At 60.2% G+C, this 57,671-nt stretch carries 50 protein-coding genes and 2 pseudogenes (1 of these 52 only partly in view); 10 read left to right on the forward strand and 42 right to left on the reverse strand.

Annotated features, from left to right (window positions below):
* The 3 genes from AC1DYO_RS03570 to AC1DYO_RS03580 all read right to left on the reverse strand — a co-directional run.
* Positions 1-590, reverse strand: partial view of a carbohydrate ABC transporter permease gene (locus AC1DYO_RS03570; RefSeq protein WP_477260355.1) — the 5' portion only. 262 nt of this gene lie to the left of the window's left edge; the window shows 590 of its 852 coding nt (coding positions 1-590); the start codon lies at positions 588-590; its stop codon lies off the left edge, out of view.
* The gene (locus AC1DYO_RS03575; RefSeq protein ID WP_477260357.1) at positions 590-1,474 is read right to left on the reverse strand and encodes a carbohydrate ABC transporter permease; all 885 of its coding nucleotides are present in this window, start codon (positions 1,472-1,474) and stop codon (positions 590-592) included. The genes AC1DYO_RS03570 and AC1DYO_RS03575 overlap by 1 nt, the downstream gene beginning before the upstream one ends.
* A gap of 61 nt (positions 1,475-1,535) precedes the next feature.
* Positions 1,536-2,807, reverse strand: coding sequence for an ABC transporter substrate-binding protein (locus tag AC1DYO_RS03580; RefSeq protein ID WP_477260359.1), 1,272 nt, complete (start codon positions 2,805-2,807; stop codon positions 1,536-1,538).
* 114 nt (positions 2,808-2,921) lie between these two features.
* On the opposite strand from AC1DYO_RS03580, the gene AC1DYO_RS03585 reads away from it, so the two are divergent.
* On the forward strand, positions 2,922-4,124 hold the full coding sequence (locus tag AC1DYO_RS03585; protein ID WP_477260361.1) for an ROK family protein: 1,203 nt from the start codon (positions 2,922-2,924) through the stop codon (positions 4,122-4,124).
* 241 nt (positions 4,125-4,365) lie between these two features.
* On the opposite strand, the pseudogene AC1DYO_RS03590 reads toward AC1DYO_RS03585, so the two are convergent.
* From AC1DYO_RS03590 to traA, 5 genes and pseudogenes are all read right to left on the reverse strand, one after another.
* A pseudogene (locus tag AC1DYO_RS03590) lies at positions 4,366-5,097 on the reverse strand (ISNCY family transposase); the annotation flags it as partial.
* A gap of 56 nt (positions 5,098-5,153) precedes the next feature.
* Positions 5,154-5,336, reverse strand: a pseudogene (locus AC1DYO_RS03595) (hypothetical protein); the annotation flags it as partial.
* A 451-nt stretch (positions 5,337-5,787) separates the two neighbouring features.
* Positions 5,788-7,056: a conjugal transfer protein TraB gene (locus tag AC1DYO_RS03600; RefSeq protein WP_477260363.1), complete on the reverse strand. Its 1,269-nt coding sequence runs from the start codon at positions 7,054-7,056 to the stop codon at positions 5,788-5,790.
* Positions 6,944-7,480, reverse strand: a complete 537-nt coding sequence (gene traF / locus AC1DYO_RS03605) for a conjugative transfer signal peptidase TraF (protein ID WP_477260543.1) — start codon at positions 7,478-7,480, stop codon at positions 6,944-6,946. Before traF ends, AC1DYO_RS03600 begins: the two co-directional genes overlap by 113 nt.
* A gap of 2 nt (positions 7,481-7,482) precedes the next feature.
* The gene (traA, locus tag AC1DYO_RS03610) at positions 7,483-10,848 is read right to left on the reverse strand and encodes a Ti-type conjugative transfer relaxase TraA (protein ID WP_477260365.1); all 3,366 of its coding nucleotides are present in this window, start codon (positions 10,846-10,848) and stop codon (positions 7,483-7,485) included.
* Between the two features lie 198 nt (positions 10,849-11,046).
* Between traA and AC1DYO_RS03615 the strand changes: the two genes are divergently transcribed.
* The 4 genes from AC1DYO_RS03615 (at position 11,047) to AC1DYO_RS03630 (ending at position 13,859) form a co-directional block, all read left to right on the forward strand.
* Positions 11,047-11,295 carry a TraC family protein gene (locus AC1DYO_RS03615; RefSeq protein WP_477260367.1) on the forward strand — a complete coding sequence of 83 codons (249 nt, stop codon included), beginning with the start codon at positions 11,047-11,049 and terminating at the stop codon, positions 11,293-11,295.
* Between the two features lie 7 nt (positions 11,296-11,302).
* Complete coding sequence (gene traD / locus AC1DYO_RS03620) at positions 11,303-11,587, forward strand: conjugal transfer protein TraD (protein WP_477260369.1); 285 nt, start codon at positions 11,303-11,305, stop codon at positions 11,585-11,587.
* The gene (gene traG / locus AC1DYO_RS03625; RefSeq protein WP_477260371.1) at positions 11,508-13,424 is read left to right on the forward strand and encodes a Ti-type conjugative transfer system protein TraG; all 1,917 of its coding nucleotides are present in this window, start codon (positions 11,508-11,510) and stop codon (positions 13,422-13,424) included. Before traD ends, traG begins: the two co-directional genes overlap by 80 nt.
* A 162-nt stretch (positions 13,425-13,586) precedes the next feature.
* Positions 13,587-13,859, forward strand: coding sequence for a WGR domain-containing protein (locus tag AC1DYO_RS03630; protein WP_477260373.1), 273 nt, complete (start codon positions 13,587-13,589; stop codon positions 13,857-13,859).
* Here AC1DYO_RS03630 and AC1DYO_RS03635 read toward each other — a convergent pair.
* Both AC1DYO_RS03635 and AC1DYO_RS03640 read right to left on the reverse strand, forming a co-directional pair.
* Positions 13,834-14,247: a hypothetical protein gene (locus tag AC1DYO_RS03635; protein WP_477260375.1), complete on the reverse strand. Its 414-nt coding sequence runs from the start codon at positions 14,245-14,247 to the stop codon at positions 13,834-13,836. The two genes, AC1DYO_RS03630 and AC1DYO_RS03635, sit on opposite strands and share 26 nt — an antisense overlap.
* Positions 14,244-14,513 carry a type II toxin-antitoxin system prevent-host-death family antitoxin gene (locus AC1DYO_RS03640; RefSeq protein WP_477260377.1) on the reverse strand — a complete coding sequence of 90 codons (270 nt, stop codon included), beginning with the start codon at positions 14,511-14,513 and terminating at the stop codon, positions 14,244-14,246. Before AC1DYO_RS03640 ends, AC1DYO_RS03635 begins: the two co-directional genes overlap by 4 nt.
* Before the next feature lie 196 nt (positions 14,514-14,709).
* Here AC1DYO_RS03640 and AC1DYO_RS03645 point away from each other — a divergent pair, with 196 nt between their 5' ends.
* Positions 14,710-14,988, forward strand: a complete 279-nt coding sequence (locus tag AC1DYO_RS03645; protein WP_477260379.1) for an HU family DNA-binding protein — start codon at positions 14,710-14,712, stop codon at positions 14,986-14,988.
* Positions 14,989-14,992: 4 nt separating this feature from the next.
* Here the strand turns inward: AC1DYO_RS03645 and AC1DYO_RS03650 are convergent, their stop codons facing one another.
* From AC1DYO_RS03650 to AC1DYO_RS03695, 10 genes are all read right to left on the reverse strand, one after another.
* Positions 14,993-15,379, reverse strand: coding sequence for a type II toxin-antitoxin system VapC family toxin (locus AC1DYO_RS03650; RefSeq protein ID WP_477260381.1), 387 nt, complete (start codon positions 15,377-15,379; stop codon positions 14,993-14,995).
* The gene (locus tag AC1DYO_RS03655) at positions 15,376-15,621 is read right to left on the reverse strand and encodes a type II toxin-antitoxin system Phd/YefM family antitoxin (RefSeq protein WP_477260383.1); all 246 of its coding nucleotides are present in this window, start codon (positions 15,619-15,621) and stop codon (positions 15,376-15,378) included. The genes AC1DYO_RS03650 and AC1DYO_RS03655 overlap by 4 nt, the downstream gene beginning before the upstream one ends.
* A gap of 116 nt (positions 15,622-15,737) precedes the next feature.
* Complete coding sequence (locus AC1DYO_RS03660) at positions 15,738-16,049, reverse strand: DUF736 domain-containing protein (RefSeq protein WP_477260385.1); 312 nt, start codon at positions 16,047-16,049, stop codon at positions 15,738-15,740.
* A 906-nt stretch (positions 16,050-16,955) separates the two neighbouring features.
* A complete protein-coding gene (locus AC1DYO_RS03665; protein WP_477260387.1) occupies positions 16,956-17,363 on the reverse strand; it encodes an XdhC family protein in 408 nt (135 codons plus the stop codon).
* A gap of 53 nt (positions 17,364-17,416) precedes the next feature.
* Complete coding sequence (locus tag AC1DYO_RS03670) at positions 17,417-17,881, reverse strand: SRPBCC family protein (protein ID WP_477260389.1); 465 nt, start codon at positions 17,879-17,881, stop codon at positions 17,417-17,419.
* 1 nt (position 17,882) lies between these two features.
* A complete protein-coding gene (locus tag AC1DYO_RS03675) occupies positions 17,883-20,354 on the reverse strand; it encodes a xanthine dehydrogenase family protein molybdopterin-binding subunit (protein ID WP_477260391.1) in 2,472 nt (823 codons plus the stop codon).
* Positions 20,351-20,851: a (2Fe-2S)-binding protein gene (locus AC1DYO_RS03680; RefSeq protein WP_477260393.1), complete on the reverse strand. Its 501-nt coding sequence runs from the start codon at positions 20,849-20,851 to the stop codon at positions 20,351-20,353. The genes AC1DYO_RS03675 and AC1DYO_RS03680 overlap by 4 nt, the downstream gene beginning before the upstream one ends.
* An 85-nt stretch (positions 20,852-20,936) precedes the next feature.
* On the reverse strand, positions 20,937-21,806 hold the full coding sequence (locus AC1DYO_RS03685; RefSeq protein ID WP_477260395.1) for an FAD binding domain-containing protein: 870 nt from the start codon (positions 21,804-21,806) through the stop codon (positions 20,937-20,939).
* 275 nt (positions 21,807-22,081) lie between these two features.
* Positions 22,082-22,849, reverse strand: a complete 768-nt coding sequence (locus AC1DYO_RS03690) for an SDR family NAD(P)-dependent oxidoreductase (protein ID WP_477260397.1) — start codon at positions 22,847-22,849, stop codon at positions 22,082-22,084.
* Between the two features lie 9 nt (positions 22,850-22,858).
* Positions 22,859-23,812: a cyclase family protein gene (locus AC1DYO_RS03695; protein WP_477260399.1), complete on the reverse strand. Its 954-nt coding sequence runs from the start codon at positions 23,810-23,812 to the stop codon at positions 22,859-22,861.
* A gap of 112 nt (positions 23,813-23,924) precedes the next feature.
* Here AC1DYO_RS03695 and AC1DYO_RS03700 point away from each other — a divergent pair, with 112 nt between their 5' ends.
* The 3 genes from AC1DYO_RS03700 to AC1DYO_RS03710 all read left to right on the forward strand — a co-directional run bounded on the left by AC1DYO_RS03700 (position 23,925) and on the right by AC1DYO_RS03710 (position 26,779).
* Positions 23,925-24,632: a TetR/AcrR family transcriptional regulator gene (locus tag AC1DYO_RS03700; RefSeq protein WP_477260401.1), complete on the forward strand. Its 708-nt coding sequence runs from the start codon at positions 23,925-23,927 to the stop codon at positions 24,630-24,632.
* Positions 24,633-24,837: 205 nt separating this feature from the next.
* Positions 24,838-26,142 (forward strand): histidinol dehydrogenase, encoded by a 1,305-nt coding sequence (gene hisD, locus AC1DYO_RS03705; protein WP_477260403.1) that lies wholly within the window; start codon positions 24,838-24,840, stop codon positions 26,140-26,142.
* Between the two features lie 109 nt (positions 26,143-26,251).
* Positions 26,252-26,779 (forward strand): DUF1097 domain-containing protein, encoded by a 528-nt coding sequence (locus AC1DYO_RS03710; RefSeq protein ID WP_477260405.1) that lies wholly within the window; start codon positions 26,252-26,254, stop codon positions 26,777-26,779.
* Positions 26,780-27,088: 309 nt separating this feature from the next.
* On the opposite strand, the gene AC1DYO_RS03715 is transcribed toward AC1DYO_RS03710, so the two are convergent.
* From AC1DYO_RS03715 to AC1DYO_RS03785, 15 genes are all read right to left on the reverse strand, one after another.
* Positions 27,089-28,015: an ArdC family protein gene (locus tag AC1DYO_RS03715; RefSeq protein ID WP_477260407.1), complete on the reverse strand. Its 927-nt coding sequence runs from the start codon at positions 28,013-28,015 to the stop codon at positions 27,089-27,091.
* A 354-nt stretch (positions 28,016-28,369) separates the two neighbouring features.
* Positions 28,370-28,957: a hypothetical protein gene (locus AC1DYO_RS03720; RefSeq protein ID WP_477260409.1), complete on the reverse strand. Its 588-nt coding sequence runs from the start codon at positions 28,955-28,957 to the stop codon at positions 28,370-28,372.
* 500 nt (positions 28,958-29,457) lie between these two features.
* Positions 29,458-29,703, reverse strand: coding sequence for a DUF982 domain-containing protein (locus tag AC1DYO_RS03725; protein ID WP_477260411.1), 246 nt, complete (start codon positions 29,701-29,703; stop codon positions 29,458-29,460).
* A 302-nt stretch (positions 29,704-30,005) separates the two neighbouring features.
* Positions 30,006-31,721: a ParB N-terminal domain-containing protein gene (locus tag AC1DYO_RS03730; protein ID WP_477260413.1), complete on the reverse strand. Its 1,716-nt coding sequence runs from the start codon at positions 31,719-31,721 to the stop codon at positions 30,006-30,008.
* Positions 31,722-31,972: 251 nt separating this feature from the next.
* On the reverse strand, positions 31,973-37,099 hold the full coding sequence (locus tag AC1DYO_RS03735; protein ID WP_477260415.1) for a helicase-related protein: 5,127 nt from the start codon (positions 37,097-37,099) through the stop codon (positions 31,973-31,975).
* A gap of 172 nt (positions 37,100-37,271) precedes the next feature.
* Positions 37,272-37,877 carry a DUF1419 domain-containing protein gene (locus AC1DYO_RS03740; RefSeq protein ID WP_477260417.1) on the reverse strand — a complete coding sequence of 202 codons (606 nt, stop codon included), beginning with the start codon at positions 37,875-37,877 and terminating at the stop codon, positions 37,272-37,274.
* A gap of 184 nt (positions 37,878-38,061) precedes the next feature.
* Entirely contained in the window at positions 38,062-38,967 is a 906-nt protein-coding gene (locus AC1DYO_RS03745; RefSeq protein WP_477260419.1) for a DUF3991 domain-containing protein, read from the reverse strand.
* A 212-nt stretch (positions 38,968-39,179) separates the two neighbouring features.
* Positions 39,180-39,362: a hypothetical protein gene (locus tag AC1DYO_RS03750; protein WP_477260421.1), complete on the reverse strand. Its 183-nt coding sequence runs from the start codon at positions 39,360-39,362 to the stop codon at positions 39,180-39,182.
* A gap of 843 nt (positions 39,363-40,205) precedes the next feature.
* On the reverse strand, positions 40,206-40,661 hold the full coding sequence (locus AC1DYO_RS03755) for a PaaI family thioesterase (protein WP_477260423.1): 456 nt from the start codon (positions 40,659-40,661) through the stop codon (positions 40,206-40,208).
* 11 nt (positions 40,662-40,672) lie between these two features.
* A complete protein-coding gene (locus AC1DYO_RS03760) occupies positions 40,673-42,016 on the reverse strand; it encodes an aspartate aminotransferase family protein (RefSeq protein WP_477260425.1) in 1,344 nt (447 codons plus the stop codon).
* 124 nt (positions 42,017-42,140) lie between these two features.
* Positions 42,141-43,811 (reverse strand): hydantoinase B/oxoprolinase family protein, encoded by a 1,671-nt coding sequence (locus AC1DYO_RS03765; protein WP_477260427.1) that lies wholly within the window; start codon positions 43,809-43,811, stop codon positions 42,141-42,143.
* Between the two features lie 30 nt (positions 43,812-43,841).
* Positions 43,842-45,866: a hydantoinase/oxoprolinase family protein gene (locus AC1DYO_RS03770; protein WP_477260429.1), complete on the reverse strand. Its 2,025-nt coding sequence runs from the start codon at positions 45,864-45,866 to the stop codon at positions 43,842-43,844.
* Positions 45,867-46,249: 383 nt separating this feature from the next.
* Positions 46,250-47,134: a beta-keto acid cleavage family enzyme gene (locus AC1DYO_RS03775; RefSeq protein ID WP_477260431.1), complete on the reverse strand. Its 885-nt coding sequence runs from the start codon at positions 47,132-47,134 to the stop codon at positions 46,250-46,252.
* A gap of 282 nt (positions 47,135-47,416) precedes the next feature.
* On the reverse strand, positions 47,417-48,139 hold the full coding sequence (locus AC1DYO_RS03780) for an ABC transporter ATP-binding protein (protein WP_477260435.1): 723 nt from the start codon (positions 48,137-48,139) through the stop codon (positions 47,417-47,419).
* An 11-nt stretch (positions 48,140-48,150) separates the two neighbouring features.
* On the reverse strand, positions 48,151-48,357 hold the full coding sequence (locus AC1DYO_RS03785) for a hypothetical protein (RefSeq protein WP_477260438.1): 207 nt from the start codon (positions 48,355-48,357) through the stop codon (positions 48,151-48,153).
* A 145-nt stretch (positions 48,358-48,502) separates the two neighbouring features.
* Here AC1DYO_RS03785 and AC1DYO_RS03790 point away from each other — a divergent pair, with 145 nt between their 5' ends.
* Entirely contained in the window at positions 48,503-49,294 is a 792-nt protein-coding gene (locus tag AC1DYO_RS03790) for an IclR family transcriptional regulator (RefSeq protein ID WP_477260440.1), read from the forward strand.
* A gap of 64 nt (positions 49,295-49,358) precedes the next feature.
* Here the strand turns inward: AC1DYO_RS03790 and AC1DYO_RS03795 are convergent, their stop codons facing one another.
* From AC1DYO_RS03795 to AC1DYO_RS03825, 7 genes are all read right to left on the reverse strand, one after another.
* Positions 49,359-50,804: an FAD-binding oxidoreductase gene (locus tag AC1DYO_RS03795; RefSeq protein ID WP_477260442.1), complete on the reverse strand. Its 1,446-nt coding sequence runs from the start codon at positions 50,802-50,804 to the stop codon at positions 49,359-49,361.
* Positions 50,801-52,057 carry a pyridoxal phosphate-dependent decarboxylase family protein gene (locus AC1DYO_RS03800; protein ID WP_477260444.1) on the reverse strand — a complete coding sequence of 419 codons (1,257 nt, stop codon included), beginning with the start codon at positions 52,055-52,057 and terminating at the stop codon, positions 50,801-50,803. The genes AC1DYO_RS03795 and AC1DYO_RS03800 overlap by 4 nt, the downstream gene beginning before the upstream one ends.
* Before the next feature lie 111 nt (positions 52,058-52,168).
* On the reverse strand, positions 52,169-53,272 hold the full coding sequence (locus tag AC1DYO_RS03805; RefSeq protein WP_477260445.1) for a branched-chain amino acid ABC transporter permease: 1,104 nt from the start codon (positions 53,270-53,272) through the stop codon (positions 52,169-52,171).
* Positions 53,272-54,186 (reverse strand): branched-chain amino acid ABC transporter permease, encoded by a 915-nt coding sequence (locus AC1DYO_RS03810; protein WP_477260447.1) that lies wholly within the window; start codon positions 54,184-54,186, stop codon positions 53,272-53,274. The genes AC1DYO_RS03805 and AC1DYO_RS03810 overlap by 1 nt, the downstream gene beginning before the upstream one ends.
* 8 nt (positions 54,187-54,194) lie before the next feature.
* Complete coding sequence (locus tag AC1DYO_RS03815) at positions 54,195-54,947, reverse strand: ABC transporter ATP-binding protein (protein ID WP_477260455.1); 753 nt, start codon at positions 54,945-54,947, stop codon at positions 54,195-54,197.
* A gap of 109 nt (positions 54,948-55,056) precedes the next feature.
* Positions 55,057-56,256, reverse strand: a complete 1,200-nt coding sequence (locus tag AC1DYO_RS03820; protein ID WP_477260457.1) for an ABC transporter substrate-binding protein — start codon at positions 56,254-56,256, stop codon at positions 55,057-55,059.
* Between the two features lie 278 nt (positions 56,257-56,534).
* The gene (locus AC1DYO_RS03825; protein ID WP_477260545.1) at positions 56,535-57,554 is read right to left on the reverse strand and encodes an aldo/keto reductase; all 1,020 of its coding nucleotides are present in this window, start codon (positions 57,552-57,554) and stop codon (positions 56,535-56,537) included.
* Between the last annotated feature and the right edge of the window lie 117 nt (positions 57,555-57,671).

The following is a 57,671-nucleotide window of genomic DNA, read 5'->3' on the forward strand; positions in this document are numbered from 1 at the left end:
AGGGGAACAACGACATGGCGCAGCACCTGGTAGGGCGACGCGCCCTCGGCACGCGCGGCCTGGAACAATTCACCCGGGAGTGCGGCGATGAAATTGCGCATGAACAGTGTCGCAAAGCCGGTCTGGAAGGCGACGTGGAATACGATCAGCGCATAGATGGTGTCGTAGAGGCCGAGCCTCACCATCAGGTCGCGCACCGGGATCATCATGACCTGGGCGGGCAGGAAATTGCCGCCGACGAACAGCGCGAAAATGAGATTCGAACCGCGGAATGGATAGCGCGACAGCACGAAGCCGGTCAGTGTCGATAGGATCAGGACGCCGATCACCGAAGGAATGGTGATCAGCAGGCTGTTGAGAAAGAAGCGCAGCATCGCGGTCTGCTCGAACACCGCCGTGTAATTCTCGACCAGGCTGAATTTCTGCGGCCAGCCCCAGTAATTGCCCGCCATCAGCTCCTCGTTGGAGCGGATCGACGTCAGCATGACGGCAAGCAGCGGCAGCAGCCACAGCGCGACGACAAGGGTCACGCCACCGACATAGAGCGCGCGCTGGATTTTCGCATCTTGGGGGATCGGGCGCGGGTACATCAGGCGTTGCTCCGTTCGGCCTTGATGAGGCCACGCAGATACCAGGCGATGAAGCTGATCATGATCACGAAGAGAACCGTGGCGATCGCCGCGCCATAGCCGAAGCGGTACGAGAAGATCGATTCCTCGTACATCTGGTAGGCGAGCACCGTCGACGAGCCGTAAGGACCGCCAGTGGTCATCACCGCGACCATGTCGAAGGAGCGCAGCGCGCCGATCACCGTCACTGCGATGGCAATGAACCCGACCTGCGACAGTTGCGGCAGGACCACATGGCGAAGCATGCGCCAGCCGCGTGCGCCGTCGACGCGTCCGGCGCCGATCAGGTCCTCGTTGAGGTTGTTCAGCCCGGCCAGGAACAGCACCATGCAGAAGGCGATCTGCGGCCAGAGAGCTGCCGCGGCGACCGCGAAGGTGGCCAAATTCTCGTCGGAAAGCAGTGCCGGCGCGGTGCCGCCGAACAGGCCAAAGATCAATTGCAGCAGCCCGTAGGTCGGATCATAGACCCAGCCGAAGACGACGCCGACGGTCACCGTCGCCAGCACCAGCGGGACGAAGAACAGCGACTTCAGCATGCGCATGCCGCTGATCTGCTGGTTGACGATCAGCGCCAGCGCGAGGCCGATCGGCGGCGCCAGCATGAATATCAGCAGCCAGATGACGTTGTTCTTGAGCGAGACGTAGAATTGCGGGTCGTCGGCCAGTTCGACATAGTTGGCGAGGCCGACCCAAGTCTTCGCGCCGATGCCGTCCCATTCGTACAGCGAGATCCAGACCGTCTCGACGGAGGCAGCAAGAATTACCAGGCTGAACAGGATGAGGCCCGGCAGAAGGAACAATGCCGGTGTCAACCAATGACGATTTCTGCGCCAGAAGCGGTGCATTGGATTCACCCAAAAAGGGGCGGGAGCAGCCCCAGGCTGCCTCCCGCCAGGTCCGGGAGGATTAGCCGAAAATTCTCTTGCGGGTTTTTTCCATCCGCTCGAGGATCTGATCGCGCCGTTCGGGCTTGACCATGAATTCCTGGAGCCCCGTCATGCCCTCCTGGGCCATGTCCGGATCGGTGTCGCGGTCGTAGTATTGTGACGTGCCGACCACCTTCTTCAGTTCCTCGACGGCGGCGTTTACCAGCGGATCGCTGCTGGGCGGGCAGTCGTTGCGCGGCGGGATGGCGCCCTCCGCGGCCAGGAAAGCTCCCAGATTCTCCGGCTTGTAGAAATAGGCGAGGAAGTCGCGCGCGCCTTGCTTGTTTTTCGCATTGGCCGGGACGTGAATGGAATTGACCGAAAAATCTTCATACCTGGCGACGCCGGGGACGATTTCGGGAAACGGCGCGTAGGCGAGCTGCGGGATGTCCGGTTCCGGGAAGGCGGACCTGACGAATCCGCCGAGGTCCATCATCGCGGCTTTCTTCTGCGCCAGCGCCGCACCGGCCTGCTCCCAACCGAAGGAACTGTGGTTGGGCGAGAAGAAACCGGCCTTGATCAGATCGTTCCATCTGTCGAAGACGGGGGTCAGCATCGGATCGGTGTATTGGACCTTGCCGTCCATCAGGGCGATGTGCTTGTCGAGGCCGTTGATGCGCAGGTTCATATGATCGAACCAACCGCCTGCCGGCCACAGTTCCTTGGTGCCCATGCTCATCGGGATCATGCTTGCGGATTTCGCGGCCTCGCCGAAGGCGAGAAACTCGTTCCAGGTCTTCGGCGGCGTCCAATTGTGTTCGGCAAAGACATCCTTGCGGTAGAACAGGCCCCAGAGCAGACCGCCCATCGGCAGGCCATACTGCTTGTCGCCGACAGTGACCGCATTTGTCGTGGCGCCGAGCACGCTCTTGTAGTTCTCCCGAACGAACAGATCGGAAATGTCGTCGAACAGGCCCTTGTTGACAAAGGCCTTCATGCGGTTCCCGGAGAACCAGAAACAGATGTCGGGAGCGCCGACGACCAAATAACTACGGATCGCGGTCTTGTGCGCCTCGTGATCCATGTTGTTGATGGTGATCTTGGCGCCGGATTTTGCCTCGTATTCGGCCGCAAGCCTGTGCAGGATGTCGCGTTGCCCGGCGTTGCTGAGATTGGAAATGATGTTGATTTCCTGCGCCTGCGCCAGGGCCGGGAAGCAGAGGCTCCCGGTGGCGGATGCAGCGAGAGCAGCGCCCGTGCCTTTCAGGAAGCGGCGCCTTGTCGTGGACAGATTTGTAACGGTGATGGCCATGGCTTTTATCTCCTCCCTGAGAACAGCCGGATTCCAATTGAACCGAGGCAAGTCGTAGCGTATGCAGGTAAAGCCGGTCAATACTTAATTTACAAAATTAATAATGAGGCGGAAATGAAACTGAAGGGCGACCAACAGACGTCGCGTTCGATCAATCGCCGACTGATCCTCAACCTGCTGCGCAGGGAAGGAGCGATCAGCCGCGCCGAGATCGCCGCGATCACCGGGCTGAGTCCGGCTGCGGTGACGTTCGTGGTCGCTGACCTGCTGAGAGAAAACATCCTGGTCGAGGGAGAGGCCAGCATTGGAGCCCCGGGGCGGCGGCCCATACCGATCGACATCAATTATGCGGGCCGTCTGGTTGTCGGGTTCAAGCTGATGGTCGGTGCGATCGATTGCGTGCTGACCGATCTGGCCACGAACCCCATTGCCTCCAGGCGCGTTCCCGTGCCTGATCACTCGCCGCAAAGTACGGTGGAAGCCTGCGCCGCTGCAGTCAGCAAGCTGCTCGCGGACCATGCGGTGCCAACTGGGGCACAGCTCAGCGGTATCGGCATCGCGGTGCCTGGGGTCATCGACAATGGCGTCTGCCGGCTCAGCCACCGATTCGGCTGGACCGACGTGCCGATAGCCGCCATGCTGGCAGAGTTCGTGAATGTGCCTGTCTGGGCCGACGACGATACCAACGCTTTTGCGCTCGCGCAGCAACTGTTCGGCCTCGGCCGGCATCACCGGACTGTTGGCGCGCTGGCCATCGGCGCCGGCATCAGCTGCGCGGTGGTGATTGACGGCTCGGTCCATCATGGTGCGAACGGCGCCGCGGGCAAGATGGGCCACTCGATCTACGATCCGAATGGGCCGCACTGCGAGTGCGGCCGCCGCGGCTGCCTTCAGACGTTTTTTTCGGAGCCGGCACTGGTCAAGCGGTGGCGTGAAGCGAAGGGCCTCTCGGGTGAGGTTGACCGCCACGACATGCTCGAAGCGGCCCAGGCCGGTGACGAGACGGCCGTGAATTTGTTGCGCGAGGCGGGCGAGGGTATCGGCAGATTCCTGGGAAGTTTCTGCAACATCATCGATCCGGAAGTGATTGTCGGCGGCGGCGAAGCCGTCAGCTTCGGCGACTATCTCTTCGGGCCGATGCGCGATGCGCTGGCGCGTTATGCCATGTGGGCCCCACCACCGATCACGCCGGACTGGGCGGACGATTCCTGGGCGCGGGGCGCCGCCGCGCTTGCTACCCAGCGGCTCTTCGATTTCGAAAGCAGACCTGGTGAAATTAGCGGAGGTGCGAACGACATTTCCACTTTGCCAGATTAGAACATTTTCACTTAGCATCTACAACCGATGTGGCGGCGAGGTAGAAATGTCGCCGGCTCTGCAAATTAGAAATGTCGCATCCTACGTTTGCGAGGGCAGGGTGCAGCAAGTTAGAAATGCGACAGCGACGCACTTCCTGGCACCGACGTGAGCGCCCGATCGGGCGTAAGCTGGTCGGGGTTGCGCAGCCCGATCGGGCGCGTTCCAGCTTGGCTCCCTGGCTTTGGCTTTGAAAGCCACCTCACTCGGCAGCGGCCACCCTTGTCAGTGCCTGTTCTCGCCGCGGGCAGGGACCTTGGCGAACCTCGTTGAAGTCGGCAACGAACCCCGGCAGGAAAGCGTTGGCCGCCTCGATGTTCGATATGCCGGCGAGGCGCAGTTCCTTCACGAGACGATCCTGCAGTGTCCGATTGACCCTTTCGACCCGACCTTTGGCCTGACTCGAATTGGCGCACAGGATCTCGATGTTGAGTTCGGAAAGCGCCCGCCCGAATTGCGTCATGCCCCGGCCAGCGCGGGCCTCGGCCTTGGCCACCCGAAACACCGTATGCTTGTCGGAATAGAACGCTACCGGGCAATCGTGTGCCTTCAGATAGAGCTCGAGCGCCTCGAAGCAACTAAAGGTGCTCTCCGACTCTACAAAGCGAAGCTGCTGGAGCTTGCTCGTGGCGTCGTCGATGAAGACGAGCAGGGTACATGGATCGCTCCGCTCCTCGAACCAACGGTGATCGCTGCCGTCGATCTGTACCAGCTCGCCATACGACTCCCGACGTAATCTGGGCTGATGGAACGTCCTGCGCTGCTTTCGGGACAGCCGGATTCCAGCCTCCGCCATCCATTTGCGCAACGTCTCTCTCGACACGACCAGGCCGTGGTTCGCCGCCAACTTCTCGGCCGCCAAGGTCGCCCGAAGTCGAGATAGCGTTCCCGAGCCAACTGAACCGCCAGTTCGCCGATGCCGGCGACATATCGATGGTTCGACGGTCGTCCTCGAGCCTTGTGCCGAAGTGCTGCGGCGCCTTCGGCTCTGAACACCTTCAGCAGACGCTGGACCTGACGCGTCGTCATATCCAGCACACGCGCCGCCGAGACAACCGCCATGCGCCGCTCCAAAACCTTCGACAGCACCTCGATGCGTTGCAGCTCGCGCGCGCTCATTAAGATCAGTCCCAACCCGCCGTCTCCCTCGCTCAGGGACGAGCAGGGCGACATTCCTACTTTGCGGAATCAAGACATTTCTATTTTGCGGCAATACTATTTTGCGGCATAATATACATTATGGAACTTGTCTAACGGTTTGATTTTACTTTGTATTTGCCGTCCGTTGGAGAGCACTGTCAGAAGCCGTGGCCTAAAATCCAGACATTGAAAAGAACGCCGCAGAAGAAAAACAGCCCTAGAAACAGCCAGGACGTTTTTGGCCTGACCTTCCTCGAAAGACACTCATGAACTGTCTTCAGCACAACCGTCTCCCTAAGGCGCCTATCGCGAAGTCGTTCGTCCATCTCAGCTTATCCTTGGCCGCCTCATTGGACGCACAGCCTCATTGGACGCACAGCGAGTGCGCACTTGGGAAAAACTTCGCCGTGGTCTTGTTCATGATAGCTCCATGTTCTTATGGTTTGGAGGCTTCGGCAAGCGGTCCTCACATCCGTAAAGTGTTTCAGCGATTGAACGCCATGACAAGCGGCAGTCCGAACAGTGACGCCCAGGCTTGCGCGCTTGCCGTTTGTATCGCGACTATACTCGAGCCTGCCGTCCACCAGCCATTGCCGGTCGCGACGATGAGATCCGGCCGATGGAGCATGGAATGAAGGACCGGCCAGACGATGAGTTGCTCGTAGCAGATCAGCGGTGCGACTTTCTCTCCCCGGACGGAGACGACCGGATTGGCCAAGATTTCCACTCTTGCCCCGCCACGCTGACCAATCCAGTCAAGCCATGGCTGCCACATGGCGACGGGGACGGGCATACGTTGGCGATAGAGGATTTCGCTTCGCTCGGCCGAGATCCGCACCATGACGTTGTCATAGCCATCTTCGTCGACCACGGCGGCCCCGGCAATGACCGTCACGCTGCTCCCAGTCAGCTCCCGTGCCCAGAGCCGTTCGACGGTCGGCGTCCACAGACCGGCGGCGCTTTCCGGCAGGACACCGATGCTCCCGCCGTCAATTGACGCCGTCTTGGCGAGAGCAACCGTCTCGAGTTGTTGTGCATAATTGGCATAGCGGCCGGCTGAACCCCCAAACCGCGTATCAACGCCGACCCACCCTTCAGGCAGCTTGGGAGGCGTCCAATGTGTGGCGGACCAAGCCCAAAAACCTCCCATGAGCGCGGCCGCGATCGCCCATCGCTTCGTCGTCATGGTGAGCATCAGGATCGCGGCCGCTGCCAGCCCGAACCAACCCCATCCTGGAAACAAAAACCCGGCGGCCGTGATCGGATGCGCCCATCCGACAATACCGAAGGGCGGGATACTCATCACCACCGCAGCAATCGCGTAGCGTAGCGGCCGTCGCCAGCCCTTCGTGGAAGTCCAGAGTGTCGCGTGGACGGCGACGAAGACGAGCGACGCAGCAGACCAAAGCCCGATGCCGAGCGCGAACTGTGATCCGTAGAAATTCGCGACGCCTGGTGGCAGACCCCGCGATGCCGCCAGGAAATACCCTGCCGAGACCCAGGCGGCGATCATCCGCGAAGGCGAAAACGCCCACAGCCCAGGAAACGCCATGGCCGCCGGAAGAGCGAGCGGATTTCCGCTCCAGCCGATCGCGCCAGCGACTACACCGCCGGTGATGAGTATCAGCGAACGAAGTCCATCAAGGTGTGAAGGTGAGGATTGGTTGTGCGAGGCCGAGAATGCCAGCGGCCGGAACCGGCCCAAAATAGCGCGAGTCATATGAACCTGGATATCTGGAGTGAAGGAAGACATTGCCCGTCGGAACCACCCCGCCGACGAAGGCCGTGAGCACCCTGCCCTCGGTATCGACTGTGCGGAGTTCGGAATGCTCGAGGCGCCTGCCGTCGATATGCACGCGACCGTCGATTGCGATGTTCTGTCCCGCGATTGCTGCGACCGTCTTGATCAGCGGACCGGTTCCGCCGGCGCAAAGGCCTCGCGGGAGATAGCCACGCGCAAACGCAAGATCGAAGGCCGGCGTTTTTGGCGGACAGATAAATACGACGTCACCCACTTTCGGTTCGTGCTGAATCGCCTCGATCCGCCACAGGCCGAGCGGATAGCTCCGTGTCGTGTTCAGCCGATACCCACCCCATGCGCCAGCCCCGGCGATCGACAGAACCAGCGCGGCGCCGGCGCCAAGAATGATGACAGCGTTTCGACGTTGACGGCGCATCGTCACGAACCGGGTTTAAGGGTCGGGCGTTGAACGAGCTTGGCGGTTTCCGCCTGCTTCATTGCCTGGACGGACCGCTCATGCGCGGCGAGCTGCTGTGCCGCTCGCAACGTCGGCCAGGCTTCCGCGAGTTTCATTTTGTCTGCAGCGGGGATATTCGCTGCCAGCGCCTTGTAGGCTGGACCATCGATCTTTTGTGCATCCAGTCCGAGCAGGGCGCGCTCGCCGAAACGCGGGCCGAGTGCGGCATTCAGCCGATCGATCTCGGCCTTGACCATCCTGTCGGCGAGTGCGAAGCCGAGAGCGGCCGGTAGATCGTTGCGGTCTATCGCATCGCGCACCCGCTCCATGACGACGATCGCGGACTGGGACAGTGCCGGTATGTCGATCGATGCGCGCTGACGCGATTCCGTTTCCTTGACCTCAAACCGATTGGAAGCCTCCGACCTAAGGCGGATGTAGCGCTCGATCTCCGTCTTGAGCGCGGCACCTCCTCCGATCGCCATCTGCCGTTCCTGCTTCTCCGCCTTCGAGGCGAAGAGCCCGACGTTACCGCGCAGCTCGCCGAAGGTTTCGGGGTTGGCTGCAACTCGATCGAGCACGGCGCGATGACGATCGGGCGCTTCGACAACCGCGTCAATTTTCATGGCGTTCGCGGCCGCATGTGGATCCTGATAGATCTGAGCAAAGCGGTCCGACACCTCGCGCCATTGCAGCTTCACTGACGTTTCGGACAAGGCATTCTCCTTTACAATCTCAGTGATCGATCGCACCCATTGCGTCACGCCGCGCAGCAGTGGTTGGACGACGTTGGTGGGCGCGTTGACGGCGGAAGCGGGTCTCAGGATCGACGAGCGGGAAGCATTCAGAGCCGACGCTTGTTCGACCGGTCGCAAGCTGACGCTTGAGGCGAATGCCGCGAGCTTGACACCCAGTCTCGCCACCTTCTCCCTGGCGCGTGCGATGAGACGCAGCTGGTCGTCGAGCAAGGCTCTGGCGACATGGAACGCATGGAGGCCGCGGTTCATCGCATAGCGAAGAGCATCGAGATATTCGCGCGAGCCGGCGTAGTCGAGCGTCGTTTCCTTGGCGTTGCGGCGTGACAGGAGCGGGATCAGGCCGCCCGCCTTCTCGAAAGATCGACGCCCGTAATAGAGCGCAACATCCTCGCGATGGCGGGTCATGGCAACATACGAGAGATGCTTGTCGAGCGAGAGCGAGGCGAGCACTTTGACCCGATCAACAGTCGCGCCTTGCGACTTATGGATCGTCGTCGCGTAGCCGTGATCGACATCGCGATAAAATGCCTGGGCAATCTCGACCCGGCGTTTGTCGTCGCCGATCTCGACGACGATGCGTCCCAGCTTCGCCTCGGCGACGCGGCCGATCATGCCGTTCTTCACACCGAGCGAAATCTCGTTTCGCAGGAACACGATCTGGTCGCCGCCTGCGAAGTTCCGTGACCCCTGTTCGGTCTGGAATCGAAACCCTTCGCCGATCACGTCGCGCTCGATGAGTGCCGCGCGTGCCAGCTCGTTCAGCGTCCTCACGTCGCGGCGAAGGTGTGCGAGGATGATTGACGATTTTGCCGGATCGAAATCGCGGGTCCAGTCGGCGATCAGCATCTTGATCGCTTCAGCCTTGGTCTGGCTGCCGAGAACTTTGCCCCGGGCGCGATAGGCGTTGATCGCATGCGCCGTCCTGCCGCGCGCGAAATCCACGCTCGCCTTGCGCATCCAGCCCTGCTTCTGGCGGCGGACATTTTCGAGCACGACATAGCCGACACGGTCATGGATCGCTCGGAAGGCGGCGCCCGCTTCGATCGGCTGAAGCTGCTCGCCATCGCCGACCAGGACGAGCTTGGCGCCGGTGCGGGCAACCGCGTCGACGAACAGCGCCATCTGCCTCGACGCAACCATGCCGGCCTCATCCATGACGAAAACGGTCTTCGCGTCGAGAAGGTCGGTTCCCCTCCCCCACCGAAGCTCCCATGACGCCAATGTGCGCGCCGCGATTGCCGCTTCCTTCTCCAGGCCTTCGGCCGCCTTGCCGGCGAGCGCCCCGCCAACGACGCGAAAACCTTCGCATTCCCAGGCCTCGCGCGCCGCTTTCAGCGCGGTGGTTTTTCCCGCGCCCGCGAGGCCGACGATCGCCGCGATGCGAGATGCACCAGTCACATATTCAACCGCGGCGCGCTGCTCGTCATGCAGATAGGCATGCTCGCGAAACGTGACCGCGAGCGCGTCGTCCGAGATGGCAAAAGTCTCCTCCCCCGACAGGTGCAATGCTTGCCGTGCCATGTCGGCCTCGGTGCGGATCATCGTTCTTGTGGCAAGCCGTTCCGGAATGCGCTCGCCGGTCTCGAAGTTTAGCGTCTCGCGTTGCAGCCGTACCAATTCGGGGCTCGTCATCAGCCGCGCCATGACGTTCGCAAACGTTCCCGGATCGTCGACATAGCGGTGCACGAGCTTTGCCAGATCGCGCTCGGCAAAGACGCTGCGCTCGCGCGCGATCATGTCGAGAATGATTTCCGGGCGACGTTCAATCCGTTTCGCCGATTCTTGTCTCTGCCCCTCGAACATACGCATCCGTTCGAGATCGACCTCACGCTCCCTGGCTTCGGCCTCACGGGCGATGTGTGTCGCGCCGACGCCGATCTTGGAGGTTGGTACGAGCTTCAGTCCCCGATCCTCGAACGAGCGGTGGTCGACACGGATGTCGAGCCCCTGTTTGGCGAGATGCCGGTTTTGCAGGACCGCCCAGGCTTCGCGCCATTCATTCAGTGTCTGCTCGTCGCCAGCCCACAACCGATAGACGATCTTTCCGTGAGGATGCAGCTTCGATTTGATCCGAAGCGGGTTGCCGTTTTCGCCCAGCACCGCGATCCGCTTCGGCCCGAACGCCTCTTCGGTGAGCGGCCTCAGCGTCGTCATCAGATGGATGTGCGGATTGCCAGGACTGTCGTGATACGCCCAGTCCGCCACCATGCCGCGCGGAAGGATCTGTTCCGATACGAACGCACGCACGAGTTCGATGTTCTGTTCCCGCGTCAGTTCGACGGGGAGCGCCAAATCCATCTCGCGCATGAATTGCGCATCGGCTCGCTTCTCGAAAGTCTCGACAGCATTCCAGAGGGCGGCGGAAGCGCCTGCCGCGTCGCGCCCGTCGATCAGGGTACGCAGCCATGCAGGCGTTGCTTCCGGCAACGCAAACTCGGAATGGGCAAGCCCCTTCTTGTTGGAATAGTCGGCTACCCGCGCCTCCGCCTCGATCTCCATCCGCGCGCAATGCCGGTAGGCGGCGGATGCGACCGCGCTGCGGCCTTCTCCCCGACCGATGATCTGCGCATGCAAGTGGTAGATCGCCATCCGGCTCCAAAACTCCCGCCGGGAGCACACCGTCGCGCAAGCGACGTATAAGTGCGCCCTTCAATCCTCTCTTTGTTCGGCGGGATACTGCGGCAGCGATTGCCGCAAGACAGCTTCGGAAATCCGCAGGTGTCGGCACCAGGCTTCACCGCAATGATCGGCTTCTGAAAATGAGCGTCATGAGCCGGAGCAAACATCATGAGAAAATCATCGTCGAAGATCCGCGAGGAGATCGAGCGCCTGCACGATCAACTCAAGGCTGCCGAGACCAAGGAGGCCGAGCGGATCGGTCGCATCGCGGTCAAGGCCGGTCTGGGCGATCTCGATATCGACGAGGCGAAGCTCTCGGACCTTTTCGCGGAGATCGCCGGACGATTTCAGGCACGAAGCGAGAAGCGCCGGCAAGCCGCGCCGAAGCCGGCTCGGCCTGCTGAAGGCGATGCTTGAGCGAGTGATGAACATGCAGCGACGGCAGTCGGCGGAGGAGCGCAAGCGCGATACCCGCGAGAAAATCCAACTGGGCGGTCTGGTCGTGAAGGCCGGCCTTCGTTCGGCCGATCGCGCCGTCATCCTGGGCGCTCTCGTCGATCTGGCGCGCCGCACGCACAACCAGACGGAATGGGCGCGCCTGCGCGCAATCGGAAAGGCTGCCTTCGGCAATGACATGGAAGAAACTCGTGCTCACAATGGCGCCAGCAGCACTTATGATCGCAACGCTGTGGGGCCTGACGGGGATTGAGACCTGGCTTGCTTCGCTTGGAACATCGCATGCCGCCTATCTGTTTCTGGGCCAGCTCGGGCTGGCTCTCCCCTACGCTACGGCGGGCGGCGTCGGACTGATCTTTCTGTTTGCTGCCGCTGGCTCGGCATCGATCAGGTCGGCGGGCCTCAGCGCGCTTCTCGGCGCGATGCTCGTGGTCGTAATCGCCGTGATCAACGAAGGCGGCAGGCTCCTTTCATTCGCGGATCGCGTCGCCGAGGGAACGCTGTTGTCATATGCCGATCCTTTTACGTTCAGCGGCGCAATGGTCGCTTTGGGCGCCGGTATCTTCGCTCTTCGAGTTACACTTCTCGGCAATGCTGCCTTCGTATCACCTGCGCCGAAGCGGATCCCGGGCAAGCGCTCCATCCACGGCGACGCTGACTGGATGAGATTGACCGAGGCCGCGAAACTTTTTCCCAAAGAAGGCGGCATCGTCTTCGGAGAGCGCTATCGCGTCGACCGCGACACAGTTGCCGACAGATCGTTCAAGGCGAGCGATCACGAAAGCTGGGGAAGTGGTGGGCGGAAACCGTTGCTCGGCTTCGCAGGCGACTTCGGATCGGGTCATGCGATCGTCTTTGCCGGGTCCGGCGGCTTCAAGACGACGTCGGTGACCATTCCGACCGCGCTTCAATGGACGAGTGGACTGGTGGTTCTGGATCCCTCCAACGAGATCGCCCCGATGGTCACCGCGCATCGCAAATCGCTCAATCGACAGGTCTATGTCATCGATCCGGGACGCGGCGGCACCGGCTTCAACGCGCTCGACTGGATTGGCGAGTTTGGCGGCACGAAAGAGGAGGACATCGCCGCGGTCGCATCCTGGATCATGACCGACAATCCGCGGGTCGACGCCAGCCGAAACGATTTCTTTCGTGGATCGGCGCAGCAGTTGGTGACGGCCCTGATAGCGGACGTCTGCCTCTCCGGGCACACGCCATCCGGGAACCAGACGCTACGCCAGGTTCGGACCAATCTTGCCGAGCCGGAACCAAAACTGCGAACCCGGTTGCAGGAAATCTACGACTCGTCGCAAAGCGCATTTGTCCGCGAAAACGTCGCCCCCTTCATCAACATGACTCCGGAGACATTCTCGGGCATCTATGGCGCCGCGTCCAAGGAAACGCACTGGCTGTCGTACGAGAACTACGCCGCGCTCGTCTCGGGCAGAAGTTTTGCGACCGACGAGGTTGCAGCGGGCAAAACCGACATCTTCATCAACCTCGACCTGAAGACACTCGAGAACCATCCGGGCCTTGCGCGCGTCATCATCGGCTCGCTGATGAATGCCATCTACAATCGCAATGGAGATGTCGAAGACCGCACTCTCTTCCTGCTCGACGAGGTAGCGCGCCTCGGCTTCATGCGCATTCTCGAAACCGCCCGTGACGCAGGTCGCAAATATGGCATCAGTCTCCTGATGCTGTTCCAGTCGATCGGCCAGATGCGCGAAGCCTATGGCGGACGCGACGCCTCCTCAAAATGGTTCGAGTCCGCCTCGTGGACATCGTTCGCCGCGATCAATGACCCTGAAACAGCCGAATACATTTCGAAGCGTTGCGGCGACACGACGGTCGAGGTCGATCAGACCAGCACATCCTCGCGGATGAACGGAGCGTCGAGAACCCGCTCGAAGCAACTCGCCCGACGCCCTCTGATCCTTCCACACGAGGTCATGCAAATGCGAACCGACGAACAGATCGTCTTTACCGCCGGCAATCCTCCACTGCGCTGCGGCCGCGCGATCTATTTCCGGCGCAAGGAGATGGTTGCAATCGCTGGCGAGAACAGTTTCGGGCCGAAGAAGAAATGACATGGCCGATCGGCCAAGGATTTCTTTACCCATGGAAGCTCCGGGGCTTCTCTTCGGCGCAGTTTGGATAGCGCGTTCAGCCCCTCCGCTTCGCCGCCGGCAACGCCGGCGCGGCATCGAACTCGTTGGACGCTGGTTCCTTCGGGGGCGAGATTCGGCCCCATGCTTAGCCCCGAGACAAGACCGGCCTATCTTCACCGTATCGACGCCACCCGCAACATGGCGCGGTTCTATTCGCTCTCGATCCAGCCGACACTGTTCGGCGGTGCATCGCTCATCCGCAACTGGGGACGGATCGGAACGAATGGCCAAGTCAAAGTCGAGACCTTTGATGAGCCGCAAGAGGTCGACAGCGCATTCATCCGGCTTGAGCGCGCAAAGCGACGGCGAGGTTACGTTGACCCGAGCGCTACCGGCGCCGATTTGCCTCGGTGAATGTCTTACGGCGCGCGATGAACTCACGCAGCAGCGGCAGGAAGAATGCCTTGCTGAACCTGCCTATCGGCGGCTCCGGCTCAAGATAAAACGATCGACCGACAATGTCGGTATTGAACTCGTCGAGGATGATCCAAAGACACAGGTCAGTATCGAGGCCTGCTCGTCGTTTCTCGATGGACGGAACCTCAACGGCGAACCTGGCCGGTTCCGGCTGCTTGGTACTGATCGGAAAGAACAGCACCAAATCGCCGTCAGGGCGTGCCATACGAACGCCAACGGCGACCGGCCTGTTCTTACGACCTTCGGTTTCGCCATGGCTGGCTTCGCGCGCCCACAGATATGGATAGCGGATGACGCACGCCGTCTCGATCTGGTCGTAGCTCATTGCCGCCCCGCTTCTTCCACCTCCGCATAGGCTTCAACCGCATCCTCGAACTCGGTGAGCAGGCTATCGGACATCGTTTCGATCGTTCCTGCTGCCCGCACATCGGCCTGGCTCATCAGCCGCTGATAGTCCTGGATATTGAGAAGCACCAGACGAGGCTTGTTGCGCTGAGTTATCGTGACCGGGTGGCGTAGCGCCTCTGCGATGATATCGCCGGATTTCCGCGATAGGTCACTGGTCGAGTAGGAGCCACTTGGCCGGAGCATTTTGCCCTCCTGATAATTGCTGTATTTGATGTTATATACGTCATTAACGTAATTGCTGCAATCTGCGGTCCAGCTGCGGCGGCCTTATCCCGACGGAAAATGGGGATTCTCGTAGGTCGCGGCAGTTGTCAGCTACCATTCTCTGGATTCTGCGTGTCAAACAGGAGGAGGAACAATACAAAAGGAGCCACCTTCCATGACGACAGCAAACGAAATCGCCGACAAGATCGCCGCCGACAACAGCCTGAACAAGGCGCAAGCAAAATCGATTGTCGATGGCGTCTTCAAGGCGATTGCCGACGCCTCTGCAAGTGGCGCCGAAACGTCGATTCCGGGATTTGGAAAATTCAAGGTGAAGGCGACGCCGGAGCGCGAGGGGCGCAACCCGTCAACGGGCGCCACCATCAAGATCGCCGCGTCGAAGAAGCTGACCTTCACGCCGGCTAAGGCGATCAAGGACACGCTCAACGGCTGATCTGTCAGAACCGGCGGACAGGCGCGGGATACTGTGCAACGAGATCGTCGACCGTCAGGAGCGTGATGCCTTCGACGATCGACTGCGCAATCAGGATACGATCGAATGGATCCTTGTGGATGGGCGGAAGCCCGTCCACGGCAACCGCATGCTCACTCGTGATCGCGAGTTCATGATATCCATTGTCGAGCAATCCACGTCGCAGCAATCGCGGATCGACAGTGAAGTCGCTGCGGCCGAGACCTCGCTTAATGGCGACTTCCCACAGGCTCGCCGCACTGAACACGAGATCATTGTCGGGATTCTCGATTTCAGCCATGGCTGCAAGTGGAAGCTGATCGGGCTCACCGGCCGCCCAGAGCAGGAGATGCGTGTCCAGCAGCAGTTTCATGCATCGCCGCCAAACAGCTGCTCGATTTCATCACTTCCCATCCGATCAAAATCCTCCGGGACAGAAACCTTGCCAGTCATAAAGCCGATGCGGCGCGCTTCACTGGCAGCGGGCACGTCTATGGCGACAACCTTGACCATCGGCTTGCCGGATTTGGCAATGATGAATGGCTCCCCCTTTGCTGCCTTGTCGATCAGACGCGACAGGTGCGTCTTCGCCTCATGAATATTGACCGTATGCATTGGCCTCTCCTTAACTTAGTCCATGTGACTTAGTCTCTTTGACTCGCTATTTCAAGCGCGACTCCGCAAGCATGCACTGAAGGTCCCACCTTGCGGCGGGACCTTCAGACGGGGCCTCAGTCCCGGTTCGGCCGGGACCAGATCAACTGGAGGCCTTCCTCGCCTTCCATCTCGATCAGGGTGGCGTAGATCGGAGCGGGGAAGCTCGGGTCGTCCAGTTTGACCGAGAGATAGTCGCGTTCCGTCTCCTTCGAAGTCTTCTGCCAGGCGGCACCGAACTCGACATTGCCGGCGAGGACGCGGAAGTCGGGAGCCTTGTCACTGGTGCGTTCTGCGCGAACGATCTTGGCCTTGACGTTGAGGTTGAGGGTTTTGATCGTCCCGTTGAAGCCGTTGCCGGTGGAGGTGAAGGTGCCGATGGTAGCCATTGTCTCATTCCTTTGGTTTCTCGGGCCGCGCCCATCGCGACCTCGATGGGGGTCGAAGGACTGGAGGCGATCGACCTGCACCCCGCAGGGGCCGAAACATCGTGAAGGGCGGCTGGAAGAGACTTTCTTGTTCCGCGAGGAATGGACGCGCAGCGACCAGGGGAAGAAAGTCGCGAACGGCCGTTGCGGGTATGAGAGCGAGACGGAGCGCAGCGAAGGCGGCCTCCGGTCAGACAAGCCACATCGAGGACGCAGGTGGGTGTGCCTTGTGTGAAACCACCGGAATGAAGACAGGCGATCCGCTATCGGTCGGCTACCTGAACAACAGGAATGACCAAGCCTGATCATGCCTAACCTGCTCGATGTGCGCTGACAAGTATCGTAGAGGCCAGCTCCAACCGGAAGGGTAGTTCCAAATTCCACGTGCCGGTCGAGAGATCACGAGTGGCGCGGTCGAAACCTGAGAGAGCGACGCTTGACCGTCACCTGCAGGAAAGTTCACTCCCCGGCCCGGAAACCATCCCACGCCAACGAAACGTTGGGCGAGGTGCCCCTCGCCTACGTGGTCTGGGCGGAAGGCCCGGTGGAGTTCGAGGAACCTCTAACCCATTGCCGCACCTTGCAGACGACTTACAAGCTTCCTGCGATCTTCGATCCACTGATGCGATTCCGGGCACCGGCTCTGGAAAGACGATCCGTTTTAAGTTGCGCGAACATTATATAGGCTAGAGCTGATGGGCATCGTCGACCATTGAACGTCGCCGTCGCAGCCAACGTCATTATAAACCTTCAAAAGCGAGGATAGTTGGCAAACAACGAAAGGTCTCCGGATGATTAAAGCAACAAAGTTTCATGGCGATTAAATGGCTCCGTGCGAGCAAGGCCGGCATAACGATCAAGCGTTCCTCAGGACCGTTTTTGGAAGCAGTTACCTTTGAGGTTGCTTGCTCCATGCTCCCCTACGACTTCTGAAAGCACGGAGATCGCCAGCGACTTGGGATCGCGGGAGGAGGGGATCAGGCCGATAGGCCCACGAAGTCGTGCCAACTCGTCGGTTGAAACGCCATTGGCCTTCAGCTGGGCAAGACGGGCGGTCTGTATCGCCCGGCTACCTTGCGCGCCAATGTAGAAAGCAGGGGTTGCCAGCATCCGTTGCAGGATTGCGGGTTCGTATTCGTGGTCGTGACAGACCCCCGCCGTATCGGCACCAGCCCGCAGATCAGAAAGGGTCGAAAGCGAGCGATCTGGCGTATCGGGCTCTCTGCCGCCTGCGCGGGCGCAAGGCTGGAGCCCTCGTGGCTCGGCACAGCGCATCTTCTCTCCTGCCGGTGATGGAGCATCTCCACGACCCGAGCCGGGAGCTTTCTTCAGGCCGCAGCAACATTCTTTGCGGCAATCACCTCCATGGCGAACTTGTCGAAGAACTGGCCCACCAGCTTTTTCGCCGTCGAGTCCAACAACCGCGCGCCAAGCTGGGCAATTTTCCCGCCCACATCGGCGTGAGCCTCCCATACAAGCAGCGTGACCTCCGGGGCTTCCTCATCCAGCCTGACCTTGGCGCCACCTTTGGCGAAACCCGCGATCCCGCCTTCGCCCTGACCTGCGATGACATAGCCGTTGGGCGGGTCCACCTCCGAGAAGGTGACGGCCCCCCCGAAGCGTGCCTTGATCGGCCCGACTTTCAGCACGACTTTCGCTTGCAGGCCCCCGTTTTCGGTCTGTTCCAGGCTTTCGCAGCCTGGAATGGCACGGGCCAGCACCTGCGGATCGTTCAGCGCGGCCCAGACGTAGGCGCGGCTGGCTTCGATACGGGTTTCGCCACTCAGTTCCATTTCACGTCCCCCCCAGAGCCTGCGCGTCGCGAATCAGACCACGCAGTTTCGAAGGAGGCAGCGGCATTGCATCCACCTTCACGCCAAGCGGGCGCAGCGCATCTTCGATCGCCGCGCAGATCGCGGGGGGTGCCCCCATGCGGCCACCCTCGCCACCACCCTTGATGCCGAACTCGGTATAGGGCGAGGGCGTCTCCACATGGCCCACGCGGACCTGCGGCGGCATTTCGTGCACTGTGGGGATCAGATAGTCGACAAAGGAGGCTGTCAGAAGCTGGCCGTTCTCGTCATACTTGAACTCTTCCAGCAGTGCCGTGCCAATGCCCTGCGCCGTGCCGCCTGTGACATGGCCCGCCAGCGTAACCGGATTGACCACCGTGCCGCAGTCATGCACAGCGACGTAGTCGAGGAAGGTCAGACCTCCAGTCTCGATGTCGATCTCGATCACCGGGATATGACACATGTGGCCCATGATCGGATAGAATATCCCCATATCCGTCCTGTCTTCATTCGGCATGGTCGTCAGCGGGTGGTCATAGGTATAGGCCGCGTCCAGACCGCCGGTCAGTTCAGGATCATCTGGCAGCGACAAGCGAAACATGTGCGAGGTCAGCGCGATCTCTGGAATGGTGACGAACTTGTTGACATGGTCCGCGCCAATCTTGCCGTCCTTCATCACCAGCTGATCCACTGGAATGCCCAGCATGTGGCCTGCGATCTTCATCATCTTCATCTTGACAATGGTGCAAGCACCAACCAAAGCGCCCGCTATCATTACGGTGTAGCGCGAGCCGCCAGGCCCGGTGCCCTGGAGCCCATTGTCGGTGTCGGTGTAGCTGACCGAGATGTCCTCCGGCGGCATTTGCAGAAGCTCGGCAAAAATCTGGACTGCCATGGTTTCCGGGCTGTTGCCCCAGAAAGGCGAGTTCAGCGCGATGTTGGCCTTGCCCATGGCGTCGATCTTGATCTGGACCGCCTCGCCCGAAGATGTCAGGGAAAAGCCTGCCTCGGGGTTCAGCATCCAGAATTCGGTCGAGGAAAAGACGCTGCGTTCCTGGCAGGTGGCGATGCCGATGCCAATATAACGGCCTTCCTTTCGGGCCTCTGCCTGCCTCTGGCGCCAGCCCTTGTAGTCCAGCATTTCCAGCGCCTTGTTGAGCACCGCCGGATAGTTGCCGCTGTCATAGAGGTTGCCCGTCGGGATCTTGTACGGGAACTCCTCGGGCTTAATGAAGTTCTGGTGGCGGAAGGCAACAGGGTCGAGGCCCAACTCAGAAACGGCGGCATCTACCATCCGCTCGATTACAAAGTTCGATACTTCCGAGCCGAAGCCGCGATAGGCACCCTGCTGGCATTTGTTGGAGAAAACCGCCTTCAAATCGAGATCGACCGAGCGGATGCGATAGGGCCCTACGATTTGCGAAAGCGCGTTGCCATGATGACCGACGCCGAACTGGAAATAGGCGCCGTAGTCGTCCACGCATTTGCAGCGCAGGCCCATCATATTGTTCTGCGAATCGAGCGCCAGTTCCGCATCATACCAGCGTTCCGATCCATGGTTGTCGCAGGCGGTGATGTTGTCGATCCTGTCCTCGATGTACTTTACCGGGCGGCCGGTGAGGCGGGCTAGAGAAGCGGCGAGGATCGGTACCTTGTGGGCGAAAAGCTTAGACCCGAAGCTGCCCCCGGTCACGCAAGGCACGATGTTGAGCTTGTGTGTGGACACGTTTAGCGCACCAGCCACGGTAAAGCCTACGTAGTTGTACATCGAACTGTTGCAGTGGATGGTGAACTTGCCCGAACCTTGGTCGAATTCGGCCACCGCACCTACCGTCTCCAGCGGCTGCGCGCCCGAGCGCGGCCAGTAAAGCTGGCGCTGGATCACATATGCGGCGTTGGCAAAGTCCTCGTCCACCGGGCCGAACTTGAACCGCCGTTCCAGTGCGACGTTGGTAGAACCGCGTTCGGGATGGATGATGCCATCTCCGGTTGCCTCGAGCGATTGCAGCGCATTTGCATTGACCGGCAGCGGGTCGTATTCGATCTCGATCAGGTCCAGCGCATCCTCGGCGATGTAGCGGCTTTTGGCGACGACGGCGACGACCGGCTCGCCGACGTGGCGCACCCGACCCACGGCCACGCAGCGTTGTTCCGTCGGCGGGTTTGAGAAGCACGGCAAGGGGCCTGTGGTCTTGGCGATGTCCTCGCCGGTCAGTACCGCCACCACGCCCCGCAGCTTTTTCGCCCCCTCGGTGTTGATCGACACGATGCGCGCATGGGCATGGGGGCTGCGCAACACCGCAGCGTGCAGCATGTGCGGCACGGCGATGTCGTCCACATAGCGGCCCTTGCCGGTCAGGATCCGGGGATCCTCGACCCGCTTCATGCTTTTCCCGATCCAGTTCAGCGCTTGGCCGGGTTTTTCCCGCTGACGCGAGGGCGGAATCTTCAGTTTCGTATCCAAGGTGGTCATGCTGCCTTCTCCCCTTCGGCTGCCCGCTCACGCAGGATTTCCGCCGCGCGTTCGATCGAGGTGATGATGTTCTGGTAGCCAGTGCAGCGACACAAATTGCCGCTGATGGACTCCATGATCTCGTCCTTTGTCGGGTTCAGGTTGTGCGCCAGAAGCTCTGCCGCACTCATCATCATACCGGGGGTGCAGAAGCCGCATTGCAGCCCGTGCTTTTCCCAAAAGGCCTGTTGGATAGGGTGAAGATTGTCGATGGTGCCCAGACTCTCGACCGTCTCGACCGACTGGCCATCGACCTGCACCGCAAAGCACAGGCAGGACCGCGTAGCCTTACCGTTGACCAGTACCGTGCAAACACCGCATGCGCCATGCTCACACCCCGTATGCGTGCCCGGCAGCCCGATCTCATGGCGCAGGTAATCCGACAGCAACAGGCGCGGTTCAACCTCGCTTTGGTGCAGTTCGCCGTTCACCGTGACGGCGATTTCACTTTTGGACATAGTTTCCTCCCTCAAGGCTTGGACATCCGATTCACTTTTGGACATAGTTTCCTCCCTCAAGGCTTGGACATCCGACGGATAGCCTTCAGGCGTGTCTGGCTGTGGCGATGGCGCGGGTCAGGATCCGCTCGGTCAGCGTACCGATGATGTCGCGGCGGTACTCGGCGCTTGCATGCAGATCGCCCGGCGGATCGGTCACCGCCTGCGCGGTGGCGGCGGCCTTGGCGATCAGGGTAGGATCGTAGGCGATACCCTCCAGAACAGCCTCGACTTTAGCCAGACGCACAGTTGCGGCGCCGACATTGCGATAACCGATCCGCACGTCGCGGCAGACGCCGTCGGTGACCAGCAGTTGCGCGGCACAGACCACCAATCCGAAATCACCCTTGCGCTGCGAAATCTCGGCGAAAGCATAGCCATGCCTGGCCGGGGGAACAGGAATGCGTATCTCAGTCAGCAGTTCTTCAGGTTCCAGCGCGACCGTGAAGGCGTCGACAACGAACGCCTCCACGGGGATTTCGCGCATGCCGCTTGTGCTCTGAGCGATCAGCCGCGCACCCATCACCGACATAATCAGCGGCATTTCGGAAGCCGGATCATTGTGGCACAAGCTGCCGCCCAGCGTTCCACGGTTGCGCACCGAATGGTGGGCCACATCGCGATAGGCCTCGACGATCAGCGGCGCATTTTGCGCCACCAGGTCAGACCCCAAAACTTCATTGTGCGTGGCAAGCGCCCCGATCCGAAGTTCCCCTGCCTCCAACGCAATCCCGCGCAAGGCATCCAGTCGGCCGATGTCGATCACTGTACCGAACTGCACCATACGCAGGTTCATCAGAGGGATCAGGCTTTGCCCCCCCGCCAGGACCTTTGCATCGTCCCCGTGCCGCGCAAGTGCGGCCAAGGCTTCGTCGACCGTTGTCGGCCGTTCGTATTCAAAGGCTGCTGGCTTCATGGCTTCTCCTCCCATTGTCGTGCAGGCCGCAATGCCGACGCGGAAACGATCCCGGTCCTGCCCACCTCTGCGGTGAAGGCTCAACGCACATCCTTACCGCAGACTCCTCCGAAGTCCTTATTTATCAGTCGAACATCAACAAGGATGCGTGTCAAGCGATTCGTTCAGTTAAGATACGGAAATATTTGCATAAAGAGCCCTTTCATAAGACGAATGCACCGCCCAGAAACTCGGGGGCGATACACAGAGAACGGGTCGGCCCCAACGTCTGGGGCCTAGTCGGCGGTCCACCCGCCGTCGACGACCACGGCGCTGCCTGTGACAAGCGCTGCCGCGTCCGAGGCAAGGAACACCACGGCGCCAACCACATCGCCGGGCGTGCCCAGGCGCCCCAGTTTGATCTTCGACACGATGGCCTCCCGTGCGGCAGGATCGGCCAGGAACGGCGCGGTCATTGGGGTTTCAATGAAGGTCGGACCGACGGTGTTCACGCGAATACCCTTCGGACCGAGTTCGACGGCCAGGGCCTTCGTAAATCCCTCCAGCGCCCATTTTGACGCGCAATAGATCGTCCGGTTCGCCGCGCCGACATGCCCCATCTGCGAGGACATGTTGATGATCGACCCGCCCCGCCCTTTGGCCATCATCTGGCCGCTGACCGCTTTGGCGGCAAAGACCGCCGCGCGAAGATTTAGAGCCAGCACAGCGTCATAGTCCTCTTCCGTCACGTTAGAGAGCGGTTTGGGGAGGTTCATTCCGGCATTGTTCACGAAGACGTCGAAAGCGGGCAGTTCCGCATTGATGGTGGCGAAGCCAGCCACGTCGCTAACATCGGCCACCAGATGGGTGGCCTTCAGACCCCTCGCACGGATTTCTGCGGCCCCTTCGGCGATTTCGCTTTCGGTACGGGCGCAGAGGGTGACCTCCGCCCCCATCACCGCCAGCCCCTGTGCGATCGACCGGCCAAGTCCGCGCCCGCCGCCGGTCACCAGCGCGCGGCGACCGGACAGCGATAACTTTTCGCGGATGTCAAAGCCCGACATGGCCCGCCGTCACTTGATGGCTTGCGGGTTGATCGGCGACCCGGCGCCGCCGGGCAGATGCAGCGGGGGCGCGAGGAAGAAGAACTCATAGATCTTGTCCAATGCACAATCCTCGGCCAACTCCTTGAGGTAGAATATCTCGCCCATGGCAATGCCCATGGCGGGGATCACCACCCAGTGCCAGGGCTGGTTCGCCTCGGCAGTCTGATTGGGGCGCACCTCGCAGCCCCAGGTGTCGGTGCAGATGCCCGCTACATCCTTGTCACGCAGCCAGAAACAGGTGTCGAAGCCCATGCCCGGCGCATCGCCTCCGGCGTAACCGGCCCAGTTACCGGCAGTGAGGCAGCGTTCCTGGTGGCCGGTGCGGACAAGGACGAAATCGCCCTTGCGGACTTCAACCCCCTGCGCCGCAGAGCAACCGTCCAGATCGGCGGGCGTGATCGGATAGCCGTCGTCCAGACTGTCCACGCCTTTCCAGCGCGCGATGTCCAAAAGGATGCCACGGCCCACCATCTTGTCGCGATAATGCTCGATGCCCAGCTTCTTCGCGCCCTTCATGTCGACAAGCTTGGCGTCATATCCGTTGTACATCTTGTCATCGAGGAAGATGTGGCACAGTGCGTCCCATTGGGTGGACGCTTGGCAGGGCATGCTGATCGCATCGTCAGCATAACGCAGGTAAGCTTTGCCGTCGCCATCCTGAACCCCCGCCGCCGCATCAGTGCCGGTGGCCAGCATAGTGTGAATCGGATTCCACCGTCCCCCGAACAGACCCGACTGAATAGGCTCCTTCAGCGACAAACCAAGCGCAAAGTTCCTCCCCTTCCGCACCAGCCCCGCCGCTGCGATGACATCGGCGGGCGTTATGTTGTTCAGCGTTCCGATCTGATCGTCCGCCCCCCAGCGCCCCCAGTTCGAAATCTTTTTCGCGGCGTCATGGATCGCTTGGCGAGTCAGAGTCATGGTGTCCTCCAGTACATTATCATGTGATAAATAAACCAGATCCTTTCAGGTGGTCAAGCATTGATTGTCATGCTAGGCAAATGTGGTCCCCGGCCCTAACCGCCTGAGCCCCATGCCGTCTAACAAAGCTGCACCAGCCAAACGTCGCCGCCTGCCGCCCGCCGAGCGGCGCGAAGCGATTCTGGAAAAGGCGATCAACCTGTTTGCCGAGCACGGCTTCGAGAGCAGCACGCGCGAACTAGCGCGGCAGCTGGGGGTCACGCAGCCGCTGCTCTATCGCTATTTCCCCAGCAAGGAAGACCTGATCCGCGAAGTCTACAAGTCGGTCTATCTTAACCGCTGGAATGTCGAATGGGACCAACTGCTCTGTGATCGTTCGCAGCCCCTGGATCAGCGTCTTCGTGCCTTCTATGAGAGCTACACCGACGCGATCTTTACGCGCGACTGGATGCGGATCTATCTGTTTTCCGGGCTAAAAGGGGCTGATATCAACCGCTGGTACGTGGGCCTTCTGGAGGAGCGCATCCTACACCGGATCATGAAGGAGTACCGCCATCTCGTCGAGATGGACGACGAGGCAAAGCCTGGCCCCGAAGAGCTAGAGCTGGCCTGGGCACTGCATAGCGGCATCTTCTATGCCGGGGTTCGCGAACACATTTTCGGCCTGCCCCCGACCGAGGATCGAGCGAGCATGATTGCCAACACCGTGCAGGTTTTCCATATGGGCATCCAAGCCTACTTCGCCCGCCGCGGCGCAGCAAAGCCCGCCTCGCACGGCCCGGGCTCCGCAACACAGGCGCGAGTATCCCGACTGGCCTGATCCGGCAAGCTAATGATACCCTGATAAGTTTGCAGGCAGCGGCGCAGACAATCTGTGATCAATCAGTCTATTTTCTGCTGCTCGGCCGCATTCTAGGCGCCCGAAGTTGAGCTATTGACTCTTTTAAGTTATCAACTGATAATCTACGTCAGAGCCGTCAGGTGGACACCCATGGCCGCGCGTCGGGCAACTCGGAGGAGGATTGATGGAACATCTCAAGCGCGGCAAGCCGCTCGACGAACGTTCACAGGACGACGCCAAGGTCCGGCAGATGGTTGAAACCACCCTGAAGGACATCGAGACCCGCGGCGACGCGGTTGTTCGTGAGCTGTCCCAGAAGTTCGACAACTACGCGCCTGCGTCGCTCCGCCTCTCGGACAGCGAGGTCGATACGCTGATCAACAAGGTCTCGGCGCGCGACATGGAGGACATCAAGTTCGCCCAAGAGCAAGTTCGCAAGTTCGCCAAGGCGCAGCGCGAGTCTATGCTGGACATCGAGGTTGAAACGCTCCCGGGGGTTTTCCTGGGGCACCGCAACATTCCGGTCCAGTCCGTGGGCTGTTACATCCCGGGCGGCAAGTTCCCTATGGTCGCCTCGGCGCACATGTCGGTGGCGACAGCCTCGGTCGCAGGGGTGCCCCGGATCATCGCTGCCACGCCCCCATTCAAGGGCGAGCCGAACCCCGCCGTGATCGCCGCGATCAAGCTGGGCGGAGCCCATGAGATCTATGTCATGGGCGGCATCCAGGCCATCGGCGCCATGGCCCACGGCACGCAAACCATCCGTCCAGTCGACATGCTGGTCGGTCCCGGCAACGCCTTTGTCGCCGAAGCGAAGCGCCAGCTTTACGGCAAGGTCGGCATCGATCTCTTCGCCGGCCCCACCGAAACATTGGTAATCGCCGACGACACCGTCGACGGCGAGATTTGCGCAACCGACCTGCTGGGGCAGGCCGAACACGGCTACAACTCGCCGTCGGTCCTCGTGACCAACTCGCTCAAGCTGGCCGAAACCACCCTGGCCGAAATCGACCATCTTCTGAAAATCCTACCCACCCGCGACACTGCTGCAAAAAGCTGGGAGGATTACGGCGAGGTCATCCTCTGCGACAGCCATGAGGAGATGCTTGACGTTGCCAATGACATCGCTTCGGAACATGTGCAGGTGATGACGGACCGCGACGACTGGTACTTAGAGAACATGCATTCCTACGGCGCGCTGTTCCTCGGGGCCCGCACCAACGTGGCCAACGGCGACAAGGTCATCGGCACTAACCACACCCTGCCGACAAAGAAGGCCGGGCGCTACACCGGCGGCCTCTGGGTCGGCAAGTTCCTGAAGACCCACAGCTATCAGCGCATCACGACCGACGAGGCCGCCGCCAAAATCGGCGCTTACTGCTCGCGCCTGTGCCTGCTGGAAGGCTTCGTCGGCCACGCCGAACAGGCCAATGTCCGGGTCCGCCGCTACGGGCACCACGATGTCGGGTACGGCATGGCCGCGGAATAGGCGGGGCAATGCCGATCACGGGACGATCGTCAGGTCCCACAAAAGCTCACGGCTGTGATTTGAGCATCACAAGGCGACTGATCAACGAAACAAAAGGGAGGAAATACAAATGGCTGCACTTCATGCGACTGTTCTTGTCTGCGGAGTCCTCGCAGGGCTGGCGACATGGATCTATCTCAGCGTCGGAACGATTCTTGTCTGGGCTGCCTTTCTGGCATGGGCCTGCTTCTTCCACAACGGGGCGACACCCGCGGCTCTCAAGTCCACTATCCTCTGCAACACATTCGGCGCGCTCCTTGGTTGGACCGCGGCGATGTGTATCGTCTTCCTTCCGTTCGGGGCGGCGCTGCCCTTCGCGGTCTGGGCCGGAATCGTGGTCACGATCACGGTGATGGTGGTCTGCTGGGCAAGTTCCGTCCCCGCACTGGCCAGCATTCCGTCGAGCTTCTACGGTTATGCCGCGTGCTTTGCCTATATCGCGCAGACGCCGGACATCTTTTCCCAGACTGGCCTCACAACTGTGGCACTGTCCAATCCATTTGTTCTGACCGCACTTTCCATGGCGGGCGGCTCGTTGGTCGGCTTCATCTCTGCCAAGGGTATCGGAGCTTTGGCGGCGAAACCTGCCACGGCCTGATCCGCGTCAGAGAACATGCTTCAGAAAATGGGGGCTACCCAAAAGCCCCCATACTTTCTTGGGTGATGCCGTTTAATTGTGGAAGTTGTGTCCACCGAGTTCTGTGGCTGGCAAATCTTACGAGCAGCGAATGGAAGGCCGAGTGGCAAGCCCTTTCCTGGTCTCAGTGTTCATTTGCATGACAGGTTCGAGCCCCTATACCCGCACATGTCGCACTTGCGCCCGCTCCAGTCGAACTGGCCGTCGGCGGAGTCAGTGCAAGAGCCGGCGTGGGCGGTCCGTCTTCTGGCGAGCTATGCGCGTGCAACATCAAGCTGCCTCCCCGATCTTGTCCATGTTGGGCTGGAGATTGTGCAGAAAGGCGACGGCACGCTGTGCGTGGGCTGCGGCCGAGACGATGAACCGCTTGTCGTTGGAGAGCACCTCGAGCCAGGATGCGAGATAGCTGGCGTGGTCCGGTCTCGGCTCCAACTCGGGTACGATGCCGAGATCGGCGCAAAGGAGGCAACTGCCAAGTTCGGCAATGAGCTCCTCCCTCGCCCGCTCGCTACGATCCCTCGCATAGCGGCTGAGATCGCGATTCACCCGATGGGGTGCCGCCGTCCAGTGGGTCAATTCATGACTCAGCACCGCGACATAGGAATCCGCGTCGCGAAAACTCTCGAATGGCGGCATTTGGATGTGATCGGAGGCCGGGGCATAGAACGCCTTTGCTCCGCCATGCCGGATGACGGCACCCGTGTTGACGAAGAAGCGATCAGCTACGGCGATGCGCTCGACGGGATCAGTCATAATGGCGGGCGTGCTGTAGTAGTGGCCGGGGAGACCCTCGATCTGGTCGACGCAGAAGACCGTGTATGCCTTCAGGAACGGAATCGCCCGTTCGACCTCATCTCCCCTCGCGTCGGTCTCCGTCTTTGTGAAGCGATTGGCGTAGACGACGACCGTGCCCGTCTCCCCCTTGCGGACATGGGCACCAAGTTCGGTTGCCTGCTTGAATGTCATCCAGGTCGGCGAGGTAAGGCCGCGTGCGAGCGCCTCCGACCACAAAAGGATGACGTTGATGCCCGAATAGGGCTCGCCGTTATGGCGGAGCGGCCGCGTGATGCGGCCTGTCGTGTTGGCGACGCTCCATGGCTGTATCCATGGCCGGACGCCATGCTCGAGCTCGGCGACAATGCGACCGGTAATTCGCGCGTAGACGTCGACACGTGGCTGTTCTTCTTTCCTGCTCATTTCCAAGATCTCCGTTAGAGAGGCGCGACCATCGCGGCCTGTCACGGGGTCCGGTGTCTGAGGGCCGCAAGGTCCGCGCACCCAAGGAAGATCGATCGGTAGAAGGGGAATTGTCGGCAACGGGCCGAAACGAAAGTGGAGGACGGCGAAGCCGTTGCGCTGGGCTTCGGACCTCAGCAGGACCGCTATCCGCGACGGGCCGCGATGGGCGGGGCCCGACCTTTTTTCATTCTTTCGTTTTTGAAAATCTTGTCGGAGCGGCTTCGGTGGTGACACCCAAAGAGGCCGGTCCCGATCGGACCGGCCCGTTGCCGTTGCCAGGAAGATGGCGGGACCGAAGCCCCGCCATGCCTGCTATCCCAGTGCCGCCATCTGGTGTTCGGCCGCTTGTCGGCTGACGCCGGCGCCGGGATTCTCGACCTGTCGCTCGAAGGGCTTCCAGACCTCGCCTACGATGTGCTCGTAAGCGGCGACGGCTCCCTCGGCGGCCATCCGGAGCGCGTGCGACTGAAGCCCCATGTCGGCGGCAAACTCGCGCTTGCGTTGCGCTTGGCTGTCGAAGCCAACGGGTCCGTCTCGGTCCTCATCGCGAACATCGTTGGCAAGCTTGGACGTGGCGTCGCGCGCCTCGCTCACGGCCTTCGAGTAGAACTGGCCCGCGCCGTGAGCGGAGCCGACATAGGAACCGACGATGCGCTGCAGGTGGATCTGCATGGCCCGATCGCTCAAGGCTTCGCGCAGGGTCTCACTGGTCTCGACGACGAAGCGCTCATGCAGATCGCGGATGCCATCGCTATCGAGAACGGCAAGGCCGAAGCTTTCCGAGATGAGGGTGACCTGGTGGGAGTCCGGGCAGACGAGCCGTACCATTTCGAGGGTGGTGCCGCGACGAATTGGGACGACACGAGCGGATGTGCGGGGTGAGCGAGCGATCTTGGTCATGTTCAGGTCCTTTCCTGTTTCTCCCTTTGGATGATCCGGCTCGTGCCGGTCTTCCCTTCGGGTGCGGTCCTTTCGAACCGGCAAAGCGGGACGGCCCAAGGTCCGGGGTCGGCCAGGCGAGCGAGGCAGGTTTGCGGGATGAGCGGGGCTAATTGCCCTGCGAAGAACGCGGGCCGCCTTGCGAGATCGGCGGCGTCCGGCCGCTCCGCGGCGCGCCAGCGGCCTTTGACCGTCACGCCGTCCGGTTCAGACCGCGGCAAACCCGAGGGGAGGACCGGCGCAGGATGGTCAGATAAGACAACCGGGAGGACTGGCGCCCAAGCCCAACACTCAACCGCCACGCTCAGGCCGCTTCTGGGCGATCTCGTGGGGGAGCCCTATCTTGCCGTCATCTTCATGGCGTAGGCTCCGCATGCTGGGTTTCGGAGGCGCGGCCCTGAAATGGTCGAAGCGGGTCGTCACCTGTCCGGCATTAGTGTTCGGCCAATGCGGGGGTCAGCCTAACTCAGAAAGATCAGTGCGTCCTTGGCTGCGATGATGAACGCATCCCGTGCTTTGCTTGGCGGCTTGTGGCCATTGATGACGTCAAGGCAGATCTTCATAGCCTTGATGCGGTGTTGTGATTCCGGTGCCGGCCAATCCCGCAGCAGAATTTCGGCGGCCTCTGCGACGGTCTCAACCACTCGATCCCTATCGATGCGCCCTGGCTGGATGACCACCGGTTTGTGGAAGCGTTTCGTCCCCAAATGACATATTCCCCGATGGCGAGAACGCTCGAAACGCAGAGAAATAGTTTTGGTTCCGTGAGCGCCCCTGAGAGCTTGGAACAAGAGAATAATCTACTACCTCAGGTGGGGCTACTTCTTTTCCGATATTTCCGTGGTTCAGGTCGAAGGCCTGCGTGTCTCTGGCCTGCTTGTGAAGATCATCCTGCAGCTCTCCCCATTCCCTGAGCTACGCGCCACTCCTTTGCTGATGGTTGAACTGGAACCGCCGCCAGCATTGCTGCCCGGCGGCGGGTACCTCTAGAAGGGAAGGGAAACAGCCTCTATTCGGCCGCGATCGCGTATTCGCCCTCGGTGAGCTCGCCGGCATCGTCGTCGCCTGGATTGTCCTGCCCCGTGGCGGCCGACTGGCCGCCATCCAGTTCGTCGAGGTCTTGCGCCGTACCACCGTCCAGCGCCTCACCGGTGTCTGGCGCTGAGTGCTTCGTCACCCAGTTGGTGATCGCTTCCAGCTTCGGCGCAAACAGAGCCGCTGAATGAACAAAGCGGCCCTCCGCGAAATGTTCGACCAACGCCGCGCGCGTGTCCTTCACGCGATTGCGCGGCAGGACTGGCGTGCCCTTCAGCGAAGCCTCGAGTGCGGGGCGCGACAGGTACGACAGGAAATCGTCCGTGCCCATGTTCGGCAAGAACGCGTCCGCGCCGATGGCCTGGCCGGCGATGCGCGCGACGATGCCGCTGGCGGACCGGTTTTCCCGGCACGACAACACGTCGATCAGCACAGAGCGCACGGCCTGCTGCAGCGTCTCCCGGTCGGGATTGAGCTTGCCGTCCTCGCCGATCAGCCGCGCGGCATGCGCGTTGCAGTCTGCGTGTGCATAAGGATTGTCGGAAGAGCCGCTGGCGATGGAGACGTTCGTGCCGGCGAACGCCAGAACGAGCAGCGCCATCAGCGTGTCGTCCTCGATCGGCGCGCGGGCGAATGCCTCATGCAGCGCATCGGTGCGAAGGTCGCCGATCATCTCCATGCCCTTGCGGGTCACGTCCGGTCTCTGCGTTGCCGCAACAGCGATGCTGCCTGAACCCGTCTTGTCCTTTGTCTTCTTCGCTTCCGGCATACGGTAGGCAATCGACTGTACTTCGCCAGACCGGCTGTCGACGTACCAAGCTGTATGATCGCCCTTGCCGGGCTTGCCATAGACCCGTTCGGCCTTTGGAGGGAGCTTCGGCTGGCCATAGTCGCCCAGTTCGACGATCGAACCGCGCTTGGGCAGATTGTTGGCCAGCCATTCCTGCTGCGCCCCGTAGAACGCTTCAACATCGGTCGTGTAGCGGCTGTCCTCATCGGCCGGTGCGAACAGGTCCTCCTGCCATACGATGCCATAGGCTTGGGCGAGATCGTCGCCAAAGCTCGCGTGCTTCGCAAACACTCGCGTCTTGGTGAGTGCCCGCGCAACTTCATGCCAATAGACCGTGGGATTGGCCTTCTTCGGCTTGTATTTTTTCCAGACCTCGGCCTGCTCTACCTGGCTCGCGGCTGCGATGGTGCGCAGGTTCTGTTCGTTTGGCATGTCGCCCCTGGCCATCTGGTCGAGCATGGCAGGCAGGACGTTGGCGAGCAGGCGAAGCTTGCGGATCTGTCGCACTGGCAGCGCAAGCGCGAGCGCGATGGATTCCTCGGCCCATCCGAGAGCGACGAGGCGTTCGATCGAACGCCACAGATCAACCGGGTTGAGCGGATCGCGGGCAACGTTTTCGATGAGCGCACGCATGGCGTCGCGGTCTTCGTCGGGGTCGGCAACGAGGACCTGGATCTCCGCGAGATCGGCGGCGATCGCCTGTGTGACGCGGCGATGGCCGAAATGGATGGTGTAGCCGTTGCCGCCGCCCTGCTCAGGCAGGATGATCGGTGGCTGGATGATGCCGACTGCCTTGATCGTCGCGAGCAGCAAGGCGTCGGATTGAGGGGTGGATTTCGTGCGGCGCGTCTTGTCGGGATTCTCCTTCAGCGCACGCGGATCGACCATCATGAGTTCCATGGGATGCTTCTCCATTTTCGTGGTTGCGGACCAGGCCTGGCCAGTGTCCTTTTCCGTCTTCTTCTCGAAGACATCCCCAGAGCCCGCGGGGCGATCGGGACGGTGCAACTGCGGGCGAGCATCCCTGCCCGGCGCCCAAGCGGGGCTAACAGCCCTGCGAAGGGCGACGCGGCCGGGATCGCGAGACGCGCGGTTGAGCGTCAGCGTCATCGAGCCGATCGCGTCGCGAGGAGGTTTCGTTTCCCTCTTTCTCAGGCTGCGATCTGGCCTTCCCCTTCCCCCTTCCTTGCCACGGTAAATTGCCCGCCACTCTCAGTGTCGGCGGCAAGATCGGCCTCGATCTCGGCGAGCAGCTCGCGCTTGAGCTTGAGTTCGGCCGCCAGGGCGAAAGCCTCGCCAACGCGCGGCTGATAGGCGGCAAGCCGCCTGCGCGCATCCACCAGCCGGCGTGCATAATTGTCCCGCTCGCCATCGAAATTCGAAAGCGCGTGCTCGAGCCTGGCGATCGCGCCGAGCGGCGTGGTCGTGACGGGAAGCTCGACCTCATGCTGCGTGCCGGTGAGCCTGAGCATGGTGGTATAGTATAAGCTGTCCCTGCCGGAGCGTTCGCCAGCGAATGCCAGATCGAAGCCGCCGATCGAGGCGATATCCTGTTCACCGTCATGCTGGAGTTGCACCAGCGTCAGGATTTCCTTCATCAGGGCACGGCCGGCGAACTTGCGCTCGGCGAAGGCGTCGCCGGCGACGGTCATGCGGAAATCATCCCCATGTGTCGGGACCAGGCGCTCGATGTCCTGACCAATCTCACCGATGCGCCGTGTCAACAGGTCGATCTCGTGTTCGGCGTCGCGGATCTGGCGGCGAATGGCATGCTGATCGTCGACATGGGCGGCGCGCAGCCGGTCGAGCCGCGCGATCTCGGCCTCAAGCCCTGCCTTCTGCATCAGGCGTGGATCGCCCGACGCGATCGCTTTCGCCATGGCGAACTGGTTCGCCTGGCCCTCGCCGAGATCTTCGAGGCGGCGAACGCTGGTGTCGCCGGACAGTGCTGCCGCAATAAAGCGAGCCTTGCGCTCGTTGTTTTGCCACATCGTGGCGTCGAGCGAGCCAAGAGTGGCGTAGGCGAAGAGGCCGACCTCATCATGCTGGTTGCCCTGACGCACGATACGGCCCTCGCGCTGCTCGATCTGTGAGGGCAGCCACGGCACGTCGAGATGGTGCAGCGCCTTGAGGCGCGCCTGAACATTGACGCCGGTGCCCATCGTCTCGGACGATCCAATCAGGACACGCACCTTGCCGGCATTGAAGTCGTTGAAGAGGCGCTGCTTGGCCTCGGACTTTTTGAAATCCTGCATATAGGCGATCTCTGAGCCCGGAACGCCCATTCGCACAAGCTCGTCCCTGATCCAGCGATAGGCGGAGAAGCCGCGCGAGGCCTCTACGGAAACCGTGCCGAGATCGGAAAAGACGAGCTGGCCAGCACCCGGTTTGTCAAAGGGCATGCCGTCCTTGCGGCGATAAGTGGCCTCGCTTGTTTCCTGCCAGATACGGAAGGTATTCTGGACAAGGGCATTGAGCTTGTTTGCCTCCTCATTGCCGACGCCGGCGTCGACGAGGCGCAGATCGATTGCCGCGTGCCGGCCGTCGGTGATGACGGAAAGCAAAATATCGTCACCCGGTTCGGCCGCGCCGTCGCGCTCCTCGATGGCCTTGATGCGGGCGTCGAGCTGCTTCTGGTAAGCTTTAAAGGCTGCGGTCGGTTCGGCCGTGATGATCTGTCGCTTGCCGCCGACTACCTCCGGCACCTTCACATAGGTCCGCAGATCGGCCGGTTGCACCACGTCGGCGAAGGAGCGAAACATCGCGATCAGCTCGGGCACGTTGATGAACTGCGCGAAGCGGGTGACCGGCTTGTATTTGCCGGACGGCTGAAGCTCCAGTTCGGTCGAAGTGTCGCCGAACGTCGAGGCCCAGGCGTCGAACTCGTGCAAGCCGCGCTCGGCAAGGGCGGCATGGTCCATCAGTCGCTGCACGGTGAACATCTCGCCGAGCGTGTTGGTGATCGGCGTCCCGGAGGCGAGCACGAGCGCCCGGCCCGGATTCTTCACGTCGATGTAACGGGACTTCACATAGAGGTCCCAGGCGCGCTGCGAACCGTTCGGATCGACGCCGCGCAGCGAGGTCATGTTGGTCGCGAAGGAGAGTTTGCGGAACTCCTGCGCCTCGTCGACGATCACCTGATCGATGCCGATTTCGGCAATCGTCAGAAGATCGTCCTTGCGCGAACCAAGCGCCTCGAGCCGGGCCTGGTGACCTTCCTTCATGCGCTCGATGCGCTTGCGCGACAGCTTGTCCTCGCGATCGACCTTGGTCAGCAAATCCTCATATGCCTCCAGTTCGTCGTGGATCATCTGGTGCTCGAAGGCCGACGGCACCGGGATGAACTTGAACGCCGAGTGCGTGATGATGATCGCGTCCCAGGCAGCAAGTGCTGCCCGCGACAGGAAGCGATGACGCTTCTCCTTCACGAAGTTCGTCTCATCCGCGACGAGGATGCGGGCGTTTGGATAAAGCGCCAGGAACTCACGCGCGGCCTGCGCCAGGCAATGGCCAGGCACGACGAGCATCACCTTGTTCACCAGGCCGAGGCGACGCTGTTCCATGATCGCTGCCGCGATCGAGAGCGTCTTGCCGGCGCCCACGGCGTGGGCAACATAGGTCGCCCCCGACGCGATGATCCGCCAGATCGCCCGCTTCTGGTGCCTATAAAGAGAAAAGGCGCCTGAGGCGCCTGGAAGCTGGAGATGGTCGCCGTTGAAGTGTCGGGGCACTATGTTGTTGAAGGTATCGTTATAGAGCCGCGCCAACCGGTCGGTGCGATCCGGATCCGACCAGACCCAGGACTGGAACGCCGTCTTGATCTTGGCGAGCTTCTCTTTCGCGCCTTCCGTCTCGACGGTGTTGAGGATGCGGCGCTCGGTATCTCCCTCCTTCACCGTGTCGAAAATCTGTGGGATCGACGAATTGAGTGCGTCGGAAAGAAGTTGCCCGGCATGGCGGCGGTGCGTGCCCCACTCTGTCGTGCCGGCGGCGCTCCATTCAAGCTGGCGGGCGTTCACAGTCCAGCACGCGAGTTCGGGCGTGTGATGGATTGTGATGTCGGCGTCCATCGTCTCCTTGACGAAGACGACGATATCAGCGGCGGGAATCCAAGGTGCGCCAAGCCGTGCCGTTATGTCGGACGGTCGAAGGTCGGCCGGCTGGACCAGACGCAGCGCCTCGACATTGCGGGCGAAGGCCGGATCGAGCGCCGCTGCTGCCTCGGCCGTCGCCAACTTCGAGCGAACCGCCCCGGAGAGATAGGCGTCGGCGGTCTGCCAGGCGCCGTTCGCCGGATCGCGGTAAATGGCGTCGCCCAGTTCATCGATGACGTCACCGGCATCGCGGTGCAAAAGCTCAGCGATATGATCGGGATCGACATGGCCGCGCTCATTCAGCACCACGGCGAGCGCGTCGAGGGCACACGTGATGACCGGCGCAGATGGCGGCGCGATCACGCGTTCGCTGAAGATCGGACCGGGCTTGGCTGTATTGGTGTCAAGATCATAGTCCTCGATCGAGGCGACCAGCCAGCAATCGGGGTCGTCGAGGAAGGCCTGGAGGTTCGGCCGCCGATGCGTCTCGCGGACTTCGCCGGTCTCCGCGTCTTGGGTCGTCGAGACGGTCGTGAAATTGATGGGACCGAACTCGCGCACAAAGCTCGACCATGCGATGCGCAACCGGACCTGCGCCGGCTTCCACGGCTGGTTACGCTCCTGAAGCTTCAGGACCTCCCGCACGGCGTCGCGGATCGGGATAAACTTGCGGATGATGCGTGCGCGCTTGGCAAAGACACCGTCGGTCGCCCTGCCCTTCTTGACGTTGACGGCAACGGCCTGGCCGTCGACCATCTGCATCAGCGACGTGTTGTTCCCGATGAAGTAAGTTCCCTCGCGGATCCGGGCCCCCTCGCCGGCCGTGCCTACCGTGACGGGTTCGGTCGCTCCATCCTCTAAATCGGGATTGATCTCTTCCGGCACGCCGTCATAGACGTCCTGCGGAAGGGAAAGGACGGCAACGGAAAGGGATCTGTCGATATCCGTCCCGGCACGAGCAACGCAGCTGTACGTTTCGCCATGCGGACCGGAGACAAGCGCGTGCTCGCCAAGCACCATGTCGGGGTGATCGGAGAACCAGCGATTGACGCGGATCGCGCCCTCGTCTTGCGTCCTTGGCCGGACCTCGGCCAGGTTGAGCCAGGCATCGTCACCGGCGACCTCGCTGTCGTGGCGCTTGCGGAAGAACAGGATGTCGACCACGACGTCCGTTCCGGCATCAGCGCGGAAACTGCCCTCTGGCAAGCGGATCGCGCCGATCAGATCGGCCATGCCAGCGATCGACTCGCGGGTCCGCGCATCGACCTTGTCCATCGTACCGCTCGACGTCACGAAGGCGGCGAGCCCTCCCTGCTTTAGCCGATCAATGGCTTTGACGATGAAGAAGTCGTGCAGGCGCAGAGACAGTGACCGAAAGGCAGGATCGCTCCGGACCGTCCGGTCCGAGAACGGCGGATTGCCGACGGCCAGATCGAAATGTGCCGGTAGCGAGGCTCGGGCGAAGTCCTGATTGAGAATACGTGCCCTCGGCTGCAGCAACTTGGCAATGCGCGCCGTGACCGGATCGATCTCGATCCCCGTCACTTGGCTGGCAGCATGCAGGTCCTGCGGCATCACCGCGGGGAACAGCCCCGTACCAACGCCGGGTTCCAAGACACGGCCACCACGCCAACCAAGACGCTGCAGGCCGACCCAAATCGCGCGCACGATGAACTCCGGCGTGAAATGGGCGTACTGGGTGCAGCGGGCGAGCGAGGCGTAGTCTGCCCCGGCGACTGTCTCTTCCAGCTCCGCCCCGATCTCCTCCCAACCCTTGCGAAACCCGGCCTCGCCCGGCCGGCCGAACACACCATTGGCGAGTTCGCTCGCGCCGAAACCGGTGAAGCGGATCAGCTTCGCCTGCTCACTGGGCGTGGCGGGGCGCTGTTCCTGCTCGATCCTGGCCGCGAGCCGGATCGCCGCGACATTGTCTCGGGCGCGCTCGCGCCACCCCGGCGCCAGGCCGCGCGAGCCAACGAGACGGAAGTTCTCGCCCTTGTCGACCTTGGAAGCGGGCCTCGTCGATGGCGAGGGGTCGCAAGACGCGGCAGGGAGTCGATCTTGCGGCCTTTCGACAGCTGGGTCGGCATCGAACGGCGCTGGAAAAGCGGTCTCGCCGAGGTCAAGACCAGAGGACAGGCAAGTGTTTCCGAACAGGTCGAGAGTGAACGGATCATGGGACATGGCAGGTATTCCTTGGGCTGTGGACGCACGTCGGCGACCGCTGCCGGATGGCCAGCGGCGCTGCGGGCAGCGGACGGCTTGACGAGGTTTTGCCGGAGAGGATTGCCGGCCGGGAAATGCGAAAGCCCAGCTCGGGGCTGGGCTTTCGCAGGATCAGTGATGGGGATGACGCTCAGGCGGCGATCGGCTCGGGCAGATGCCGCAATTGCACGGGCAGCTTTGCCGCGATCTCGTTCTCGTCGAGATGCTCAAGCAGCTTCAGTTCGGTGACCTGACGCCCCCCGTAAACGAGGATTGTCCGCTTGCCGCGGACCGCCACCGGCCAGCATTGGTCGGCGTAGCCGCGATAGTCCGGATGGGTGCTGCTCCAGATGTGCTCCAGGCGTTCCTCGCGCGTCATGGCCTTTACGGGACGGCTTTCTTGTTCGATGATCGCCGCTCGCAGTCGATCTGGCGATCCCTTATCGCCCAGATCGCAATAGCCGTGGAACCAGCGCTCCCTGCCGTCGATGATGAGAGCGACAAAGATGCTGGTGATGCGGTCTGTAAGGAACTCGGACATTGCGAACATGCCATCGCGCATAAAGAGCGGAGGCAGGATGTTCAGCATGTACTCGTGTTCTGGCTCACCGATCTCGAACCACTCACCGACGTGAAGCCGGCCGGACACGCGATCCTCGTCCATGGGTGCCTGCGCATGACGATCGAACAGGCTGAACATCTCCTGACGCGTTGCCGCGCCCTGGAATATCTTGAGGAATAAAGTGGGGGTGTGCATGGCGGCTCCTTATTGCCTTGACGGCTAAGGCGCGGCCGATCACATGATCCCGCCATCACCTCAAACCTTCTCGTCACACCTCCCCGCCGCCGGCATCCCGGACCGGCGCGTCAAGGGTCGGCGCTAGCCGAGCGAAGCCCTCCCTTGACGCGCCGGGCGGGCATGCGGCAGGAGTTTTTTTCGTTCACCCTTTCTCATCTCTCATCCTGCCCAGTTCCTTGTTCCAGTCCTCCGTCCGCGGCCGCAGCCGCGCAAATCGACCCCCGACTTCCTCCGCGATAAGGCGGATGCGTTTGCCGTAGGCGTCGCCCTGCGCATTGGCATCGGTCGCCGCGACGAGGAGGAGGCCCGCTCGCATGGCGAAGCCGCGGATCGCCGCATCAGCCGCCGGCGCCCACCCACCCCCGGTGCTGACATAGAGGGTGTCGCGCCGCGGACCTTCAACTGCAGCGAGGCTCATCGCATCGATCGCAGCCTCGGTGACACAGAGCCGTTCGGGACTCTCGGCGCCGAGACGGAACAACTCCTTGGCTCCGCCGGCCGCAAACCCTCTCCAGTCAACGCCACGCTGTTCCCAGCCGATCACCACGCCGGAAGCGTCCATATGCGCGGCCCACATGCTGCCACAGGGTCCCTCCCGCAGCAGGTTCTGGCGATTCGCCTCGATAAGGATGGAGTGGGGGATGCGGCGCACCGAAACGAGATACAGCCAGGTGGGCGAGCCCGGCCTTGGCGGTGGACGGCGCGTCCAACGCGTTTCGAGTGGTTGTGGGCTTTTTGGTCGCGATGACCGCCCCCATTCAGGTTCAGAAGGAACAAACCCCACAAGGCCGCCGACTTGATCGAGCGCCTTGGCGAACCCCACACCGTCGAGATGGATCACGAGTGAGAACACGTCGCCCTTCGCTTCCGACAGTGGGTCGAACCATCCTTTCCCCTCATGGATTACGATAACGATCTCACCGTCGCCGCGCCGATATTTGACGGCGCGGCGCGTGCTTTCCCTCGTGTCGATCTTCCAACCGCCACGCTCAAGCACGGCTGCACAGGAAACCCGCTCCCGCATGGTCTCGATATCTCTCTTTTCCATGTTGTCACCTAAATCGAGTGCCGCGTCGCGGCTCTCGGTCCTTCTTTTTTGATCGGGATTGTCCTCCCGCTTTACCCAGGAGACCAACCCCCGGCCGCGAAGACCGAAGGGGGCAAGGGCGCGACTGACAGCCCGGAAAATCTGCCGGGCCTGCCCGCGGCGAAGCCTCCCTTGCGCCCTGTCGGGCGCAAGTGGCAGGCAATGGTCCCGGCTCAGTGAGCCTGGCTGTACTCGTAGGGATCGTATTCGTGGAGTACCGTGCCCTCGTCGCCGTCATATTCGCTCGACACCATGACGCCGAACTCGCCCTCGACCTGGAAGAGCGTGACCGGGACCATCAAGGTCTGCGCGAGATTGAAGGCGTGGTGCTGAGCAAGGGTGAGATCGTGTGACATCGGTTGGTTCCCGTCCTTGGGCGGGGTCCATCCCCGCTCGACAGGCGACCGTCGTGTTCAGGCCTGGCCGCGGTCACCTCGAAGGCGAAGCCGCAGAGGTCGCACGCTTGCGTAGCGAACCCCATGCGGGTTGATCGTGGGAGGTCAGGATCTGGACCAGGAAAGCCGGACATGAGAGCGGGGTGGACTTGGACAGGGATAGGGGAAGCCGGATGCACCATCCGTCCACTCACCGGACGACACTAAGCCGGCAGCAGGCTCGGCTCTCGCGGCTTCGCCACTAAACCAGGCGCAAAATCATGACTGCTGCCGGTTATCGCAGCGCAGCAGCACAAGTTAGCGGTCAGAAAACGCGGTCCTGGGATTGGAATTCGCGTCCAGCCTCAGCGTTGGCACAAAGCCAAGAAAGCGCCTCCCGCGGCAGTCGGGTTCGGATTGCCGATGTGGTTGTTGCTAATGTATCGTGCAGTGCGGGCAAATCGCTGCCCAACTCCTGGCAGGACATCGACTGGCAATGCATTTCGCAATTGTCGCTCGGTTTCCTCGACTTCCTTCATGCGTCGGGTCGCATGTATGACATGAGTGCGTATAAACGCCTCGCGAAAGAGCGCCGGTTTCATCCGCAAAACCAAGGGCCGGAATGCTTGGGTTGGGATCGCACAGCTCGACAGAGTGTCCGACACGAATTCTCTTGCATAGAGAAGTCAAACTTCCCAACGACTGCAATTCGCACAAGTGACCTCCTACTGTCAGGAGCGATCTCGTGCGACCAGAGTGACAGGTCGTTTCACAGATTTGGCTGCGGCCCGGTGAACCTGCGGAAAGTCCGAACAGGCGTCTGTGTCAGCGCGACACGTCCACTGTTGCCGGACTTGGAGCTGAATTGCACTTCCAAGTCGATGTCGCGACCACCGCCAGATTGCCATTGGCATCCGTGAGCTTCGACTCAAGAAACGCAATGCTCTTACCGCGCTGCAAGAATTTGGCGATGCATCTGGCTGTCCCTGCCTTCAATGGCCGCAAGTATTGCAGCTTCATTTCTAGCGTCGCGCCGGCACTCCCGTAGCTCTCTCGAAGGAGATGTCCCATGGAAATGTCCATGACGATCGCAATCGCACCGCCGTGCAGCGTACCTTGCGGATTGAAGAGGAAATCACGGATAGGAAAGCTGATCACGCACGTTCCATCAGAATATGAGATGTCCAGGTCTAGGAGACGCACCAGGAAAAACGCACCGAATTCGGGCCTGTGCTCGTTAAGGGCGGTGTCGAAGACCTGTTTCGCCAAGGCCTGATCCATTTCACTCCTCCCTATGCGATCTGGTCGTTTTCATCAGCCACATCAGCAATCAGGTCTCCGAACTCCGAAACGAACGCCGCGACCACCTCCATTGCTTGTTTGCGATGCACATTGGTCATTGGAAGCGATTGGTAGAAGTCTCCGCGGCCGGCGATGGCCACGCCATTGAGCAGACCATAAATGTGAAACAGCTGGCCTACCTGGCGACTGAGAGAGGTGACCTGTTCAGCCCTTTGCAGCTCTTTCCGGCCAAGGTGCATCGTAAACAGGGATCCATGGCCACAAAACTGTAGCGGTATCCCGCGGCTATCCACCTGGGCCTGTAGCCCTTGGCGCAATGCTTCACTTTCCTGGTGGAAGGAGTCTGCACGCTCTGGCGTAAAGACTTTCGTCAATCCGACAAGGCCGGCCGCCATCGTGCAAACATTGTTGTTGAAAGTACCGGCATGGCGCAGGGCGTCGGCCCTATAAGGATTGTAGGCCTCCATGATGTCGGCACGCCCGCCGAATATGCCAGTTGGCAGCCCTCCGCCAATGTACTTCCCAAGCGTCGTCAAGTCTGGCCGGACCGCCACCTGTCCTTGCATGCCGCCCGCACCGCAGCGTGACGTCTTGACCTCGTCAAAGATCAGCAGGGAGCCGGCGGCCTCCGTCTCGCTGCGCAATAGCTGAAGGAATTCGCGCCGGCCGGGGATGTTGCCGGCAGCGCCAAGTATCGGCTCGACGATCACGGCCGCCAGTTCCTTCGCGTTTTGCCGTATCAGGAGGGATGCTGCTTCGGAATCGTTATACGGCGCAACGACAAAATCAAAGGGCAAGTTGATAGGGCTTCCACCATTGGCGAAGACGAGAACCCCGCCATGATAAGCGCCATCAAAGACCATCACTTTGCGTCTTTGTGTGAAATGTCGCGCAGTGACGATGGCAAGGATGTTTGCTTCAGTTCCAGAATTGCAGAAGCGCAGGAGCTCCAGGCTTGCAAATCGTTCCTTTATCGCCTGTGCGAGCTTAACTTCATATCCGTTGGGTGCGGCCAGGACGATGCCGCCATTCAATGCCTCGACAATTGCCTCGCGGATCAACGGATCCGAGTGTCCATACAGTCCAGCGGAGAATTCGCCCACAAAATCAATGTATGCGTGCCCGTCGATATCTGTAACTTCGGCCCCTTGGCCGGTGACCATCGTTAGAGGAAATGGCTCATAGAAAAGCACAGAACGCGTATTGCCGCCTGGAAGGACGCTCTGCGCCGCCAGCGCTGCGCTTCTGCTACGAGGGTTCCTTGCCGCAAAGTCGCGCCGTAGGCGCTGGATGGCCTCTTGAAGTTGTCCTTTGGGACTATCGTTGGAACGCATGTGGGTCTCGTTAAAACAGTGATCGAACGCTCCGCTAAGGCGTCACGTTTGCATTAGCAACAGCAGACAGCGCCGTTGACCGGGGGCACCTGGCTAGCCGACAGAAGAACGGGCACCTGCCAGCCTAGTAGCCATTTCGTTTGTCCCGCTCGAGTCGAACTGGATCCCGATCGGAGGGGTTTCCGTAGCCTCCTCCACCGGGAGTGTTCACGTCGATCCAGTCTCCAGGTCGCAATACGTAACCCTCGCCCTTGGAAAGATGCTCAGGGACTTCGATCGTTCCACCGCGCGAGATGACGATCTTGTTAGGAGCACCTGCCTGTCCCCCAAGGGTGCCTGGGGGACCTTGTCTTCCATGGTCCATGAGGAATGATGCGGTGCCGGTCCCGCGCAGCAGCTTCATACGGTAGCTTACACCAAGGCCGCCTCTGTATTTTCCTTGGCCAGCCGATCCTTCGCGAAGCGAATAGTGTTCGAAAAGAACCGGATGTCGAAGCTCGAGCACCTCAACCGGCTGGCTCTTCGAAATGCCGATCGTGGCGCATCCATTGCTTATGCCGTCGCCGGCCCACCATCCTCCGTAGCCGCCACCAGAGAAATTATACATCACGTACTGTTCCCCAGTGTCTGGATCGATGCCGCCGAGGCTGAGATTGCCGCTCGTTCCAGCAGGTGCCGCAAAGATCTTGTCAGGGATAGCGGGAGCAAGTGCGAGCAGTATCGTTTCGATGATGCGCTGGGAAACCTCGGCGGCTGATCCGGCGGTCGGCCTGGGATATTCCGCATAGAGGAACGTTCCGTGTGGCTCACTGACCCTGATTGGGCGAAAGCATCCCGCATTCATTGGCACATCCGGAAAGATGTGTTTCAGCGCGATGTAGACAGCGCTGAGCGTCGTCGCCCACACCGTGTTCATCGGCCCCTCACAAGGCTGGCTTGAACCCTCAAAATCGACATGAATGTCAGAGCCAGCGACCTTAACGCTTGCGCGAATTTCGAGTGGCTCGTTAACGACCCCGTCGCTATCTACAAATGCTACGCCTGCGTATGTTCCGTCGGGAATGGTTTCAATATGCGACCGCATGAGCCGTTCCGAGCGGAGCTCAAGCTCGGCGATCGCGCTGTCGACAGTTTCCTCGCCATATCGGTCGAGCAAGGCAGTCAGGCGCCTCGCACCCGCTCCGAGCGCCGCAATCTGGGCCTTTACGTCGCCAAGCGACTCCGAGGGAACGCGAATGTTGGCAAGGATGAACTGGAGAATGTCGTTTTCTATCGCGCCTTTCTTCACAAGCTTCACCGGCGGGATGCGCAGTCCTTCCTGGTGGATTTCAGTCGATCTGGTCGTGAACCCTCCCGGGACAACGCCACCGGTATCTCGCCAATGTCCAACATTGGACAGGTAAGCCCACAAACGTCCCTTGTAAAAAAATGGACGCACCATCCGCACATCCATGAGATGTGAACCGCCTAAATATGGATCGTTCACAACGACGATGTCTCCGTCTTCGAGATCATCTCGCATTTTGATCACAGCGTTCGTTGTGACTGCCAGTTGGCCGAGAAAGATCGGAAGCCCAAGTTCGCCCTGGGCTATCATCCGCCCGTCCTGACGGTGATAGATGCCGTTGGCTCGGTCGTAAGCTTCGGAGATAATGGGTGAAAATGACGTCTTCTCATGGACGAGGTCCATTTCCGTGCAGACCTGCTGAAGCCCCTTCTCGACAACTGTAAGCGTAACCGGATCGACATTGACCGGCCCGGAGGAGTTCATTTGACGGAGGGCTGCTTCAGACATCTCATTTTCCTCAAGCGGAGTGGCTTTGGCTTACACGTAGACGAGAATGTTGCCGATACTGTCGACGTGGCCGGTAGACCCGGGGTTCAGGACGAGTGTGCTGTCTGGCTGCTCTACGATCGCAGGACCTTCGATGACGGCGCCTTCAGGCAGCTTATCCCGGACATAGGTCGGAGTTTTCAGCCACATTCCATCGAAATACACATCCCGCGAACCGGTCACCGCGTCTTTGACCGTCCCGGGCTGCGGCTTGAAGATTTGCAAATCGATAGGCTCGCGAACGCCCGTAATCGATGTGCGCACATTCACCAGCATGGGGCGCATTTCTGGAAGGGACAGGTCATAGCGGGCCTTGTACTTGGCCACGAAGGTTTCGTGCAAAGCCTCCCGGTCGAAGCTGGATCCCGGCATCGTGACACGCAGCGCATGCGATTGGCCACGGAAAAGCAAGTCGAACTCGTGCACGATTTCGACCCGGGTGACGCTCACCTTCTCTTGCGCCAGCAAATCCCGGCCGGCCTGCTCCTGGGCATGCAGGATTCGTTCAATCGTAGCGGGGTCGATGTCGGAAAGCACTTCGTTGACGGTCTGGACAAAGTCGTGACGAACGTCAGCGAGAACGCATCCCAGGGCAGAATTCAGGCCAGGATAGCGCGGCACCAGAACGCGAGGAATGTTTAATTCGCGCGCGATTGCGACGGCATGCAAGGGCCCAGCGCCACCAAATGGCATCAACGCGAAATCCCTGGGATCATGCCCCTTCTCGATCAATACCAGTCGGATCGCCCCCGCGAGCTCGGCGTTGGCTACTTCAAGGACCGCCGCAGCTGCCTCATATCCATCAAATCCAAGTGATCGGCCGATTCTTTCTTCAAGGATCGAGGCAATCCGGTCGAGCGGAGCATTCTTTGACGAGCCGGTAATTGCGTGAGGATTGAGCCGTCCAAGCAGGAAATTGGCGTCGGTGATAGTTGGCTCGGTGCCACCGCGCCCAAAACCGATTGGCCCGGGGAAGGAAGCCGCGCTTTCCGGCCCCACACGTATCATGCCCGCTTTGTCCAGGCGGGCGATGCTTCCGCCGCCAGCCCCAACGGTATGGATGTCAATCATGGGAATACGAATTGGCACGGAGTATGCGAGATCCTTCTCCGCGGAGACTATCGGTTCCCCATTTGCAACGATCGCGACGTCGAAACTTGTGCCACCCATGTCGCCGGTGATGAGATTATCGATGGAAGCGTGCCTTGCGATGGCAGCAGCAGCCAGAACACCGGCGGCGGGTCCCGACATGACCGTCTGTACGGCGTGGCGACTGACTAGCGAGGACGCCATCATGCCGCCATTGGCCTGCATGACGAGCAACTCCTTCTTGAATCCCCGCTGTTTCAACTGGGCCGCGACGTCGCCAATATAACGGCTCACCACCGGGCCAATTGATGCATGTATCGCCGCCGTGCTTGCGCGCTCGAATTCCCGCATCTCGCGCATGACTTCGTGACTGGCAACAACATACTCATTCGGCCACATCCCACGCAAGATTTCGGCCGCGCGAGCTTCGTGTTGTTCGTTGACATAAGAGTGCAGGAACATCACGACGACGGCTTCAGCGCCCATCTCCAGCAAGCGGCTGGCGGTGGCGCGAACCGCTTCTTCGTCCAACGCAGTGATGACGTTGCCTTTTGCATCCATCCGCTCAGCGACCTCCAGACGCAGATCGCGTTCTATGAGCGGCTCGAATGTACCTGAAAGGCCATAGGCGTTCGGCCTGGTCCTTCGGCCGATCTCCAGAACGTCGCGGAAACCCTGAGTCGTAATCAACCCGCACCGAGCGCCCTTTCGCTCAAGAACCGCGTTAGTGCCCGCGGTAGTCCCATGAATAAGCCAATCGATTGCTTCGGGCCGCACATCGAGCCCTTCCAGCCCCGCCAGGAAGCCCCGCGAGCGATCGTCGACTGTGGTCGGCACTTTGGCTGTGCGAAAGGTCGAGGTCTTGGAGTCTATCAGGAAGAAATCCGTGAACGTGCCGCCGACGTCCACACCAACGCTTATGCTCATGACAGCTCACCTAGCAGGAACTTTTTTCCGAAAAATAGAACTTAGTTCTAATAAATGATATGAAATCAGAACTGTGGGAATTTGTCAATGAGAGGTTTCAAGCCGGGCCTGTTTCGACTCAGTCGTGGCAGAATTTGAAGTCTTCGGTGGAAATTGCGCCGCTGCCTGCAAGAACAGGCGGGGTGGCTGGGGAATGGCTAGTTTGCGCAGTGGCCAAAAGCCGAGTATTGAGACACAAAGCGCTGCCGGTGCGAACTGCCTGTCGAAACGGCTATATCGAAGGACCCGATGTCCTAACCACTTGGCTTGCCCTCCAAGGCATGAACAGCAATCCTCATCAAGAATTCGACACCGTCGATGTCGACAGGTCTCGAGCTTGGCCGTTAGTCGTTCCGTTTCACGCCGAGCTGGCTTCTTGCTTCTGCGGGGGTGGCGAGTTCTCCGCCTAAAATCCTGATTATTGTGGCGGCCTTCTCGACCAGCTGTGTATTGGATGTCGCTTCGATACCCTTCTCCAGGTAGAAGTTATCTTCCAGGCCGACCCTCACATGACCGCCCATGAGATGTGCTTGCGCAACCATCGAGAATTCATGTCGGCCGACCCCGAAAGCCGACCATTGCACACCATGCGGCATAGCTCCGAGGAAGTATGAGAGCATCTGGGCTGTGGCCGGCGCGCCCCATGGTATGCCCATTGCGAATTGAAAGAAGGCGTCCTCGGGCACCACTTTGTCGGCTATCATCTTCAATGCCAGCGCGAGATGGCCGGGTTCGAAGATCTCAAGCTCCGGTTTGACGCCGGCATCCCGAATTCCCGCCGCAATTATCTCGATCTGGCTCGGCGTATTGATGAGCGCACCACGACCGAAATTCAGGGAGCCCATATCCAGGCTACAGATTTCTGGCTTCAAGGCCACTACGTGACGAACCCGTTCGACAGGGGGCCGAACATTCGACCCATCGTCAAAGCCGTTTCTCTCATCGAGCTTTGGGACAAATCGCCCGCCAGGACCTGTGGTGAGGTTGATGACCAAGTCGGTATCGGATTCTCGAATTCGTTCCACCACCTCCCGATAAAGATCTTGCTCCATGCTCGCCTTGCCAGTTTCAGGATCGCGCACATGTATGTGAGCGATCGCGGCTCCGGCCTTGGCTGCCTCAATGGCGGCATCTGCAATCTGCTTGGGCGTGATTGGCACCTGCGGGTATCTACCGGCAACGTCGTCGCCACCCGTCACCGCACACGTCAAGATCACAGATTTGGCCAAGACACTAACTCTTTCATATCGCCGGTAAGTACCGAAAAACAGAACTAGGATCCGTTTTACAGTACCATTTCACGAGCTTGACCAGCTGTCAATCGATGACCCGCCGTGCGGGCCTGCCAGTCCAATTGAACGCCTTTGGAATTAGATGTGGCAGCTATTAAAACGTTGGAAAAAGCGGGCGACGAAGCGTTTGACGCCCGCCCGAGACATAGTCGCGAGTATAACGAGTTGGCGACCTAGCCGATCATATAGCTCGCACGAAGGCGCTCGCGTGGGTCCGCCTTATGCCGCGGCTTCGTCGGTAAAGCCGAAATATGCTGCCTCAACAGCTTCACCGTCGGACAACTTGTCAGGCGTCCCCTCAAGAACGACGTGCCCGTTGCGGAAAACGTAGATACGGGAAGCCAATTCCATGATGCGGCCCGTTGACTGTTCAACGATGAGCAGCGTTAGGCCGTTGGAATTGAGCTTGCGCAGGCTCTCATAAACCTGGTCGATAACCAATGGCGCCAAGCCCAGCGAAGGCTCATCGATCATCAGCAGCGCGGGCCGCTGCAGGATTGCTCGAGCGATGGCAAGCTGTTGCTGCTCACCACCAGATAGATGACCCGCTATTCCCTTGAACCGGTCACGCAGAACCGGAAAAGCATCCAGCACCTGTTCAAGATCTAGATCTCGAGCATTCGATTTTCTTCGGATCATTGCGCCAACCGCAAGGTTCTCCTCAACTGTGAGAGTCTTGAAGATGTGTCGGCCTTCGGGGATCAATGCCATGCCGGCTCGACATAGCTGTTCGGGGGCCTTCCCGTTGATCAGCGCATTTTGAAAAATGATTTCCCCCGACGTTGGAGACATGAGGCCGGCAATCGTTTTCAACAATGTGGATTTGCCCGCGCCGTTCGGGCCGACAACGAATACAACCTCGCCCTGCTGGACTGAAAGGTCGATCCCCTTCAAGGCTGCAAGGCGGCCGTACCCGGCGAAGACCTGCCTAATATCCAGCATATACAATCTCCCTAAATCAAACCACGCTTGGCTTCTGCAGCCCGCGGTCGCGGCGGCTTTGGCTGTTTGGTCAGGCACATCATAGCGCTCGCCGTTCTGTTCGGCAGCATACCGCCCGAAAGTATCTCGTCCCGAAAAGCGGTACTTAGTTCTTGTTTTTCAAAATTGTCACGACCCGGTGAATTTGTCAAATCGTTGGCCAACAAGCGGTAATCCATCAGCTTGCCTCGGACCTATGCGTCGTGGACCACGGCATATCCGGCTATCAGGTTGTGCCCGCCAGCCAAGAAAGCTATATCTTGAAAAATACCGAGTTGTTGAACGACGTCCCGATTTTCGGACGTCAGTAGGAAACTGACCAAGATGCAAGATGAAACTGACTCAGCTGCGGGCCCGCTGGAACGGTACGTCTCGCTACTGGAGTTGATTGCAGCCTTTCCGGGCGAGCTCACACTAACGGGAATCGCGCAAGCCCTGCAGTTGCCTAAATCGACGGCGCACCGGCTTCTAAGGGTGCTGGCCCGATCGGGGCTCGTAGAAGGAGGAGATAACAAGGAACGAACCTTGTCTTTGGGCAAGCGCCTTACTCGCTTGTTGCACGCTGCGGGCCAATCCGACTGGATCGAAGCCGCAGTCCTTCCAACATTGATTCAGGCTACCTCGAGGCTTCCAGACGGCTCGTTCTATCTAGCAAGATTGGCAGGCCATCGCATGTTTGTGGTGGCTTCGGCAGCCGGTGATCCTCGTTGGCGAAGCTATGTCATTCCTGGCCAGGAACTTCCAGCACACGCTGCAGCCAGCGCCAAGATTATCCTTGCATATCAAGATCCCGCGCTGATTGATGCTGCGCTATCCCAGCCGCTTGAAGCATTCACCCGAAACACCGGCACTGACCCGGAAGCGGTCAAGCAAGAACTCGTGGAAGCAAAGAGCCTTGGATATTCAAAGTGCATCGAATGCATCCATGAGGGCATGTCTGCCGTCGCGGTTCCCATAAAGATACCTGTGGATGGAGTCATTTATTCGGTGGGCGTCACGGGGCCCATCACGAGAAGGATCCATGAAGAATTGGAAACGATTCTTGGCATTCTGAATGACATGGCAAATTCGCTTGTCCCCCTCTTGTCTCTCAGGGCGACTTCGAAACAAAAGTGACTTTGGCAATATCGGACCAAACCCTATGGATGCCGCCCGTTTCGATGGCGTTCAGCCTCCCGGTTCATCCGCTTCTTTTGCCTCCATTCGCCAACAGCTTTCCGGGGTTGAAGATGCAAGCTGGATCGAGCGCGGCGCGAATGGCACGCATTAGAGACAAGGACAGTCCATCCTTGTAGCGGGGAAGAAGCCCGACTTTTGACAGACCTATCCCATGCTCGGCGCTGATCGAGCCGCCGAGCTTGATTGCAAGATCGTAAACGACGGCGCTGATGGCCTCGCTTGCTTCCTCAGGCGCCAGAACGTTGAAATGGATATTGCCATCGCCGACATGACCGAACGCAAGTGTTCTCGAACCGCAGGCCACGGCCAAGACCATTGCCGGGGCTTCGGCCAGGAAATCAGGTATGCGTGAAACTGGCACCGATATATCGTGTTTTACACTCGGGCCATTTCGCCGCTCAGCTTCGCTGATCTCTTCGCGAATGCGCCAGAGCATGGCGCGCTGATTTTCGTTTTGAGCAAGGGTGGCGTCGGTAACAAGGCCCAGTTCAAAAGCTGTTGCCAAACTTTCTTCGACCATTGTCCCGATCGCCAAACCTTTCATCGGTGTCGAAATTTCAGCAAGGACATACCATGGCGACGACGAGTTCAGCGGGCTTGGCGTGGCCGGGTTTGATTCCAAGACAAGGTCCACACACGCGCGTTCGATCAACTCGAACGCGCAAAGACAGTCTCCCAGCTCAGATTGAAGGTGACGCAGCAGTTGGATTGCAGCATGCGGGCTTGGCACGGCCAAGAAGCCTGTGGTCTGCGCTTGCGAGAGCGGGTACAGCCTGAAGGCTGCGGCCGTGATGATGCCAAGTGTCCCTTCCGCACCGATGAAGAGTTGTTTGAGATCGTAGCCCGTATTGTCTTTTCGCAGTCGCTTCAGGCCGTTCCAGATCGAGCCGTCGGCCAATACGACCTCCAGGCCCAGCACGAGGTCGCGCGTATTGCCGTAACGCAGGACATTGATGCCCCCGGCGTTGGTCGATACGACCCCACCAATTTGCGCGCTGCCTTCCGCGGCAAGACTGATCGGAAAAAGCCGCCCGGCATCGCGCGCCGCTTGCTGTGCGTTCTTGAGGATGACACCAGCTTCAACGACGAGGACGTTGTCCAGCGCGTCGACATCAAGGACGCGGTTCAATCGTCGCAAGGACAACACAACCTCAAATGCCGCACGTTCAGAGCTCGGTACGGCACCTCCGACCAATCCGGTGTTGCCCCCCTGAGGCACGATCCTGCCGCCGTGACTTGCGACCAGACGGACCGCGGCCGACACGCCTTGCACACTGCAGGGCTCAACGACGCACACAGCCGCTCCGCGATAGCGCCCGCGCCAGTCGGCAACATACGGGGCCATATCATCAGCGCCAGACTTGACCGCGTTTTGTCCAAGTGCGGCACGGAGCTCCCCTAAGAGGGGATGCTCTGCTGGATCTGCCGGGTCCTTGGCGGTGTTCAATAGCTGTGCTCATCGTAAGCGACGGGTGCACCCGCATTACGGCGTACGTGATCAATGGCTTCCCGGACGGCGGACAGGTACTGTGGGACAGTGGCCAAATGAGCCGGGTTGACCCCCTGCTGGATGGCCTTGGGATCGCGCATGCGACCACGCAACCAGCCGCGCTCCTCCAGACGATCGGCGACGGCGTAGATGTCAAGCCCCCGATCAAGCGATACAAACGAGATCAGATTGCTCTCTCCGTTGGGCGACAAGCATTCGACGTCGGGAATACTGTTCAGTCCAGCGATGAGCTGCGCCGTAGCCTCCATGGTGAGTTTCGCCGCCCTTAGATAGCCTTCCATGCCGAGGTAGTGCATCACGGCCCATGCCGATGCTATGGCACCGCCTGCCCTGGTCCCGAGAAATGTGGGTGTGGAATAGGTCCCCCGCGGCCATCCGCTGAAAGAAAATGCTTCATAATCCTGATCTTCGGCTGACCTGTACAAAACCAGGCTGGCACCCTTGGCCGCATAGCCGAATTTATGGAGGTCGGCAGAGAGGCTCGACACGCCGGGTACCCTGAAGTCCCACGCAGGTATCGGATAGCCGAGCCGCTCGGCAAATGGCGACAGAAAGCCTCCCCAGCAACCGTCGACGTGAAGCCGAAGACCTGATTGCTGTGCGAGCTTCCCTATCTCGCCGATCGGATCAAAGGTACCAAAGGGATAGTTGGGCGCCGACGCGAACAGCATGATGGTTCGGTCGTCGATGGCCCCCCGCATCAACGAGGGATCCGCCCTGAACTCCTTGCTGTGCGGCGTGCGGATGACGTCAATGCCAAGAAGCTCACCCGCCTTGTTGAGACAAGGATGAGCAGTCACACATGCCACTATGTTGTAGCGTCCTTGCGGCTCGCCTCGCTTATGCCGTGCGAGATCGCGGGCGGTCTTTACCGCCATGAAAACGCTTTCGGTCCCACCTGACGTGAACGACGCTCCAGCACCTTGGGGCGCATTAAACAGCGACTTTGCCATCGACTTGATATCGTTGGTCATCACTTCGAGGCTTTTGAAGGCGCGCCCAGCTCCAAGGCCATTTTCGGCGATATACACGCCATAGGCTTCGCGCTGGACGTCCAGGGCTTCGTCATCAAGGAAATAAGTATAGGATGGCACGCGGCCGGCCCGCCAATCGAAGTCAAGCGACTTCATTTGCTTGAGTTCCTGCATCACCACGTCTCTGGCGACACCCTTTTCGGGAATGGTTTTCAATTGCGCCTCCTTGTAACGAGTTTGCTGCACCTGCCCAGGGCAGATGAACGGTTTGCCAAATGCCGAAGGCATCGAGCTGATGTGAACGCTTGGCCCTTGTTGGGGCGCGACTTAGCTTCGCTTGACTGTAGGCTCGTCCAGCGAGACGAACCCGCTTCGTTGGGGCCGTTGGTTACCGATACTGCTCTCGCCCTGGGGAATGGCTCGGTCAGGCAGTGTGCGCCACTGGAATTCACGCCCTCCCATGATCCCGTCCTTGCGGAAGATGAGGATGAGCAGCATGATCCCGGCCAGGATCAGTTCCTGGGTTCCAGGCGGCAATGAGAGCTGCATTGATCCAACCGAGAGGCCGGCCTCGGCGCGACGCAGGATATCTATGACGAGGCTGATAACGGTGACGCCAACGACTGCTCCAGCCAGGCTGCGCATTCCGCCGACAACCAACATGGCCACGATCAGGAAGGTCAGACCGAGGTAAAAAGAGGTGATCGAAACCGTCCCCATGAAATGGGCCAGCAAAACGCCGCCCATGCCGGCGACGAGACCAGAGACCGTAAAGGCAAAAAGCCGTGTCCAATAAAGTGAGATGCCGCATGCGGCCGCCGCCACCTCGTCCTCGCGAGTAGCCCGAAGCGCTAGACCCCAGCGCGACACCTGGAACAGATAGGCAATAACGATCGCCGCGATAGCGCAGCCGAGGACAATCCAAGGCTTAGCATAGATCGGCAAGCCGACGATCGTCGACGTCCCCATGGTGACGCTTTCCCAATTGGAATAAACGACATTCAAAATAAACAAGAGAGCCAGCGAGGAGATCGACGCCCCAAGAGCGGACAGCCGCATCAGGATTAGACCCGACAGGAAAGCCACGAGGCCGGCGAGCGCAACCGAGGTCATGGCCGCCGGAAGCAGTGGGAAGGTATTGTCGCGCAGGAAGGCCGGCAGTCCCGACATGGTAATCGGCTTCAACATCTGACAGCAGGTTTGCCAAGCAGTGGCATAGGCGGCGATGGCCGCGAATGCCATGTGACCGAAAGAAACCACTCCGGAATTGCCGACAAAGATGTAAAGTCCGACCGCGAACACAAGACGGATCAGAGCCTCTGTAACAAGACGCTGCACGCCAGCGGACGCGAACTGGCCGGACAAAAACACGAGCAGCAGCAGTGGAACTGAAAGAGCAAGGACCGGAAACCAGAAGCGGAGGTGTCTCATCACACTCTTTCCTTCGCCGCGCTCGTCACGATAAGGCCTTGGGGCCGGACAAGCAGTATGAGGATCACCAATCCGAAGACGCCCGCATCCCGGAATGCGCGCAAGTCAACCGGCAGGTAAGTCTGCAGCAGGACACTGACGATCCCGACGATGAAACCCCCAAGGACGGCGCCAGGTAGCGATCCCATGCCTCCGATGACGGTGGCAAAAAACCCGTAAACCACGGGCATCATGCCCATCCTGATATCCAGCGTTCCGGTCTGGATCACAAAAAGGAGCGAGATTGCGCCGCCCAACAATCCGCTGATCGAGAAAGCTATGGCAATGACGCGATTGGCCGGAACGCCCAGAAGTCTGGCCATCTGAAAGTCCTCGGCTGCGGCGCGCAATTGGATGCCAATCGGGGTCCGCTTGAGGAAAAACACCAGCGCTAGCAGCAGCGTGATCGCTACGCCCATCGTAAGAAGCTGAACGCCCGGAATCCGAATTCCAGCAAACTCCACCGCCCTTGTCAGACTCCCACCGATGCTGACCGCCTTCGGGCGGCCACCGTGGAGCAACATGACGAGGCTTTGGAGGAAGTAGCTCACCGCAAAGGAAGCGATCAGAAGGGTCGTCGGATTGGAGTTGCGCAATGGTCGAAATGCGATGCGCTCCGTGAGCAGCGCCAATAGGGTCACCGTGATCACCACCGCTGCAATCATCAGTCCGGTTGGCAGCGCGCCGAACAGCAGCGACGGTGTAATGGAGGCGGTCGGCACGACCAGCGAATAGGCACCTATGGTGACATAATCGGCCTGCGCAAAATTGATAAGGCGCATCACGCCGAAGACGAGTCCGATGGACAGCGCCACAAGCGCATAGAGGCTGCCCAGCGCTACGGCATCGATCAGGACTTGAAAGAAGTTAGCCATTGCAAACCTTATATCACCGCGTTGGCTCTGGCCTTGTCACCTAGATAGGCTCGGAGCACGGCGGGGTCCTTCTTGACGTGTTCAGGGGTACCTTCAGCAAGGCTCTTGCCACCATCAAGCACATGAATTCGTTCGCAAACGCCCATGATGACCTGCATGTTGTGCTCAATCAGCATGACACCGCAGCCAAATCGCCTTGGTATGTTGACAATAATCTCCATGAGCTGCTCGCACTCACGGTCATTCATGCCGGAGGCCGGCTCATCGAGCAGCGCGAAAGAAGGCTGAAGCGCAAGCGCCCGGGCGATGCTTATGCGTCGTTCGTCACTGTAGGGCAGCGATTCGCAACGGCGATCATAGCCGTTGCGGTAGCTGATCCAGTCGAGTATGTCCCGGGCCTGCTCGGTGGCCGCCGCTTTTGACAGGCCTATGCCAAGACCCGCCACTGTGAGATTTTCTCCCACCGTCATGTCCCTAAACAGGCGAGCAGATTGAAAACTGCGACCAATTCCCGCCTGCGCAATCTTTCGCGGGCTCAGTGTCGAGACATCGACTCCATCCAAGCTCACCCGGCCTTGGTTGGGCCGCTGGAATCCGCTCAGCACATTGACCATTGTGGTCTTGCCGGCCCCGTTAGGCCCGATCAAACCCAAGATGGCGCCGCGCGAAAGCGTCAGATTGACACCGTTCAGCGCTCGCAAACCGCCAAAGACGACATGTATGTCCTTGGCCTCGAGAGTTTGGTGGGGAAGCTTTTCCATTGTGATGTCCGTTTCGTCGGATCCCTGAGGGCAGCGCTCTTTTGCTGCCCTCAAAGACTGCCGCCTGCGATTTGGCTTCCGCAAGCGAATTCAGCAGGTCGGACAGAAACTACTGGCCGACCCTGAACAGCAGCTTCATGTCCGGAACAAACTCGTTCCGGAACATTTCCAGCGCGTGGAAGGAGCCGTTTTCGACCTTCATCATAAGTTGCGGACGATCGACCTGAATGTGGAGCTGGTCGGTATAGGAGGTAAGGCCAGCCGTGAACGGCTGGTCGTGATAGTGGTTCATGACATTGACGACAGCCTGGGAATCCGTGGTCTTGGCTTCCTCGACCGCATGCGCCCACTGTTCGATCGAGCTATAGCCAAGGACGGCGAAGGACGAGGTCAGATCCTCATTCCAACGCGCCTTGTATGCCTTCAGGAACTCGTTGATTTCGGGTCGCGGGTCATCGCCATAAAGTGACATGATCGCGGGGATGTAGAAGTCCTTGAGGTCAGGCACAGCACCGAGCCAGTAGTTGTCGGTCATGCCTGTGACGGACAGGATCGGTGCGTCGATCCCGGCCGCCCGAATCTGGCGGACGGCTGAGCCGCCGCCCGGTGTATAGGTGCACAGAAAGATCGCATCGGGGGGCGTTGCCAAGCCCTTTATGCGCGTGATCTGGGACGCGATGGAGGGATCATCGTTCTTGAAGCTGTCGGTGCCAGCGACAGTTCCGCCTTCGGCACTCCAGGCAGCATTGAAGCCCGCGCAAGCTGACTTGCTGTATTCGATTGAGACATCTTCAAGAACATAGGCCGACTTGAGCCCCATCTTCCTATGGCCATATTCCGCCATGACGATGCCCTGCGTCTGGGCGGAGGTATGCGCGGTAAACACAAGCGGCCCGACACCCTGCACACCCATCTTGGGGTCGCCGGCGCCGGGTGAAATGGCAATCAGGCCAGCCGTTTGGGCTGCCAGCGCGGCCGGCGAACCATAGTCATAGTCAGTCGGCACGATCATCATGTCGGCGCCCCAATCCACCAGTGCATTACCTGCCGTGGCGGCCAACGTCTGATCGGTCTTGGTGTCTATGACTTTGTATTCGATCTGCCGCCCAAGCAGGCCACCGGCCTTGTTGATCTCTTCAATCTTGAGGACCGCTGCCTTGAACGGTCCCACGTCGTAGTTGGCCATCCAACCCGACTGCGCGATTGCAAATCCGATCTTGATAGGCGCGGCATCGTCTGCAAGGGCGCTCGAGCTCATCAAGGCTGCCGCAAGTGCCGCCAGCGCGGTTCGAAACAAATTCCCCTTCATGTCTTCCTCCCAGTTCGCCTTATTTTTCCGAAAACCAGAACTAAGTTCTAGTCTTTGGTATTTGAGCACAAGCCGATATGGTTGTCAAACGGTTCCCCAACGGCGTTTAGGCCTGCCCAGCAAAAGGCGGAGGAAAGAGATATCGTCCGGCGAGCGGACAAGCAGCGGAGTGCTGAAGCGCCAGCTATTGGCGCGGTCGCTAGATGATGATGAGATCCGTGCTCACATCTCCTGGCAGGTTGATCAAGGAACGCGCCCAGGCAGCGAGGCGCACGGCGTTAGTAGTTGGCATGCAGTGCCCAGTCAGCGTGACTTAGACGATCCGCTGCATGTTTCCGCTGGTGCCAATACGGGTAGTAGAAGGGAAGACGACTGACGTCATTGAGACGTGCGAGCTCTTCGCCGGTCAGGCGAACATCCACCGCTGCCATATTGTCTTGAAAGTGCTGTTCCGTTAGCCCCCCAACCACCACGGAACTCACGCCAGGGCGACCAAGGACCCAGGCAAGTGCGACGTGCGCCATGGACAGGCCACGCTCACTAGCGATGCCGCCGATCACATCGACGATCTTCCAGAGGCGATCTTCATCGCGTATGGGCAAACCACTCCATTCGGCATCTCGAGCAAGAGTTCCCGGTGGATTTTCGCGGCTGAACAAGCCGGACAATAACCCTGATGAGAGCGGGCTCCACACCATGATCCCAACACCTTGGTCGACCGAGATCGGCAAGAGTTCGTATTCAGCCTCCCGAGCTTCTAGTGAGTAATGAATCTGCTGGGTAGCGAATCTTGGGTAATTCCGTAGCTCGGCCACATGAAGTGTTTTCATGATATGCCAACCCGAATAATTCGAGCAGCCGACGTAGCGAACCTTGCCTTGACGCACGAGCGCATCCAAGGCCTCGAGCATTTCATCTATCGGTGTGAGCCCATCCCACTCGTGCATCAGATAGATATCAATGCGGTCTGTGCGCAGTCGCTTCAGGCTTCGCTCACACTCGCGGATGAGATGGTATCGTGAAGCACCTTCGTCATTGGGGCCGTCTCCGACCCGCAGTCGCGCTTTCGATGAGACCAGGACCGATTCCCTTCGATCCTGCAGGACCTCGCCAAGGATCTCTTCCGACCTGCCTTCCCAATACATGTTTGCGGTGTCGAAGACATTGATACCTCCGGCTAGGCACACATCGACAAGGCGTCTTGCTTCTGTCGCGCTGTGCACGCCTCCAAAGGACAGTGTGCCCATGGCAAGGCTTGAGACTTTCAGTCCAGAACGTCCGAGTGTCCTGTACTCCACCATCTTCTCCTGAATCGATAAGTTCAGGGTTTCCGCCATGCAGGCACACCCAAATGGGTCCGCTTCGCAACCGTGACCGGGAGCCGTACACTGCATCCCTTAGGGCTTTTGATAGCA

The sequence above is a fragment of the Mesorhizobium sp. P2_F5 genome, from assembly GCF_056403715.1.

Bases quoted from the DNA above. Each gene is read 5' to 3' on its own strand.
- AC1DYO_RS03740 (WP_477260417.1), bottom strand. From the start codon at position 37,877: ATGCACACCCCCACTTTATTCCTCAAGATATTCCAGGGCGCGGCAACG.
- AC1DYO_RS03655 (WP_477260383.1), bottom strand. From the start codon at position 15,621: ATGCATACGGTCAATATTCATGAGGCGAAGACGCACCTGTCGCGTCTG.
- AC1DYO_RS03815 (WP_477260455.1), bottom strand. From the start codon at position 54,947: ATGGAAAAGCTTCCCCACCAAACTCTCGAGGCCAAGGACATACATGTC.
- AC1DYO_RS03820 (WP_477260457.1), bottom strand. From the start codon at position 56,256: ATGAAGGGGAATTTGTTTCGAACCGCGCTGGCGGCACTTGCGGCAGCC.
- AC1DYO_RS03755 (WP_477260423.1), bottom strand. From the start codon at position 40,661: ATGGATCAGGCCTTGGCGAAACAGGTCTTCGACACCGCCCTTAACGAG.
- AC1DYO_RS03695 (WP_477260399.1), bottom strand. From the start codon at position 23,812: ATGACTCTGACTCGCCAAGCGATCCATGACGCCGCGAAAAAGATTTCG.
- AC1DYO_RS03810 (WP_477260447.1), bottom strand. From the start codon at position 54,186: ATGGCTAACTTCTTTCAAGTCCTGATCGATGCCGTAGCGCTGGGCAGC.
- hisD (WP_477260403.1), top strand. From the start codon at position 24,838: ATGGAACATCTCAAGCGCGGCAAGCCGCTCGACGAACGTTCACAGGAC.
- AC1DYO_RS03760 (WP_477260425.1), bottom strand. From the start codon at position 42,016: ATGCGTTCCAACGATAGTCCCAAAGGACAACTTCAAGAGGCCATCCAG.
- traD (WP_477260369.1), top strand. From the start codon at position 11,303: ATGAACATGCAGCGACGGCAGTCGGCGGAGGAGCGCAAGCGCGATACC.
- AC1DYO_RS03575 (WP_477260357.1), bottom strand. From the start codon at position 1,474: ATGCACCGCTTCTGGCGCAGAAATCGTCATTGGTTGACACCGGCATTG.
- AC1DYO_RS03660 (WP_477260385.1), bottom strand. From the start codon at position 16,049: ATGGCTACCATCGGCACCTTCACCTCCACCGGCAACGGCTTCAACGGG.
- AC1DYO_RS03700 (WP_477260401.1), top strand. From the start codon at position 23,925: ATGCCGTCTAACAAAGCTGCACCAGCCAAACGTCGCCGCCTGCCGCCC.
- AC1DYO_RS03780 (WP_477260435.1), bottom strand. From the start codon at position 48,139: ATGCTGGATATTAGGCAGGTCTTCGCCGGGTACGGCCGCCTTGCAGCC.
- AC1DYO_RS03785 (WP_477260438.1), bottom strand. From the start codon at position 48,357: ATGGATTACCGCTTGTTGGCCAACGATTTGACAAATTCACCGGGTCGT.
- AC1DYO_RS03805 (WP_477260445.1), bottom strand. From the start codon at position 53,272: ATGAGACACCTCCGCTTCTGGTTTCCGGTCCTTGCTCTTTCAGTTCCA.
- traG (WP_477260371.1), top strand. From the start codon at position 11,508: ATGACATGGAAGAAACTCGTGCTCACAATGGCGCCAGCAGCACTTATG.
- AC1DYO_RS03670 (WP_477260389.1), bottom strand. From the start codon at position 17,881: ATGGAACTGAGTGGCGAAACCCGTATCGAAGCCAGCCGCGCCTACGTC.
- AC1DYO_RS03600 (WP_477260363.1), bottom strand. From the start codon at position 7,056: ATGTCTTCCTTCACTCCAGATATCCAGGTTCATATGACTCGCGCTATT.
- AC1DYO_RS03720 (WP_477260409.1), bottom strand. From the start codon at position 28,957: ATGACCAAGATCGCTCGCTCACCCCGCACATCCGCTCGTGTCGTCCCA.
- AC1DYO_RS03680 (WP_477260393.1), bottom strand. From the start codon at position 20,851: ATGTCCAAAAGTGAAATCGCCGTCACGGTGAACGGCGAACTGCACCAA.
- AC1DYO_RS03765 (WP_477260427.1), bottom strand. From the start codon at position 43,811: ATGTCTGAAGCAGCCCTCCGTCAAATGAACTCCTCCGGGCCGGTCAAT.
- AC1DYO_RS03685 (WP_477260395.1), bottom strand. From the start codon at position 21,806: ATGAAGCCAGCAGCCTTTGAATACGAACGGCCGACAACGGTCGACGAA.
- AC1DYO_RS03630 (WP_477260373.1), top strand. From the start codon at position 13,587: ATGCTTAGCCCCGAGACAAGACCGGCCTATCTTCACCGTATCGACGCC.
- AC1DYO_RS03645 (WP_477260379.1), top strand. From the start codon at position 14,710: ATGACGACAGCAAACGAAATCGCCGACAAGATCGCCGCCGACAACAGC.
- AC1DYO_RS03650 (WP_477260381.1), bottom strand. From the start codon at position 15,379: ATGAAACTGCTGCTGGACACGCATCTCCTGCTCTGGGCGGCCGGTGAG.
- AC1DYO_RS03790 (WP_477260440.1), top strand. From the start codon at position 48,503: ATGCAAGATGAAACTGACTCAGCTGCGGGCCCGCTGGAACGGTACGTC.
- AC1DYO_RS03640 (WP_477260377.1), bottom strand. From the start codon at position 14,513: ATGCTCCGGCCAAGTGGCTCCTACTCGACCAGTGACCTATCGCGGAAA.
- AC1DYO_RS03735 (WP_477260415.1), bottom strand. From the start codon at position 37,099: ATGTCCCATGATCCGTTCACTCTCGACCTGTTCGGAAACACTTGCCTG.
- AC1DYO_RS03585 (WP_477260361.1), top strand. From the start codon at position 2,922: ATGAAACTGAAGGGCGACCAACAGACGTCGCGTTCGATCAATCGCCGA.
- traA (WP_477260365.1), bottom strand. From the start codon at position 10,848: ATGGCGATCTACCACTTGCATGCGCAGATCATCGGTCGGGGAGAAGGC.
- AC1DYO_RS03580 (WP_477260359.1), bottom strand. From the start codon at position 2,807: ATGGCCATCACCGTTACAAATCTGTCCACGACAAGGCGCCGCTTCCTG.
- AC1DYO_RS03710 (WP_477260405.1), top strand. From the start codon at position 26,252: ATGGCTGCACTTCATGCGACTGTTCTTGTCTGCGGAGTCCTCGCAGGG.
- AC1DYO_RS03615 (WP_477260367.1), top strand. From the start codon at position 11,047: ATGAGAAAATCATCGTCGAAGATCCGCGAGGAGATCGAGCGCCTGCAC.
- AC1DYO_RS03745 (WP_477260419.1), bottom strand. From the start codon at position 38,967: ATGGAAAAGAGAGATATCGAGACCATGCGGGAGCGGGTTTCCTGTGCA.
- AC1DYO_RS03730 (WP_477260413.1), bottom strand. From the start codon at position 31,721: ATGGAACTCATGATGGTCGATCCGCGTGCGCTGAAGGAGAATCCCGAC.
- AC1DYO_RS03770 (WP_477260429.1), bottom strand. From the start codon at position 45,866: ATGAGCATAAGCGTTGGTGTGGACGTCGGCGGCACGTTCACGGATTTC.
- AC1DYO_RS03690 (WP_477260397.1), bottom strand. From the start codon at position 22,849: ATGTCGGGCTTTGACATCCGCGAAAAGTTATCGCTGTCCGGTCGCCGC.
- traF (WP_477260543.1), bottom strand. From the start codon at position 7,480: ATGCGCCGTCAACGTCGAAACGCTGTCATCATTCTTGGCGCCGGCGCC.
- AC1DYO_RS03750 (WP_477260421.1), bottom strand. From the start codon at position 39,362: ATGTCACACGATCTCACCCTTGCTCAGCACCACGCCTTCAATCTCGCG.
- AC1DYO_RS03665 (WP_477260387.1), bottom strand. From the start codon at position 17,363: ATGCGCTGTGCCGAGCCACGAGGGCTCCAGCCTTGCGCCCGCGCAGGC.
- AC1DYO_RS03675 (WP_477260391.1), bottom strand. From the start codon at position 20,354: ATGACCACCTTGGATACGAAACTGAAGATTCCGCCCTCGCGTCAGCGG.
- AC1DYO_RS03635 (WP_477260375.1), bottom strand. From the start codon at position 14,247: ATGAGCTACGACCAGATCGAGACGGCGTGCGTCATCCGCTATCCATAT.
- AC1DYO_RS03715 (WP_477260407.1), bottom strand. From the start codon at position 28,015: ATGAGCAGGAAAGAAGAACAGCCACGTGTCGACGTCTACGCGCGAATT.